Raw genomic sequence first — 57671 nt, forward strand, 5'->3', positions numbered from 1 at the left:
TCCAGAAATAAAAGGATGGCACAATCGATTTCTAAAAAAATTGTACAATAATGATGATAATTTATGTTAGCTTGTTTTTGGATGATTAAGTTAATATTTTGTCAAAATCACTAAATAATAAGTTAAAATTCATAAAATATTTAAAAGAACTTACGGTATTATTCTAAGAATTGTTGAACAATACAACCCAGTACTTGTACTATTCTAAGAACACATTTTGAAGTATTAGGAAAATACCGAACTTTGCAGTATATTCTTCAAGTAAGAAAGCAAACATAAGTGTCTGTAAATTAAACAGTTACGATTATGAATTTATACTTAAAGTTCGACAAAAACAATTGGTACGATTTTGGTGCCGACGATTTAAGTAGTGTTTTTCCAATAACGAAAAAAAAGGAGGAAATTATGAAACAATGGATAAATGAGGCTTTGACAACAATAGCTCGCTTCTCTGAACCTTTCGGTTCATTTTAAAATTTTAGTTTAGGATTTAGGTGTTAAATTTTATTGAAAATTACTAAGGATGACATAATTAACAATAAAAGCACCTAAATCCTAAAATTCCCACCAAACTTTATCAGGATATAAGCTATCAATCACAACTGGCTCACCTATCATCGGCGTTGTTAATATTATTTCAGCATTTGCTGCCGCTTTTAATCGCTTAATTGGTTCATTCCATTCATGGTTTGCTAAAGGAAATTTAGCCCAATGAACTGGCATCAAAACCTTTGTTTTTAAATATTTTGCCGCCATAAATGTCTCTTCTGGCAAAGTATGAATTTCATGCCATAATAAATTATATTGACCGTTTTCAAGCATTGCTATGTCAAAAGGGCCATATTTATTGCCAATTTCCTCGAAATGTGAATCGTAACCTGAATCTCCACCCAAGAATAATTTGTAGCCATGAATACTTAAAACAAATGATGACCACAACGATTTTGCTCTTACAAAACCACGACCTGAAAAATGCCTCGCTGGCGTTGCAGTAATCAGTATATCGTCTGAAATTTTTGTAGTTTCCCACCAATCAAATTCAACAATTTTGTATGGACTAACTCCCCAATGTTCCAAATGAGCTCCAACTCCCAAGGAAGTATAAAACTTCTTAACTTTCGGAATCAATTTTAAAATAGTTTCATAGTCAAGATGGTCATAATGGTCATGTGAAAGGAACAAGATATCAATTTCAGGAAAATCTTCTACTTCATAAACATCAGCTCCTTTAAATGCTTGTACAAATACACTTATTGGAGACGCAGAACCACTAAAAACAGGGTCAATCAGAATATTAATATCTTTCGATTTGATGAAATACGACGAATGCCCAAACCAAACAATGGTTGGTTTTTCAGCATTCAATGCCTTCAAATCTGTTTTAATAGATGGCAATTCTTTCGGTGGAATGACAAATTCAGGTTTATTGAAATAATCTTTCAGCATTTTCCAATAACTTCCATCTTCTGCCATTACCGAAGTATGCGACAAGTTTTGAAATGCTCCATCTCTATAATTGGGCGACTTCATAATCCGCTCTAATCGAGTTCCTGATGGATTTTTGCCAAAAACTGCCTTTTGCATGAACAAAAAACTTACTACTAACAAAACCAATAATATACCAAGAACCCCAATCATCATTTTCTTTAAAATTTTCATAATTAATGTTTCACAAAGCATTAACTACGCTTTCAGATAATTTAGTTCCGATTTCAGATTAAAACCACTTAATAACTATATCAAGCATTTTCATAACTCGGTTGGTATATGGCGGATGAAATAAACTAAATTGAGCAAATTTGTTCTCAACGATTGCCCTTTTGTTTGAAAACTCCTCAAAACCATATTTCCCAAAAGATTTGCCAATACCCGAATTATTAACACCACCAAAAGGTAAATTATCTTGTAAATAATGTATCGTGGTTTCGTTGATGACAGACGCTCCTGCCGAAGTGTTTTGCAATAAATAATTGATGTTACTTCGTTTTTTACTAAAAATATACAACGCTAATGGTTTTTCGCCTTTATTTACATAATCAATTACTTCTTCAGTATCAGAAAATTCTAAGATTGGTAAAATTGGGCCAAAAATTTCTTCTTGCATAACTTTCATTTCATCATTAACATCTTTCAGAATCGTTGGCTCAATATAGTTTTCTTCGTCATTTGTGTGACCTCCACCAACTACTTTTGCTCCTTTTGAAACTGCATCGTCCAAATAACTTTTCACCCTTCCATAATGACGATTATTTACGACTCGACAATAATCAGGGTTTTGGAGCACATCATTTCCATACATTTTTGACAAATACTGATTGGCTTCATTAATAAAATCTGCTGTTTTGGATTCATGAATATAAATATAATCTGGAGCGATACAAGTTTGACCATTATTCAAAAATTTCATGGCTGTAATTGCTTGAGCAGCAGCTTTGATATTGGCAGTTTCATCAATAATGGTAGGTGATTTTCCGCCTAATTCTAGGGTAATTGAAGTTAAGTTTTTGGCTGCTGCTGCCATCACAACTTTACCAATTGCTGGGCTTCCTGTAAAGAAAATATGACTAAACTTTAATTTTAATAATTCAGTCGAAACATCAGCATCGCCTTCAACCACCGCAATTTCATTTTCTTCAAATAATTCAGCAATCATTTCAGAGATTAACTTGGATGCGTGCGGAACAACTTCTGAAGGCTTTAAAATAACTACATTTCCTGCCGAAATTGCTTGCAAAAGTGGTTTAATTGCCAAATTGAAAGGATAATTCCATGGACTAATAATTAAACAATTTCCTTTGGCTTCATGAATAACTTTACTAATTGTACCAATCATTTTGAGCGGCGTTTCAATATCTTCAGGACGCATCCACTGGGCCAAATGTTTGATAATATATTTTGCTTCACCTACAATCGGCATAATTTCACTAATTTTTACTTCTGCAGGATGTTTTTTATGGTCAGCAAAAAGTGCATCTGCAATTCTTTTTTCATTCTCCAACACCCAATTCATTACTTTTTTGATTTTTGTAATGCGTTCTTTGGCATTGGTTTTAGCGATATTAAAAGCATTTTGTTTTTGCAAATCAAAGAGCTTTTTAACCTGCAACTCAACATCATTTGTTATTTCGGAAGTCATCATTTATTTGGTTATAGTTTAATAAACAAAAATCAATAAATAATTGTATAATTCAATGAATTATTTTTAATAAAACGATAGATTTTGCAAATTGCTAAAAATTTTAGATATTCGGGAATAACTTCGGCAACTGAATAGTCGAACGACTGATTTCACCAAGTATCAATACAGCAATTATAATTGCTTTCCATATTTATAAAAGATTAAAAAATGTCACTCATCAGTAATAACCTTAAATATTTGCGTCGAATTAATGGTTTGACTCAAGAACAATTTGCTCGCCGAATTGGCACAAAAAGAGCCAATGTAGGTGCTTACGAAGAATCAAGAGCGATTCCACCAGTAGATACACTCAAAATTATTGCCAATACTTTTGGCATTACGGTAGATGATTTTGTAAAAAAAGACATTCGCAAATTAAGAGAAACGCCAGATTTGACTTTTGGTTTTGAACCCAAACCCATTTACGAACAAGACCAAGTTGAAGAAACCTTTACTTCAAAAGAGATTGACCCGTTTGATACGCCAATCAATAATTTAAAAAACCTGAATGATTTTAATGAACCTCCATTCGGACAAACAAAATATCAAAATGAACCGATTGATTCCGCTCCATCAATTGGAGATTTGATGAAAAAGTTTCTTGGCGATAATCCAAACAATAACGACCGAAATTTTGACCCTCGTCAGGCCGAAAGGGTATCACAAAGTGTTACTTTAAAACCAAGTTTTGAACGAGAACGATATATACCACAAAATCAAAATCCAACATATCCACCAGCACAAAGCACTAATAATCAAGACATTAGTCAAAACATTCAACTTGTCAGAAGACATCAATTTAATGATTATTTGGTTAGAAGTAATGACTTTCATTTTTTAAAAACACTTTCATTATTCAATCTTCCTACGCTTCCAGCAGGCGAATACAGAGCTTTTGAAGCGGGCGAAGATTTTACCTTTGAAGGTGCATTACTAATTGGTTCACTCGTTCGTCAATGGCACGATATTATAGATAGCAAAAATTATGTTTTGGTTACTAAATCTCATGGAATCATTTACCGAAGAGTTTATAATCAAATAAAAATAAAAGGTACTCTCCTACTAAGCACTGACAATAATCGGTTTCCAAGTTTAGAAATTTCGTTCACAGATGTTATTGAAACTTGGGAAATAAAAGCATTTGTAAGCCACACTTTACCAGAACCAAATACTCCTTATAACAAACTTGGAAATTTGGTAGATGAAATGAAATTTGAATTAGAACGAATAAAAAAATAAATGCAAATCAGTTCCAAACAACCCAACATCGGTACAACAATTTTTACTGTGATGTCGCAATTAGCGGCCGAAACTGGTGCTTTAAACCTTTCTCAAGGCTTTCCAAATTATAATTGTTCGCCAAAACTCATTGAATTGGTTAATCATTATATGAAAATGGGCATGAATCAGTATGCACCAATGGCTGGAATAATGCCTATTCGTGAGATTTTAGCTCAAAAAACATTTGATTTATACGGAATGACCTACAATCCAAACGATGAAATAACAATCGTTTCGGGTTGTACAGAAGCTCTTTACGTCACAATGACGGCCATTTTACATAAGGATGATGAAGTTATTGTGTTTGAACCTGCTTACGATTCGTATGTACCAGCAATCGAATTGAATGGTGGAAAAGCCGTTTATGTAACTCTTTCATCGGAAAATGATTTTGCGATTAACTGGCAGGAGGTTCAATCGAAAATTACTAACAAAACGAAAGCTATTTTGCTTACTACGCCACATAATCCGACTGGAAAATGCTTGACACAAAGTGATGTGGATTCATTGGCAGCATTGGTAAAAAACACCAATATTTTTGTTATTTCTGACGAAGTTTATGAACATATTATTTTTGATGGACGCAAACATATTTCTCCAGCTATGCACGCAGACTTGAAAGAAAGAACATTTGTTTGTGGCTCATTCGGTAAAACTTTTCATACAACTGGCTGGAAATTAGGTTATTGCCTTGCACCCAAAGAACTTTCAGCAGAATTTAGGAAAGCTCACCAATGGATTACATTTTCTTGTCCAACACCATTTCAATATGCTTTTGCAGATTTTTTGAAGGAGCCTGATAATTATTTATCAGTAACGCAATTTTACCAAGAAAAACGAGATAAATTTATTCATTGGTTAAGGGGTTCGAGGTTTACATTAACACCTGCGGAAGGAAGTTTCTTCCAAATGGTTTCCTATAAAAATATCACTGATGAACCTGATTATGACTTGGCGGTTAGATGGACAAAAGAAATTGGTGTTGCGTCTATTCCAATTTCAGTTTTTTATGCTGATAAAATTGACAACAAAATTCTACGTTTTTGCTTTGCAAAAGATGATGAAATGCTCGAAAAAGCAGCAGAAAGGCTATGCAAATTATAAAATATAACCTGTAAGGCTCTCGTTACCTTACAGGTTGATTTATCATAATTTAACAATTTTCAATATTTTATTTGGTTGAATCAACAAAGATTTGCCAACTTCATACCAGAGTTCATCTCCTGCATTTAGGAACAATCCTTTGTGAGAAGGTTTTTTGCTAAGAGCAAAATCTGCTTCAAATTCACCAGAAAATGTGTTTTTAAGAATAAAATTTAATTCATCCCAAGGTAAAATTTTTGTTTCAGAAGCAGAATCGCTGAGATTGATTCGAGTAAATTTTAGTTTTCGTTCAACAAACGAAGCCATTATTTCTACTTCAACATTTTCGCCAGATTGATTCTTCAAATAAGTCAATTTTAAAATAGCTTCCTTTCCAGCAATTTCGTAGACTGCTTGCTGCAATTCTTCAATCAAATATTTAAACCCATCAGTATTTTTTGGATAAAATGTTTTTCCTTCAAAGTCAACTTGCCAAAAATCTAGATGTGGCTCTAAAGTTTTGATAAATAACTCATTAGCAGATTTTAAATTCCCAAAAACTACATCTGACCAAATTTTAGGAAGTGTTCCTTTCCAAGAAAAATTGTCATTTAAAGAAAACCCTTCTTCTAAAAGTTCTTCTTCAGTAAATTCCTCACGGTCGAGATAAGTCAGTTCAAAATTTAATTCTAAATCTTTGTTTTGTTCAATTACACCATTAATTTCGATTGCATGAGCATAAGGTGCTGGCATATTTTCAGCCGTTTGATATTTGAGGGAGAACGTAGGCATTTATCGTTTTTATTTTATCTATTTTTCCTGTTGGAGTTTCCAATAGTTTTTCAACAAAAAAAACTTCTTTCGGGACTTCAAATTTAGGTAAAATTTCTTTGAAAGCGAGTAGAATATCAATCTTAATCGCTTCTTCATTACTAGGAAGCTCTGTAGAAATACTTTTTTCAAGCACAAAAATTAATCTTTCGCCCAATTTTTCATCGGGCAAACTAAACACAAAAAATCGACCATTTAGGCGTTTTTTTTCAGAATCTAGCTTTCTAAGAATTGTTTCCGCAGTTTTTTCTATCTTTTCAAGTTGAATTTTTACACCACCACTATTGATTACATTATCGATTCGTCCGTGTAATACAAAACTACTTCCATTCACAATTTCGGCAACGTCGTTCGTCTCAATCCATTGGTTATCAGTGGTTTTTGATTTAATCATCAAACAATTACTATCATTCAATTTTATATCAACGCCTTCGAGTGTGTTAAAAAAATCATCTTTTGCTGCTCCATTGATCCTTTTAATAGCAATATGAGTAATGGTTTCTGTCATACCGTAAGTCACATAAACAGGGCGGTATATTTTTTGAATTTTCTCAATAATTGTTTCATTAACAGAAGCTCCGCCAATAATAATTGCTTTTGCAGAATTTAGGATTTCGGCAAAAATTGGTTCAGATTCCAAAATAGTTTGAATTTGCAGCGGTACAAATGCAAAAAAATTACGTCCTCGATTGGCATTGAGCAAATAAAGGTGCTTTTCAATTCCTAAAAAAGGATTTGAGGCTGGTTCTACTACAACCAAATCCATTCCAATTTCAAAAGCTCTGACAAGCATCATCATCCCTGCAATATAATCAATATTTAAGCAGCAAAATGCGGTATCGCCTTCTTGTAAATCAAAAGCTTTGGCAGTCATTTTGACAGATGCCAACATTTGTTTTCGGTGAAGAATTATTTTTTTTGGCATTCCAGTAGAGCCAGATGTTTGAATTTCAAACGTTTCTTGTCCAGAATCCCATACTTTTTTAAACATCAATACTTTTTTGTAATAGTCGTTTTCAGGCGAAGTATTGATATAAGTGCCGTCTCTTTCTAAAAAAACCATGTTATAAAATAAAAAACCCTTCCTAACGATGAGAAGGGCTTGATTGATGTAATTGCCTACAAATTTAAGCAAAAACTCTTAAAGTATTATTAGTTGCATCATAAGATGTGTTGTATCTAGACAATGGCGAGGTTGCAGGACCTTTTTGTACATTTCCTATGAATGTAAATTCAGAACCGTGATTTGGGCAAAGAAAATCATTGCTACTTGCACGATAATTGATGGTGGTTTGCTCATGTGTACATTTCGACGAAACTGCAATCCAAGTATCATTATTTGTGTGAGCCACAATTACATTTTGGCCTTTTACAACTGCAAAAGCACCTTTGGTTTTTAAGCCACTGTAATCGTTGGTTTTTAGGTCGATTGTAAAATCTAATTTTGTATTGGTAGTTGGATTAGGGTCTGGAATTTCGCCACCAACGCCGCATGATTGAAGACAATTCATCAACATAATCGCACCAAAACCAATACCTACTTGACGCATAAATTCTTTACGGTCAATCGTGTTTACGTCTTGATTATTCAATTTTACTTCATTGGTCAAAATTTCTTTCATGGAAAATAGTTTTATTTTAAAACGTTATGTCTAAATTTTAGTTTTCAAAAATATCAAAATAAATAAACAAAAACAAGGCAAAAATGGTTGATAATAAAAATCAAAATATCTATTATTGTGCAATAATTTAGAGTTTATTTACAAAAAACAAAAAAGTATTAGTTTATTTATCTATCATATAAAACAAAAATAGATTTTTTATCTTAAAACAAATACATTAAATAACATTAATTTATATTTTAATTGGGCAATAATAGTCTTTATTAAAGAATTTCAAAATAAATTTGTATATGGAAAAGAATCCTATTGATAAAATAAAAGTTGCTGAAAACCCAGGATTATTGGAATACGCTCACACTTCGGGCGGTGCAATAATTCGGCCAGAAGATATGGGTAAAGTGAAAGGCAAAGCACAATTAGCGATGCGTCAACAAACTCATGAACAAATTAGCAAAATTTACCGTCAAATGGAGTTGTTGGCTCAACAAGCCAAAGAAGTAAAAAATCGGGTCGAAATTTCAGAAAGAATATATGATGCTGTGATGGGTTTTGAACCAATTATCGGTCATATTTATTATTTGTATGAGAAAAAAGATGGTTCGGATATTTTATCAATGGTTGCTCCAACTGAATGGGGACGCAAATTTCCATTTAATCAGTTTCTTGCAAAAGTATTTTTACTTGCAGACCATACTTGGAAAGTTGAATTTTTTCAAGAAGATGACCGAACCGATACAATAGATTTGGATTAAAATAATTGATAAATAATAATTGATAAACAATGTATAATTGGACTACAATTAAGGAATACGAAGACATAAAATTTAGTTTTTATGAAGGTATTGCAAAAATAAGCATCAATCGACCAGAAAAACACAACGCTTTTCGCCCACAAACGGTAAAAGAATTGATTGATGCAATGCACTATTGCAGAGAAGAATCTGCAATTGAAGTCATTATTTTAACTGGAGAAGGCGGAAAAGCTTTTTGTAGTGGTGGCGACCAATCGGTTCGTGGACATGGCGGCTACATTGGAGAAGACCACGTTCCAAGATTAAATGTATTGGATTTACAAAAAATGATTCGGTCGATTCCGAAAGTTGTCATCGCTGCTGTTGCAGGATATGCCATTGGTGGAGGGCATGTTTTGCATGTTGTTTGTGACATGACAATTGCCGCTGAAAATGCAAAATTTGGTCAAACAGGCCCAAAAGTTGGAAGTTTTGATGGTGGTTTTGGAGCAAGTTATTTAGCTAGAATTGTTGGACAGAAAAAAGCCCGTGAAATTTGGTTTTTGTGCGAGCAATACGATGCTCAAGAAGCTCTTCAAATGGGACTTGTCAACAAAGTTGTTCCTTTAGAAAAGTTGGAAGAAGCAACCGTTGCTTGGTGTCAAAAAGTGCAGCAAATGTCACCTTTATCAATAAGAATGTTGAAATCTTCATTCAATGCAGAACTTGACGGACAAGCTGGAATTCAAGAATTGGCAGGAAACGCAACTTTGCTTTATTATTTAACAGACGAAGCAAAAGAAGGTTTCAACTCATTTTTAGAAAAACGTAAGCCCGATTTTAGTAAGTTTCCAAAATTTCCTTGATAAATATTTAGTTAAAAAAAAAGTTTGAAGTTTAAGTACTTCAAACTTTTTTTTTAACTTGAAAATAAAATTAAACTCCCTCAGCTTTAGTCGCTGGTTTTGTATTATCTTCCGAATGACGGTCGATTAGCTTATTTATTGGGTCGATTCCTGCTTTTTTAGGCTCTTCTTTTACAATAATCTTAAAAGTATTATCTTTTTTAGTAATATTCTTTTTTTGTAAATAGAGCAATTTGTCTTCTCCTTTTGCATTTTTCCCATAAATTCCTACATCAATCCAATCATTAATGGCAATCGATTTTTCGTTGCCCGAACTATCAGCTCTAAACTTCTCACTTTTAGTGCTTATGGTGACTTCATAAGTTTTGTCTTTTAGCTGTTTGTAAAAAACATTTTCAGTTTTATTTTCAAATAATGTAATTGTTTCAAACATATCTGTAATGATGTGTTTCAATGAATCTGGTGTTTGAGCTTTGAAATATTTGAGTAAATCATTACTTGTTGGGTAACGCTTATTTTTTGAATCTGGCCCTGGATATTGCCAGTCTGCCAAGAAATTACGAAGTGCTAAATTTACTTTTTCTTCACCAATATAATCTTGCAAAGCATACATTACAACCGAGCCTTTACGGTAATGAATATACCCTTGGCTTTCAACAGCATTGAGAGGTTGTTCTTTTTTACGCTCACTTGAACGCCCATGTAAATAAGAATTTAATTCATATTTCAGGAATTTTTGCATCAATTCAGGTGTAACAGCATGTTTCATTACCATCAGTGCCGAATATTGAGCTTGCGTTTCCGAAAGCATTGCATTTCCTTTTACATTTGCTTCTGCAACTTGATGCCCCCACCATTGATGTCCAAGTTCGTGAGCAGTCACATAAAATGGCATATCCAAATCTTCTTCTGGGTCAGCAATTTTTTGAATAAAACCAATTCCTTCAGAAAATGGAACAGTATTAGCAAATGACTGGGCAAACTCCGAATATTTTGGAAACTCCATAATTCTCATCTGTCGATATTGATACGGTGTAAAATTTTTGGAGAAATAATCAAATGATGACTTCATTGATGACATCATTTTATCCAAATTATATTCGTGACCTTTATTATAATAAATTTCTAAATTTATTGGGCCACCAACTACACCAATCCATTTGTCTTTTTTAACTTCATATTTTGCCGAAACAATCGAGTAAAAATTACACATAGGTACATCCATTTTGTAATGAAAATACTTGCGATTACCTGCTTCCCAAGTTTTTTGCAAATAACCTGGAGCAATAGCGGTTTGGTCTTTTTCAGTACCAATTTTCATTTCAAAACGAATGTAATCAGCATCATCTCCAAACAGGCTTTGCGACAAGCCAATTGGGTCATTTTGCTCCATCATTCGTTCTTTTTCTTTCAATTTATGTTTTCGACGTGTATCATCATCGCCAATTTCGTAGCCGCTATTATATCCAATTGTTGGAAAATAAAGATTGTTGAAGAATGTTCCATTATAAACAACGTCAGTATTTGATTGTCCTGCAACAAAACCTTTGGTCTCAAATTTAGTTTTGAAAGACATTTTTACTGAATCATTTGGAGCTAGCGGTTTCGATAATGTATAAATTGTATAACCATATTTTTTATACGCATTGTTGGCTGTTGCTCCTCCGTCAAATTTAAGATAATCCAACTTCATATTGTGCTGAACATCATTTTGAATATGAATATTGGCAATTGGTTGGGTTGTTTTATTTTTTAACCAAAAATACCCTTCAGCAGTAAAATCTCTGTCAGTTGGATAAATTTCAACGTTTAGATTTACATCAATAATTTTTGGTTGAGGAATATTTTCAAACTTTTTAAGCGTCTTTTCGTAATCAACTTGTTTTTCTTCACGTAGTTCACGAGACTCATATTTATTTACTTTATTGGTATTATAAAAAACATAACTTCCTGCACCAACAAAAGCCAAAAATGAAAAAATACCGAAACTCAAAATTGGACGAGTTAAACGAAGTTTTCCAACTTTCAAACGAGTTTTTAGTAATGCATCTGAACCTCTTACAGATAAAATTACTGAAACTACAAATAAGAAAACGACGAACATTAACCAATAAATTTTTAACCACGAAAATGATGTTATAAAATGTCCATATTTATTCATGTCCGAATAATCTCTTAAACTTCCACTTCCAAACATCATTAAAGGATGCTGAATTCCTGCTGCACCAAGAAAAAAAGTAGTCAAAAAGAAGACAAACATCATCGCAAAACCAATAAATTTATTATTTGCCATCACTTGAACAAAAAATGAAAGCAACGTATAAAGCACCAAAAATGCTAATGTGCTTGTAAAAAGTGTCTTGAAATAAAGCGATAATTCAAAGTTGAAATAGCCATGTGCTGCTTGTACCAAAACACCAGAAAAAATCAGAATCAGCAATAAACCGATATAAACTAACAACATTCCGATAAACTTTGCCAACAAGTTTACCCAATCAGGCACAGGAGTTGCATCAACAATTAAGTGCATATTTGTAACGCGTTCTTTCCAAATTAATTCGCCAGAATAAAAAACAGCAATTATCAGAAAGTACATATCAAATCCATTGAGTAACCCTAATACATTAGCAGTAATTGGATAAGAACTTGTGCCATACATTTTTTGGAAATAAAATGAACTGACAATTAAATCAATTAAGCCAACGAAAATAATAGCGATAAATGGCACTTCTCGAATAACCATTTTGAAGTAAAAAATGGCTTGTTTCCAAAGTTGCGATAAATTAGTGGCAAATCCGTCGAATTGATGAACAACAGGAATTTTTACTAATTCAGGGTTAATTTTGTCTTTTTCATCTTTAATAGCTTTCTTTTTGAATAAACTACTGCGAACAACATTAAAGCTAAATGCAAAATATGTTCCTGCTAAAATCAAAAATCCAAAACCACACCAAGCTAAACGATTCCAAACTAAAATTCCTTCTAACGGTACAATTTGGCTGTTTTTTTGAGCTGGGGTCCAATATTCAGTAAAAATACTAAAAGCTCTAATTCCAAACGGGTCGAGCATTGCAGAAAGTGTTTTATTGTCAATATCCTGCAGCAGCGTATCCGAAACTTGGTAAAGTACAAATAAAATAATCCCTTGTGTGTAAATTACAATCGTTGAACGGCTCAATGCTCCTGCTGCAAAAAATATGGCCCCTTGAATAAATAAATTGGTCATTCCCCAAACAAAGAACGGTTGAAAATATGCCCAAGCATCGAAAGGCAACATTGTTTTTTCAATCCAAGATGGGTCCCAAGGCAAATATTTCCCAATTGAAAAACCTGTCATAAATGCCATCCAAATTGAACAATAAATTAGTACCATTACAATATATGAACCGAAAAATCGACCAAATAAATAATCGAATTTCGACATTGTCGTACTAAACATCAATGATTCTGTTTTATGTTCAAAATCACGCAAAACAGCTACTCCCATGATTGCCGAACAAATAAACGTAAAAAAGAAGGTCATTATGATGGTCATAAAAGCCAAATTAAATGGCGAATTTTCTTTGATTTGCCCACCAGCAACGCCCCCAATAACAATATATTTTGAAGTAACGGCTGCAAAACATAGCAAAAATAAAATTCCAAAATAGATATAAGTCGCAGGTCGATTTTTTCGGTATGAAAACTCAAAACCTAATATTTCTTTTAACATAGTTTCTTAGGTTTTAAGCGTTGGCAAATATTTTTGAGAAATAAACATCTTCTAAATCACCAGTTACAGCTTCAAAAGTTCCGTCTGGATTGGTATCTGATAAAACATGAATAATTGGATTTCCGCCAATAAGTTTTTCAGAAATAACTTTGAAATTTTGTTTAAAATCACTCAACTCAGCTTTATTGATGCGTTTTTGCCAAATTTTGCCTACAATTTCATTTAAAGCTTCATCAGGGCTGCCTTTAAATAAAACCTCTCCTTTATTAAAAATGGCCATGTCCGAACATAATTCTTTCACATCCTCTACAATATGCGTCGATAAAATAACAACTGTATTTTCTCCTAATTCAGACAAAAGATTCAAAAAACGGTTACGCTCTGCAGGGTCAAGTCCTGCCGTTGGTTCGTCCACAATAATTAATTTGGGATTAGCTAAAAGTGCTTGTGCAATGCCAAAGCGTTGCTTCATTCCACCCGAATAACCACCCAAATTTTTCTTACGAGCATCCCAAAGATTCGTTTTTTGTAATAAGGCTTCAACTACAGATTTACGCTCGCTTGCATTTGTAATTCCCTTTAAAACAGCTAAATGATTCAACAAAGTGGTTGCATCAACCTTTGGATAAACACCAAATTCTTGGGGCAAATAACCCAAAGTTTTCCGAACCTCATCCTTTTGAGTTAAAACATTGATTTCTCCCAACAAAATCGAGCCACTATCTGGTTCTTGCAATGTTGCAATTGTTCTCATCAATGATGATTTTCCAGCACCATTTGGTCCCAAAAGACCAAACATTCCTTGATTTATTGTGAGATTTACGTCCTTTAAAGCCTGAACGCCGTTACTATACGTTTTGTTAAGATTGGAAATAATTAGCTGCATAAGGGTTTAAGTTTGATGGTTTTATAAGCAATTGAGAAAAAAATCAAGTTTTAAGAAGTAAATAAATCTAAATAAGTTTGGGCAAAGTGAAGTATTGCCAAATTTTACATAATTCAAAGTTAAATTTATACAAATTTTATAACAATAAAATGTTATGAAAGGAATATAAGAAGGGATAAACTGCAATAAATATGTGATGAAGATATAATATTTAAAAAGCCGAGTAAACTCGGCTTTTTAAATATTTAGTATGGTATTTTATAGTTTTGACTTGTTACAGAAATAAAAATTATTTTTTACCTACAGAAATCATATTGGCAAATAATCGGTAAGCACCAGGAACGCCCGCTGGCAATTGTCTGAAAAATGCTAAACCTGTAAATATAAAATTGCCTTTTCCATATTTTGTGTAAAGCACACTTCCTTCTTGTTCGGTTTCATTTGCATCATTTATTGCAAAAATAGTTTCGTATTTATCACTCCATTTATCGGCAAAATATAAACCTCGCTCTTGTACCCATCCTTCAAAATCTTTAGACGTAATTTTATTTGGAAAATTTAACAGTGGATGTTCTGGTTTCACTATTTTCATTGTTGCCGTTTCATCAGTAACCCTCCCACGACCAATTCCCAAAGGAAACGGTCCAATTTCTTTCACTTTTGAAACGCCGTAAAAAGCGTTAGTTTGATATTGTGTTACTACATTTCCACCATTATTTACGTATTCCATTAGTTTTTCTTGAAAATACTTTAAATGTTCTTCTGTATTATATGCACGAACACCAATAATAATTGCATCAAATTGATTCAAATCTTTTGCTAGTTCAACTGGTGTAAGCATCGTTACTTGGTAACCAATTTGTTGCAAAGCGGCAGGAACTTCATCTCCCGCTCCAGCAATATATCCAATTTTGGTACCCTTCTTTTTTAAATCTATGCGTAAAGCTTTGGCTTCAGCAAATGGAAAAAGTGTTAAAGTTGGTATATGTTTGTATTCTATCGAGGCAATACCTCTTTCATAAGAACCACTTGTTGTTTGGGCAACTGCCTTTAAAGTAATTTCAGAAGCCGAAGCTGACGGAAATACTTTAAATGTCACTTTCTTTTCTTCGTATTTATCCTTTAATTCAAAGCCAATTGTAGCAGGTTCTACCTTCCAAGTAGTTGGTACTTCTAAAGAAACTGAGCCATTTATGCTTTTTTTTCCTGCTTTCAAAGTTACGACTACATCTTTGGGTGAATTATCAGCAAATGAATAAACTTTCTCGCCAATAGTTGCTGTAACTTCTGGACGTACTTCAAAATAACGATAAATTTCTCCATCAGAAGGTTCAACAAATTTGTAAGTCAAAGGAGTTTGAAATGTAAAAGATTTTCCTTCAATATTAATGGTAAACTCACAAACTAAATCTGCTGGTTTCATTGGCAAACCACGTAAAAGTTGGTCATTTACTTTATAAAAACCCTTTTCTTTCTTTTCTACTAACCAATATGGTTGAGTAATCGGCTGATTAGCTGGAATTTGTAAATCAACGTTAATATTCAGTCCATCATTATAAACCAATTTTTTATTAATAATTGTATCTTGTTTTGTACCTTTAAAGGTCAGTTTTTCAAGTGTAATATTCGCATTACTTCTGCTTACAACATTGACATTTACTTTGATTTTATCGTTAGGAGAAACTGAATAATCACTAGGATTTGCTTCAAACCAAAGGCCTGCACAAGCTAGAATCAATTCTTTTACTTCGTTTTTCTTATAACTTGTCCAAACATTTTCCTCTAAAGTTGCAATCGAATTATAAATTTCAATTAATGCAGGAACTGAGGCTGAAGGATTTTGTGCTTTAAAATTTGAAAGAGCGTCATTAATCATTTTCTCAATTTTTTCGCCACCACTAATTCTTTTCCACGAAACATCAATCCCATCAAACAAATCATTTTTTGCTTCCTCACCTGCTTTATGCAAAGCATAATCTGAGCGTTGATTTTTAGTTTTTGCTGAGCCAAATCCTTGACTTTTGTGCATACTTCTAGCTTCTGCAGCAATTTCTGTATAAGATTTGCCTAATAAAGGATTATAATCTCCTAGTGGAATTTTTACGTAACTTCCTTCTGGCTGATTATTTTGAAAATTTGGTGAAAAAGAATTCCAAACCAAACGTTTGGCTTGCCAAGTTTTAACAAAAGCTAATTGTTCAGGAAAACGATTTGGGTCTGCAGCAGCCTTAAAAGCTTCTTCAGCCAAAACCGCAGAAGCTGAATGATGCCCGTGTCCTGCACGAGCGTCTGGTGGAAAACGTGTTACCATTACATCTGGCTGAAAATTACGAATTCGCCAAACTAAATCCGCCAAAATTTGTTCTTTCCCCCAAAAAGCTAACGCTTCATCGGTAGTTTTTGAAAAACCAAAATCGTTTGCACGTGTAAAATATTGTTCGCCTCCATCTATACTTCTTGCACCTAAAAGTTCGTGTGTACGTAAAAGCCCAACATATTCTCCTTGTTCGGGCCCAACTAAATTTTGTCCGCCATCACCACGTGTCATGGCAATATATCCTGCACGAACCATTTTTTCTTTAGAAAGCCAAGTAATAAATAGCGTATTTTCATCATCAGGATGAGCAGCAATGTATAATACATTGCCAACAACATTGAGTCGTTTCATGGCTTGCAGGATTTCTCCCGTACTCATCTGCTTAGTTTGGGCAAAATTTGAAAACGATAAAATTGTTAGAAAAAGCGTTATTGTTTTTTTCATTGGTAGTTTTTTAATACTTAAATATAAAATTTAGGGTTGAAATGAATCATAAACCGAAAATACTGTAAAACCATCAAACCTACAAAGTATAAGTAAATTAAAAGATTGAAAGACCGTTTCTCTGCCTTTTTGTTAATTTAAAATTACAGTCTTAATTATTATGAGAAAAAATATACTATTCTATTATAATAAATGAGTTTTAGTCAATTTTTAAAAGATAAATTAATGTTTTATATCAAAAAAGTACTAAAATTCTATTAAGGCTTTTTTAAACAAATCAATTATCGTAAATTTGCAAACTTTTCAAAAACAGTAATAACTAAACTCAAATAGACGACTTATGGATTCTATGATTATTTACCTTGTTCCGCTTTGTGGACTTATTGGCTTACTTTACACTGCTTGGCGATTCAATTGGGTATCAAAACAACCTGCTGGAGATGCTAACATGCAAAAACTTTCAGGCTATATTGCCGATGGAGCGATTGCATTCTTAAAAGCAGAATGGAAAATTCTTGCTTATTTTGCCATACCAACGGCTATTTTATTAGCTTGGTTAGGCTCTTCAACTGACAAATCTTCATGGATTATCTCAATTGCATTTTTAATCGGTGCATTGTTTTCTGCTTTTGCTGGTTATGTTGGAATGAAAATCGCAACAAAAGCTAACGTTCGGACGGCTCAAGCAGCTCGTACTTCATTGGCACAAGCCCTTAAAGTTTCATTTACTGGTGGTTCAGTTATGGGAATGGGTGTTGCTGGTTTAGCAGTTTTAGGATTGAGTTTATTATTTATTATTTTCTATAATTATTTTGCTAAAGGTGAAGCTTTAACTTCAGAAAATATGAGAATTGCCATCGAAGTTTTGGCTGGTTTCTCATTAGGAGCTGAATCAATTGCTCTTTTTGCTCGTGTTGGTGGTGGTATTTATACGAAAGCTGCTGATGTTGGTGCTGACTTAGTTGGTAAAGTTGAGGCTGGAATTCCAGAAGATGATGTTCGTAATCCAGCTACAATCGCTGATAATGTTGGAGATAACGTTGGTGACGTAGCGGGTATGGGTGCCGATTTATTTGGTTCTTACGTGGCTACAATTTTGGCAACGATGGTTTTGGGTCAAGAAATAAATGTTACAGATAATTTTGGTGGATTTTCTCCAGTTTTATTACCAATGGTTATTGCTGGTGTTGGTCTTTTGGCATCTTTGGTTTCTACATTTTTTGTTAGAATTAAATCTGAAACATCATCTGTTCAAGCTGCGTTGAATATTGGTAACTGGGCTTCAATTATCATTACTTTTATTGCTTCGTATTTCTTAGTAAAACATATTTTACCAGAAACACTTTCACTTCGTGGACATGAATTTACATCAAATGGTGTATTTATGGCAATCGTTGTTGGTTTGATTGTTGGTGCGTTGATGTCAATCATCACAGAATATTATACTGCAATGGGAAAACGTCCAGTTTTGTCAATTATTGAAAAATCTGGTACTGGACACGCTACCAATATCATTGGTGGATTAGCCGTTGGTATGGAATCAACAGTATTACCTATTTTGACTTTAGCTGCTGGTATCATTATGTCATACTATTTTGCTGGTCTTTATGGAGTTTCAATCGCTGCTGCAGGTATGATGGCAACAACGGCTATGCAATTAGCTATTGATGCTTTCGGACCAATTGCTGATAATGCTGGTGGTATTGCTGAAATGTCACAATTACCTCCTGAAGTTCGTGAGCGTACAGATAATTTGGATGCTGTTGGAAACACAACTGCTGCAACTGGTAAAGGTTTTGCAATTGCCTCAGCTGCTTTAACTTCATTGGCATTATTCGCTGCATTTGTTGGTATTGCTGGAATTAGTGCAATTGATATTTATAAAGCCCCAGTTTTGGCTGGTTTATTTGTAGGTGGAATGATTCCATTTATTTTCAGTGCCTTGTGTATTTCGGCAGTAGGTAAAGCTGCAATGGAAATGGTAAATGAAGTTCGTCGTCAATTCCGTGAAATTCCTGGAATCATGGAATACAAAACTGAGCCAGAATATGAAAAATGTGTGGCAATTTCAACAGAGGCTTCAATTAAACAAATGATTTTACCAGGAGCGATTGCTTTAGTAACGCCTGTTTTGGTTGGATTTGGCTTTAAAGGTGTTTTTGCTGATACATCTTCACCTGAAATTTTAGGTGGTTTACTTGCAGGTGTAACTGTTTCAGGTGTATTGATGGGAATTTTCCAATCAAATGCTGGTGGTGCATGGGATAATGCTAAAAAATCTTTTGAAAAAGGCGTGGTAATTGATGGTCAAACTTATTACAAAAAATCTGAGCCACATAAAGCATCCGTAACTGGTGATACTGTTGGTGACCCATTTAAAGATACTTCTGGCCCATCAATGAACATTTTGATTAAATTGATGTCAATTGTTTCTCTTGTTATTGCTCCTTATATTGCTGTTACTTCAAATACGGAAGTGGCTGAAAAAACAGAAATCGTTGAAGCTGCAATGCCAGTTAGTATTAATAAATCATTGTCATCAGGCGTTACATTAAACTTCTTGGAAGGTGGAATTGAAGACCAAGTTATCAAATTTATCGAATCAGATGTTGAAGCTGGAAAAGATAATTGGTTCAACTTCAAAGCCTTGAATTTCAATTCTGGAAGTAATGCAATTGATTCAACTTCGATGAACGAAGTAAAAAATATCGCTGAAATCTTGAAAGCGTTTCCAACAGTTAACATCAAAGTTGGTGGTTATACAGATAATGAAGGAAATGACGCTGCAAATTTGAAACTTTCTAGCGAACGTGCTGCTGCTGTAAAAGCTGCTTTAGTGGCTATTGGAATCGATGCATCTCGTTTAGAATCTGAAGGTTATGGAGAGCAACATGCAGTTGCTTCTAATGATACAGAAGAAGGTCGCTCGCAAAACCGCAGAATTGCTGTGAGTGTTAGAAAGAAATAATTTTGTTAGAAATTTTTCTTTTAAATTCATAAAAACAAAGCTCTTTTCAGATTTGAAAAGAGCTTTGTTTTTTTATACTATTCTTGAAAATATCTAATTTATTGTCTTTTTAATTGCAAATTTCTGTTTTAAAAAAGTTTATCGACAACCAATAATTTGTGCGGTAAATGTAACTCCGCTATCAGTTTTAAAACCTGCATTCAGCTCAATTTTATTAGTTGCACTAAAAATCACTCTCGCTGCATTAGAAATTTGAGCCGCACTCTCAATAGCATTTAAAGCCGAAAAATAACTTGTTGAAGTGATTGAAGAATTTAACGTAAGATTTTGTTCAATTCCACAAGCTGAAATTTGATATATTTTATCGAAAGTTGCTACAAATAATTCACCATTTCTATCTTCTCCAAAAGTAATAGGATTTGTCATCAAAACTCCCTTTAAATCGTTAGTAATTTGACCATTAGGCAACCTTTTCAAAAGCCAAAACTTTCCTGAATTATAATCAGCATAACAGTAATATCCATTCAATTCGGGATATTTACTACCACGATAAACAAAGCCTCCTATAACCGAAGCAGGTTGATTGCCATTAAAATTATACCCCTCAAAAGTAATAATTGGAAACACAAAATTATTTGTATTAATGGAACAATTTTGAGTCAGATGTAGCATATTTCCTTCATAACAACTCCAACCATAGTTTTTATTTTCAAAAGTGCCAGCAGCCACAAAATCAACCTCTTCAAAACTATCCTGTCCCACATCACCAATCCAAATATCGCCCGTCAATCTATCGAATGAAAATTTCCATGGATTTCTTAATCCAAAACCAATAATTTCATCTGGAATTCCATCTCCAAGTGTTTGAAATGGATTTGTAGCTGGTATATAACTTGGCGAATCGACATCAAATCTCAACATTTTACCTTTAACTGTTGTTAAGTTTTGTGCATTTCCAAACTCATCACCAAGCGTGCCTCTTACTCCAGATGCACCATCTCCTGTTGTTGTGTACAAATAACCATCTTTAGCAAATTCTAAATCGCCCCCTTCATGTCCATCATTATTAAGGTAACTAAACAAAATTAGTTCTGAATTTATCTCTGCTAAATTTTCATCAAACAAAGATTTTGAAAACCTCGAAATAACACAACTTGCATCATTTGCTTTATATTTTACATAGAAGTAGCCATTTTCAAGGTAATTTGGATGAAATGCAACCGCCATTATCCATGTCACTTGATTTGTCAAATCTAAAAATGGAGTCATTAATACCTGACCATTTGAAAGAATTTTAATCTGATTTCCATCAACAATAAACAATCTATCATCGCCAGCAGTCGTAATATCTACAACGGAAGAAAAGCCTTCGGCTACTAAATTTAATTTTATTTCTGGAGATTGAGCAAAAGATAAAACAGGAATGACTAGTAGGATTAGAAAAAATTTCATTGTAAAATATAATGTATATTTTGGGTCTTTAAACGTAAAGTTACAAAAACAATTTCCGAAATAAAATTAGGTAAGATTTAATGGTCACGATTAGTTTTAAAAGTAAGTAATAAAAAAAAGGCCTCGAAAGAAAAATCTTTCGAGGCTTTTATGAATCTATAATTCAAAACTATGCAACCACATTAACAATTCGCTTTGGAACTACAATAATCTTCTTCGGCGTTGCTCCTTCTAACCATTTCAGAACCAATTCATTTTCTAAAACTAGCTTCTCAATTTCTTCTTTACTCATATCGGCAGGAAAATTGAGTGTTGCCCGCACTTTACCGTTTATCTGAATCGGATATTCAAATGAATCTTCAATCAGATGTTTGGCATCAAATATTGGAAATTCTTGAATCGTAATACTTTCAGAATTCCCTAAAATTTGCCATAATTCCTCAGTTACGTGTGGTGCATAAGGAGATAAAATCACAACTAATTTCTCAAGAATTGATTTTTTATGACATTTCAAGTCTGATAATTCATTCACACAAATCATAAATGAACTTACGGAAGTATTGAATGAAAATGCTTCAATATCTTCCGAAACTTTCTTGATGGTTTTGTGTAAAGCCTTCAATTCATCTTTTGTAGGTTCAGCATCTATAACCAAATATTTACCATTTTGGTCAAAAAACAAACGCCAAAGTTTACGAACAAAACGATAAGTTCCTTCAATTCCACGCGTATCCCAAGGCTTACTTTCAGTCAATGGCCCCAAAAACATTTCATAAAGACGAAATGTATCTGCTCCATATTTCTCAACAATTGTATCAGGATTTACTACATTATACTTAGATTTTGACATTTTCTCAACTTCAGAGCCACAAACATATTTGCCATCTTCTAAGATAAATTGTGGGTCATCACCAATATCATTTCTTGTTGATTTGAATTTTTCTACATCTAAAATATCATTTTCAACAATGTTTACATCAACATGAAGTTTAGTTGTCTCATAATTATCTTTCAAATTATATGACACAAAAGTAACTTTCTCTGCATCTTTAACTCTATAAACAAAACTCGAACGCCCCATAATCATCCCTTGATTGATGAGTTTCATAGCATATTCCTCTTGTGGAACATACCCTCGGTCTTTCAAGAATTTATTCCAAAAACGACTGTACAACAAATGTCCAGTTGCATGTTCGGTTCCTCCTAAATATAAGTCAACATTTTGCCAATAATCAATCGCTTCTTTTGAGGCAAATTCTTCATCATTATGAGCATCCATGTATCTAAACCAATACCAGCTACTTCCCGCCCAACCAGGCATTGTTGAAAGTTCGTATTCATTCCCTTTATAATTCCAACCTTCTGCTCTACCTAAAGGTGGTTCTCCATCTTCAGTAGGCAAATACTTGTCAATTTCAGGTAAAACTAAAGGTAAATCTTGGCTATCAATCAAATACGGTAAACCATCTTTAAAATAAACAGGAACAGGCTCTCCCCAATATCTTTGACGAGCAAAAACCGCATCACGCAAACGATAATTCACTTTTCCCTTTCCAATGCTTCTTTCTTCCAGCCAAGCAATCAATTTTGCCGTTGCTTCCTTATAACCCAACCCATTAATCATACCTGAATTAATGTATTTCCCTTCTTTTGTAGCATCAGCTTGTGTTTCTATTCCAACTTGACCATCAAGTATTTGCACGATTGGTAACCCAAAATGCGTTGCAAAATTCCAGTCACGTTGGTCACCAGAAGGTACGCCCATTACCGCACCAGTTCCATAACCAGCCAAAACGTAATCTGCAATCCAAATTGGCACTTTTTCACCACTAAATGGATTGATACAATAGCTTCCAGTAAATGCACCCGAAACCGTTCTTACATCAGACATTCGATCTAACTCTGAGCGTTTTTGTGTTTCTGAAATATAATTTTCAATATTTTCCTTTTGTTCTAGTGTGGTTAATGAAGCAACTAATTCGTGTTCTGGAGCTAAAACCATGAATGACACTCCATAAATTGTATCTACACGAGTGGTGAAAACTTCAATAATTGTTGTTGGTTTGTCTTCAACTGCAAATTTAACCATTGCTCCGACTGAGCGGCCAATCCAATTTTTTTGTTGTTCTTTCAAAGAATCAGACCAATCAACCAAATCCAAACCATTAATTAAACGATCAGCATAAGCCGTGATTCTCATCATCCATTGTTGCATTTTTTTCTGAATCACAGGATAACCACCACGTTCAGAAACACTGTCTTTCACTTCATCATTCGACAACACCATCCCCAACGCTGGACAAAAATTTACAACCGCATCAGATAAATAAGTCAACCGATAATCTAATGAAATTTTATATTTTTCAGATTCTGAAAAACTATTCCATTCATCCGCAGAAAAACTCAATACATCATCACCACAAACCGCTTTCACTCCAGTAGTTCCATTTACTGCAAATTTAGCATACAATGTTTCGATGGCTTCCGCTTGATTTGACTCATTATTGTACCAAGAATTAAACAATTCCATGAAAATCCATTGCGTCCATTTATAATATTTTGCATCAGATGTACGCACCTCTCTACTCCAATCGTAACAAAAACCAATTTTTTTCAATTGGCTAATATATGTTGTAATGTTATTTTCAGTAGTTATGGCTGGATGTTGCCCAGTTTGTATAGCATATTGTTCAGCAGGAAGTCCAAATGAATCAAAGCCCATTGGATGAAGCACATTGAAACCTTTCAGACGTTTGTATCTTGAATAAATATCAGTTGCAATATAGCCCAGTGGATGACCTACGTGTAAACCTGCACCAGACGGGTAAGGAAACATATCAAGCACGTAAAATTTGGGCTTTGAATGGTCTATTTCTACTTTGTATGTTTGGTTTTCTTCCCAAACTTGCTGCCATTTTTTTTCAATCTCTCGATGGTTGAACTCCGACATTTGCGATTTGTTGTAATGAATGAAATATTTTGAAGTCAATAATTTTAGCACAAAAATACAATTTTAAGTGCGTAACGTTATTATTTTTATTGAATTTATATCAATAACTTTCACTTTACCATGAAAACAATTAATTTAAATATACACGAAAAAACAAAAAAGCTGACTCAACGAATTGAATCAGCTTTAAATATTTTAAAGGAAATTGTTTATTTTTTGGGTTTTGGAGCAAGAAAAACAATCATTCTCTTACCTTCTAACTTCAACTCTCCTTCTGGCTTGCCGTATTCTTCTAATCCTGCAATAAATCTTTTTAATAATGCAACACCCTGGTCTTTGAATACAATTTGTCTTCCAACAAAATGTACGTAGGCTTTAACTTTTGCATTTTCTTTTAAGAAACCAATTGCGTGTTTTAATTTGAAATCAAAATCATGGTCATCTGTTTGAGGGCCGAATCTGATTTCTTTGATAACAGTTTTTGCAGCTTTGGCTTTTATTTCCTTTTGCTTCTTCTTTTGGTCGTACTTAAACTTAGAATAATCTACAACTCGACAAACAGGCGGTGTAGCAGTCGGAACAATCTCAACTAAATCAAGACTTTGTGCTTGTGCCATCGCAAGAGCTTGTGCAGTATCAAAAATACCTTGCTCTACATTATCCCCTACTAAACGAACCTGAGCGGCACGAATCCTTTGATTGATTCGGTGTTCGTCTTCCTTTTGTACTGGTCTTCTGAAATTACGATTGAATGGTTGTTGTGCCATTTAACGATTTTAAGGTTTCTAAAAAATTGAATTTTACGAAAGTACTAATTATTTTATTAAAAACAAATAATAAATCGCTTATAAATACTAATTATTTTGTAAAGTAAATCAAATTATTGACGAAACTGAGGAATATTTTTATTTATTTCAGTTTTTGCATAAATTATAAATTCTTCGATTGTCATTGAGCCTAAATCACCCTCACCTTTTCTACGAACAGAAACCCTCCCTTCTTCAGCTTCTTTTTCTCCAACAATTAACATTAACGGCAATTTGTTCACTTCAGCATCACGAATTTTTCTACCAATTTTTTCGTCACGATGGTCAACAAAACCTCTAATATCTTGCTCTTGAAGTGTTAAGAATAGCTCATTTGCATAGTCTTCATATTTCTCTGAAATAGGCAAAATTGCAATTTGGTCTGGTGAAAGCCACAATGGAAAATTACCTGCTGTATTTTCAATTAAAATGGCAATAAATCTTTCCATTGAGCCAAATGGAGCTCTATGAATCATTACAGGACGGTGTTTTTGATTATCCGAACCAATATACTCAAGTTCAAAACGGTCTGGTAATTGATAATCGACTTGAATTGTTCCAAGCTGCCACTTACGTCCAAGAGCATCTTTCACCATAAAGTCTAATTTTGGTCCGTAAAAAGCTGCTTCACCCAATTCTTCAACAGTTTTCAATCCTTTTTCAGCAGCTGCACGACGAATGGCATTTTCGGCCTTATCCCAAGCTTCATCTGAGCCAAAATACTTAGTTTTATTTTCTGGGTCACGAAGCGAAACTTGAGCAGAGAAATCTTCAAAGCCAAGCGATTTGAAAACATACAAAACTAAATCAATTACTTTTTTGAATTCTTCCTCAACTTGGTCGCCAGTGCAAAAAATATGGGCATCATCTTGCGTGAATCCTCTTACACGAGTCAATCCATGCAATTCACCACTTTGTTCGTAACGATAAACTGTTCCAAATTCTGCCAATCTCAAAGGTAATTCACGATAACTTCTAGGTCTAGCACGAAATATTTCGCAATGATGTGGGCAATTCATCGGTTTCAACAAAAACTCTTCGCCTTCTTCGGGAGTTGTTATTGGCTGAAACGAATCTTTACCATATTTTTCCCAGTGACCAGAAGTCAAATACAATTGTTTACTACCAATATGTGGTGTCACAACTTGCTGATAACCAGCTTTTACTTGTGCCTTACGCAAAAAATTCTCCAACCTTTCACGAAGCATTGCACCTTTTGGCAACCACAATGGCAGACCTTTTCCTACTTTTTCTGAAAAAGTAAATAAATCTAGTTCTTGTCCTAATTTTCGGTGGTCACGACGTTTTGCTTCTTCTAAAAGTTGCAAATAATCATCTAATTCTTTTTGTTTAGGGAAAGTTACACCATAAATACGGGTTAACATTTTATTATTTTGGTCACCTTTAAAATACGCCCCAGCTACATTCATTATTTTTGCAGCTTTAATAAAACCCGTATTTGGAATATGTGGCCCACGACATAAATCCGTAAAGTTTCCTTGGCGATAAAATGTTATCGAACCATCCTCTAGTCCTGAAAGCAAGTCTAATTTATATTCGTCACCCTTTTCTTCAAAGTATTTAATGGCATCAGCCTTGGCCATTGGAATTCGGACATATTCGTTTTTCTGACGTGCTAGTTCCAGCATTTTGTTTTCAATTTTCTTGAAATCATCATGTGAAATCGCTTCTCCATTTGTATCAACGTCATAATAAAAACCATTTTCGAGTGGTGGGCCGACCCAAAACTTAACATTAGGATACAATGATTCCAATGCTTCTGCCATTAAATGGGCTGATGAATGCCAAAATGTAGATTTTCCGTCCGTATCATTCCAAGTCAAAAGTTGAACAGTTGAGTTTTCTTCAATTGGCAGATTAGCATCTTGAACTTTTCCATTCACTTTTGCTGCCAGTACATTCCTTGCCAATCCTTCACTAATGGAAAGAGCAATATCATAACTCGAACTCCCTTTTGGATATTCTCTTTCGCTTCCGTCCGGTAAAGTAATTTTAATCATAAAAATATCAGTCAACAATTACTTATTATATAATATACTTTTTAAAAAATTTAGAACCTCAATCGTCTTGAAGAGTCTGTTTTAATATTTACTTTTTTCTTTGGTGCAATAATATTCACTTTTATCCTTGCTGTATCTAATAATTTTCTTGGTTCTTCAACAACTGGCTTCACAGCAGGCTCAACTTTTTTCTTAGTTGGCACAGGAATTGGGGCAGTATAAACGCCCAAAGCTGAATTAATTTGCCCCGAAACTCTATTCAATGCGATAATTGCTTGGGTATTATTTGGGTCTCTTTCAACTTCAGCTTTCAAAAACTCTTCAGCTTTTGTTAATAAACCCAATTGTTCGAGTGTCAATGCAATTGAATAATTAATATTTGGAATTTCAGGATTTGCTTCCAACACTTTTTCGTAATATTCCAAAGCTTTGTTATAATTTTTCCAACGGAAATAAATCGTTGCCGAATAAAGCATAGCATCTGTTCTTCCAGGCTCAATAGATGTGGCTTTATCATAGTAAACCAACGCACTATCTAACCTACCAAACTTACTAAATACTAATCCTCTATCAATATAAAACTCAGGATTTCTTGGAAATTGCAAAATTGCACTTTTATTAACAGCTAAAGCTGAATCGTATAGTCTTTTATTTTTTAAAATTTCCGTTAGCTTTGAATAGCCAAGTTTGAAAGAAGGTTTCATTTCAATTGCTTTATTCATTTTCAAAATAGCAGTTGAAGTATCTCCTTTTCGAGCAGCCAATGTGCCTTGATAGAAATAAGTTTCGCCATCAAAAGGTGCAATTTGCAAGGATTTTGCTAGATATTGTTCTGCAATTGCTAAGTCGTTTCGTTGCTGGGACAAATCTCCAAGTAGTGTATAAAGTTCTGGAGTTTCTACATTTAAAATTTCTGCACTTTGGGCAAATGCAAATGCTTCTCTGAATTGTTTCAAGTCTCGTAATATTAGAGCTTTCACAAAAAGATATTTCCCTGTATTTTGTTTCAAACGGTCAGCTCGGTTTATATCTTCCAAAGCCTTTTTTGAATCACCCATTTTATGCAAGATAATTGCACGTTTGAAATAATTTTCGGCTACACTCGGATTACTTCTAATAGCATCTGTTAATGCTTCTAAGGAAGCAATATTCTGAATATTTTCAGCCTGAAATGGTGTTGGCGGAATTTTAGAACGTTCTCGATTTCCTTGTCCGCACGCATACAAGAGAATCGAAACTAGCAACAAAAAGAAAATGTTATTTTTATTCGACATCAGATTTAATTCACAAATTTGAAAGCAAATTCGTTTTTATCAAAAACAAAAAATGACCAATTGTGAGATATTTTTCACAAAAATCCGAATTTTTTCTTATAATAAAAACGATTAATAGAATTATGAGTAGTGATATAATTACTTTAGTACATTTTATTCAAATTTAATGCGGCTAAATCACTAAAAATTAAGGTTTTACAAATTTACAAATTCTGATTATCACACCGTACTAAATCGATAGAAGACGCCTAAAGGCAACTTTTTTTGAAAAGAATCTTCTAAAACCAGTTCTCCCATTTCTGGGTTTTGAATATCTGTCTTATTTTGTCTAATAATCGTTTCGGCAATCACTGCCGAAAAGCCCATTGAATATAAATTCAGTATAAAAAAATGGTGATTTTCATCCAATAATTCTAAGCAGTTTTTTAATAATTCGTTTAATCCTTCTTCCAAAACCCACTTTTCACCATCAGGGCCTCGACCGTATGCAGGTGGGTCAAGAATGATTCCGTTATATTTTTTTCCACGTTTAACTTCTCTTTTCACAAACTTTAAAGCATCTTCAATTACCCAGCGAATATCGGTCAAATTACTTGCCTCCATATTTTCTCTAGACCAAGAAATTACTTGTTTCACAGAGTCAACATGTGTAATATCTGCCCCATTCGCCTTTGCAACCAATGATGCTCCACCTGTGTAAGCAAACAAATTTAATACTTTTGGTGCTTGTTGAAGAGCGTTTTTCCCGTCTTTCATCAAACTAATTTTTTCCTCAATATAACGCCAATTGGCTGCTTGTTCAGGAAAAATCCCGACGTGTTTGAATGAAGAAAGTGAAAGTTTGAATTTCAACTTTGTTTTACCTTGTTCATAATTCATCAACCACTTTTCGGGCATTTTCTTAATATTATGCCATTCACCTCGCTCTTCGGGACTTAATTGGTCACGTCCTTTGGTTTTTTTAAAAATAGCCGAAGCTTTTTTTTGCCAAATTTCATCAGAAAGTGATTTATCCCAAACTGCTTGTGGTTCGGGGCGGGCTAGAATATATTCGCCAAAGCGTTCTAGTTTTTCATAATTGCCCGAATCGAGCAATTCATAAGAAGCAATATTCGGAGTAAGTAAATTATACAAGTTAACAGTTTTTTTGGCGAAGATAATAGGTTTAAAGATAAAAAGCTTAATAAAACTCTGAACTCCTCACTTTGCTTAGATAAATAATTTTTTTAATATTAGTTTCTGGAAGCTGTTGTTGACCTTTTTTGCGTTTGGATGGCTTTTCTTTTGGGGCGTTTTTATCTTTCAAAACTTCAAATTTTATACGGCTGCCATTTGCAATAAAATAGTTTTCATACCAATTTCGTACACCTTGATAAGTTGGTATGTATTGTGCATTTTTCACATCTCCTTCTTCGTCTGAAAGCTTAAATGTTTTTGCATTTGTAAATCCTAAATTATTTCCAATCAATAAATTGCCTTTGACACACGTTACAACCGATTTATTGCTAGAAATTGCCAATGCAACATCTAATTGAGGAGAAAGTTGACTCAAATCAACTCTTGATTGAGACATCAAATTTCCTTCTAAATCAAAATTTGCTACCAGTCCATTCAAATAACTATATCCTTTAAAAACTTGCTTAGACTGTGAATGTGGATTATTAAAGTTAGCATTCAAAAACAAGGGATTATTGGCAGTATATGGGTTAGAATTGTTATAAAAAGGCGAGCTACTTGAAACAACTTGATAAATTGACTTATAAAATGTTCCTCCCAAAGAAATTACATTGTTATCAATTGAAACTTCTGACGGTGAAAAAATGTGGCTATTAGCAATTTTTTTTACTATTTCGTCATCAATATTTGGCGTTCCTTTGAGTAAGATTCTATAATCATAAAATTTTGTTAAAGTTGTTTTATCGGCATCAATTTTAGAAAAAAACAGACCTTTATTTCCTGTATTTGATTGATACGTACCTGTAATTATTTTCGTTACGGAATCAATTTTGGTTAAAGAAGCAGTTAATGGAAAATTTCCAGCACTCGAATGAATAATATTTTTTTGTATCAATTTACCAGTTGTGTCATACTTAGCAAAAACGACGAAAGCATCTTTAATAAACTCTCCCTTTTTTTTCTTTTCATTAGTGTACCCTAACACTTTAACTGACCATAAACTTTCTATGATATTTTTTTCAGGCAAATATTTAAAATATTGAACCTTAGTTTTGCCTCTCAATCCTGCTGAAATCAGTTCTCCTACATCTGCTTTAAAATTATACTTATAAAAACTAGCTCCATTTTCATTTAATCCAGCCATTAAGATTTGATTATCAAAATAAATATAATTTTGATCTTGAAAATACTCTCTTAGTTCAAAACCCATATTTTCAAATTTCCCGTCGTCCAAATCAATTCTAAAAAGTTGATAATACATTCCTTGATTCTCGCTAAACATAAATGTAACAAACTTATTATCAAGCGAATAGAAAGAAGGTTCTCCTTCTACATCAAGGAAAACTTCTGTTTCCCAGACTTTTTTTAAATTTGTATCAAAACGTATAGCTAAGGCCTTCGTAATATCCTTTTTGGCGAAAAGTAAAACGCCGTTTTTACCTAATGGGATAATTTTTTGCCAAGTTGGTCGTCCACTTATTTCAATTTCTATCGTCTGCAAAATGCCGCTAATCTGAGCTTGGGCAAAAAAACAAACATTTATTAAAAATATTGTTACTATTATTTTTCTCATCCAAAATTTAATTCGTGAAATAAGCTTGTTAAAAAGCAATTTTATTTAAATAAAACACTCTTCTTCCTCCTTCATTTTTATTCATAATTCTTTGATAACCCCAAGCCAAATAGTAGTTTTCGTGCCAATATTCGATGTCATCTGTGGCAGTGTCACGAACTTTATCACCTTCTTTTTGTGTATCAATATCAATCGTTTTGACTCCTTCGACAACTTCTCTTCCTTTAACAATTTTACTTGATAATTTACCTTTATTGCTATAAACTAAGGCAATATCATTGTTCTCAAGACGAATTTTGACTTTTTCTTTTAAATCCATGCTTTTTACATTGTCAAAGCTAAAACTATTATCCCAGAGCAAATTTCCGTTCAAATCAAAACCTGCAACGACCGCATGTGTATATTTGAAGCCATCAAACATTTGATTATTATTTCCATAATTTGAATACATCCAAGGATTCCACGCCCATGAATTTAAACCATAATATCGTGAAAATCTCAATGCGTTTATCGAGCTATATCCGTACCCAAATGGTGAGCCAAAAGTGCTTCCATAAAAGGGAGAACCATAATTATTATATGTTTTGAACTCTGGATAAAACACTTCTGCCACCAAAATATATTGATTGTCCTTTTTAATAATATCATGTACCAAAACTCTATAATTGAGCTTTAAGTCATCGCCTCTTCCCTTTTTCTTTTTAATCTTTTTCTCAATTTTTTCTTGTTGTTTTAGGCTTAAAAACTTGAAAAAATTACTAAAATCAGTAAAACTGTGCATTTTCAAATATTCTGGATTTTCACCATCAACTTTACTAATGTACAAACCTTGTGACATCGGCACTCCATTTGATTGATAGCCATTATAGCCATAATTTCCAATCATCAGTTGAGTTCCATCATTCAACGAAAATAATTTTCCAGTCAGTAAGCCAAAATCGTCCTCAGGCTCAACCGTTAATTGCTCAACAATTTTACCATTAGGATTAATTCTTTTTACAGCCATGTAACTAGAACGACCCTTTTTTACTGAATAAGAAACAACTAATAAATCATTGGCATCATCAAAATCGATTGATGAAATACTTGCAGTTCCTTTTATTCCGCCAGCCAAAATACGAGGTTGCATTTTGTTCAAATTTACGCTCATTAAAACGGGTTCATCTTTAACCATTCCCGCCAAATAAGCATTTTCGTTGTGTACTTTAAACTCAGAAATCTCAAATCGTTTGATATTTTCAAAGAAAAACTTTTGCATAATTCCAATTCCAGTAGATACTTTGATGATCTGGTACAAATCAGAATTGTATTTACTAAACAAAAAATATACATCACGACCATCATGGTAATAATCTACGAAAGATTGATTTTCGTCTAATTCACCGTTGACAGCCCAAGTTTGCTGTAATTGCGAATCAAATTTGATAATCGAGAATGACGTTTTACCAGTTTTCGATAATAACAATACGCCTTCCTCGCCTAAAGTAATTACTTGATAAGCTTGGTCGTCGCTTCGAGTTGGGATTTCAATTCTTCTTACACTTTGAGCGTAAGAAATATTATTTTTAAACCCAAAAAAAATCACTAATAACAAACTTAATAAAACCTTTTTTTGATGATTAATTTTCATACGCTTTTGAAACAATTATGTCAAATTCTTCTTTTTTGAGCTGCTGAACCGAAAGCCTTGATTGACGAATCAAAGAAACATCCTGCAAACGTACATCAGCCTTAATTGATTGTAAAGTAACCGTTTTGGGTAGTTTTTCAACAGGTGTTAAGTCAACAACAACCCAGCGTGTGTCGTCTGTTGTTGGGTCTTGATAAGCTTCTTTAACAATTTTAGCAATTCCAACCACTTCGACTCCTTCATTGGAATGATAGAATAAAACCAAATCATCAATTTTCATCGCTGCCAAATTGTTACGGGCTTGATAATTTCTGACGCCATCCCAAGTTCCTACGCCTTGTTTAACGAAATCGTCCCAAGAATATTTGAATGGTTCTGATTTAACGAGCCAATAATTCATCGTTTTCTGATTAAAATTTAATTAAAGTCTAAACAAAGATTTCTTATGAACAAAAATACGCTAATTTTAATAATTAGTCACGTTTTCATCTAGTTAACTTAATGATTTAAAATCTCATGCAATATAAAAACATACATATTATATTAACCCATTTTCTATTCTTTCTTGCATACACAGATGTTAACGCTCAAACTCCATCCATTTTATGGCAAAAAAATTATGGTGGTAGTTTATATGACAAAGCTGAGTCAATCATTGAAACAAAAGATGGCAATTATGTCATTGCTGGTCATTCACAATCTAATGATTTTGACCTTACTTTTAATCATGGGAATTACGATTGCTGGGTCGTTAAAATCAATAATATTGGAAATATTGTTTGGAAAAAGTCTTTTGGTGGCTCAAATAACGATTTTTTTAGAACAATCATTCAGACTCCTGATGATGGTTTTTTGTGTATCGGTGAAACCAATTCTAGTGATGGTGACATCAATCATCCAATCGGTCAAATTGACTTGTGGGTCGTAAAACTCAATAACTTAGGCAATATTATTTGGCAAAAAAATTATGGTGGCAATTCAAATGATATAGGTTTCTCAGCGTGTTTATCAACTGATGGAAACTATATTGTTGCAGGAAATGAAGAATCAAATAATCCATACATTCCTGATAATAAAGGTCTTATGGATTTTTGGGTATTAAAAATTGATACGCTAGGAAATATCATTTGGCAAAAAAATTTCGGCGGTAGTGAGAATGAATACCTAAGATCCATCAAAAATACCACTGATGGAGGATTCATTTTATCTGGCAATTCTAAATCCACTGATGGCAACATTAGTAATAATTTTGGGGGACTTGATATTTGGGTTTTGAAAGTTGATAATAGCGGAAATTTACTTTGGCAAAATAATTTTGGGGGAACTAAAGATGACTATTCAAAGAATATTATTGAAGATAAAGATGGCAATTTTGTTGTTGTTGGTGAAACCTTTTCATTCGATAATGACTCAGAAGAAAATCATAGTGCTGCTCAAGAAAGAGACTTTTTAGTAGTAAAAATCAATAATTTAGGTCAAAAAATTTGGAGTAGATGCTTTGGTGGTAGCGGAAATGAATACGCTCGTTCAGTGCTTCAATCCAATGATGGACAATTCATCGTTGTTGGCGAGTCTTACTCTAACGACGGGCAAGCACCCAATAATCATGGAGATGCCGATTTTTGGCTAATTAAAATCAATCAATTAGATGGAAATTTAGTTTGGCAAAAAACTTTTGGAGGCAAAGGACATGATGAACCAAATTCAATAGTTGAGACTTTTGATAACAGCCTTATTATTGTGGGAAACTCAGCTCAACCAATCGGTAACGGAGATGTAACTCAAAACTATGGTGATGATGATTTTTGGGTGATTAAATTAAAAAATAATGAGTGTTCAAATAATCTAAGTTTCGAGAAAAACATTCCGTTTGGAGAATATAATTTCAAATCGCAAGAAAACATCAATTCTAAAGTCAAAATACTAAGTAATTCTTCAAAAGTAATTTATTCATCTGGTAAAAGTATTCAATTGAACAACGGCTTTTCAACAACAAATGGTTCAGTATTTGAAGCTAAAATTGAAGGTTGTTTCAACGAATAATAAAAAAAATAACGGACTGATTATCAGTCCGTTAAATCTATTAGCAACAAGTAAAATCAAATTATTATTGACCACGCAATGCACGAGGAATTGCAATTACAGCTACTGGATTGCTCGCAGAATCTAAAATTTTAACACCTTCGATTTGAGCAATAGCCGAAACCTTAACTGATTTACCTAAATCTAAATCTTTGATATCAATATTGATATAATCAGGGATATTTTTTGCTGGTCCTTGGATATGCAATTTTTGCATTTTTTGAACCAATTTACCCCCTTTCTTTTGACCTTCTGATGGGCCATGTAATTTGATTGGCACTTTCACTTTGATAACTTTATCAGGCGTAATTTCCAAGAAATCAGCGTGGATAATTTCATCATTTGTTGGATGGAATTGAGAATCCTGTAAAATTCCAGTATATTCTTTTCCTTCAATGTTGATATTTACTTCATAAACATCAGGCGTAAAAAGCAACGCACGGAATAAATAAGTTGGTACGTAGAATGATACTTGTTCAGCACCTCCATACAACACACATGGAACCATTCCTTGACCACGTAATTCCTGCGAAGCAGTGCGGCCGAGATTCGCTCTGTTATACCCTACAATCTCAGTTTTTTTCATATTTTTTTTCTCCACAACTCTCAAACAGGAGTATTTTAAGTGTAAATTATACCTAGAGAGTTTATTATAAGTATAATTATTAGGCTTAAAGGCCTAAAATTTGTTGGTTATTTATAAATAAAGTGCTAATAGACCCATTGTCACGAATTCTGCCAATAGCTTTTCCGAATAATTCGGCAACTGACAGAACTTTGATTTTTTCATTGATTTGACGCAAAGGAATTGAATCGGTAACGACTAATTCGGTCAAAACTGAATTTGAAATATTTTCGTTGGCTTTACCTGACAAAACTGGATGTGTACAAAACGCTCTTACTGATTTTGCTCCTTTAGCTAAAATCAATTCAGCCGCTTTACAAATCGTCCCACCTGTATCAATTAAATCATCAACTAAAATAACGTCTGCTCCTTCAACATCACCAATCAACTGCATTGATGCAATTTCATTAGCTTTCTTACGATGTTTGTCACAAATAACAATATCAGCATCAAAATACGAGGCAAATTTTCGACAACGTGAAACACCTCCAACATCGGGAGATGCAAATTTGATATTTTGTAGATTTTGAGCTTTTAAATAAGGAACAAAAACCGAAATACCTTCTAGATGGTCAACTGGAATATCGAAAAATCCTTGAATTTGCCCTGCATGTAAATCCATTGTCATGACTCTGTCCGCTCCTGCGGCTGTGAGCATATTGGCAATTAATTTAGCTGCAATCCCAACTCTTGGCTTGTCTTTTCTGTCTTGGCGAGCATATCCGAAATATGGAATTACTGCACAAACATAATGGGCCGAAGCACGACGAGCAGCATCAATGAGCATCAAAAGCTCCATGATATTATCGCTCGGTGGGAAAGTTGATTGAACGATGAAAACATCGCAGCCACGTACGGACTCATCAAAACTGACTGAAATTTCACTGTCGGCAAAACGGTTGATGCTCACACCTCCCAAATCCTTACCGTAATAATCTGCAACTCGGCTTGCCAAATAATTTGATGACGTGCCTGAAAATATCTTAACTTCTGCCATGTTATTGGTTATGTCTCGAAAAGAAAGTGCAAAGGTACTCTTTTTGCTTAAAAAAACATACTTAACCTTGAATATTTTCTGATTTTTTACATAGATTTGCAATATTCATGGATTTATAATCTCTTTCACCATGATCAATAAAAGATTAAAGCTGATGCAATTGTCGTTAGTGGACGAAGTTCCAGAGTTAAATAAAATATTCTTTTTAGATGTTTTTGCCGAATCATATTTTGATTCGAGTAAAAAAAGAATGCGTCTTAATACCATAAATGGACAAAATATTCCGTGTAATTTGAAAGTTAGTTGTCCAACAAAATTAGTTTCCAATTACCCTGAAGGAACAATTTTCAAATTAGACGCAAGGCTGGTTCGTAGAGGAGAAGGGCATCATCCCTACTTTATTGCGGTCAATCGCAACAATATGCAAAGAGCTTTGGAGTTTTTTGATTATAATTTAAAAGTGCAAAATGGGTTTGATTATATCATGACTAAAAAGAAAAAAAAGGCTTCCAAATAATTGTAAAAAAGGATTATCGATTAAATATTTTAGCCTTACTTTTACCAATACACGCTTCATGAAAAAACTTTTCTCTTTGATTTTTCTTTCAATAACTTTACTTAAAATTGGTGGCTTTATTGCCATTTTAAGCATTGAAAGAGAAATTATCAGAGAAAAAGCCTTATCAAAAATTGCAAACGAAATACCTTCTAAAGATTTAACTTGCATTGTTGCCAATGCTCAAAATCAACATAAGTTTGAATGGGAAGAGGATGAAAAAGAATTTTGGTTTGAAGGACAATTATTTGATATTGTTGAAATCAAAGTAAAGAATGGTATAAAATCTTACTACTGTATTGCTGACAAAAATGAGCAATTAATCATTGCTAAAATCGAGAAACTAAGTGCAGGATTTGGGTCAAATTCACCAATAAACAACTCTACAAAAGATTTTTTATTGGTTCTTTTTCAACCTACAATTGTTAACAGTCCATATTCTCCTAATTTTAATATTTTTTTTTATTCTTCATTGATTAAATTCGATAAAAAGAACAGTTTTTATTCTTCTTCCCATATTTTCAAATTGCTTGAGCCGCCTCAAAGTTTTATGATTTAATGAACTAAAATATTTCTCATTCAATATTTTGAATTGAGTGTATTTTTATTCCGTATTGGCTACGGAGATGTTTCTTTATTGTAAAAATCAAACAATATTTTCATGAAAAAAATAATTATTTTAATATATCTATGTTCAATTGCCGCATTTTCTTTCGCTCAAGAAAACACTAAAAATCTTGATGAAGTAATTGTAAAAGAAAAAAGAAAAACGGCAAAAGAAAGAAGTGAGTTTAAAAGACACGCTCAAACGGTGGAAGCACTAACTGAAGAAGAATTAAACAGGAATAATCCAGCTTTTATCGAACAAAGTTTAGGAACAATGGCTGGTGTTCAGGTTGATAAAAGAACGCAGTTAGGTGGACAACGTATTGTCATTCGTGGTTATGGTAACGACCAAAAATTTAATAACTGGGGCATAAAAGCCTATTATAATGGCATTCCGATTTCGACAGCCGATGGTGTTACAATTTTAGATGATATTGATTTTTCTTCGGTTAATAACATCGAAGTTATTAAAGGACCTGCTGCAACGATGTACGGCGGCGGCGTTGGCGGAGTTGCTCGTTTTTATCTTAAACCATCCGATGAAAAAGGAGTTTCGTTGACCGAAAAAGCTGTGGTTGGTTCTTTTGGTCTTTTACAATCAAATACTCGAATTGACATTGTCAATGATAGTTCAGCTATGTTTCTTAGTTATGGACATTTACAATCAAATGGATATAGACCTCGTGGGAATAGTTTGAAAAATAATTTGACATACATGGGCGAATTTAAACTCACAAAGAAACAAACCATAATTGCATATTTGAGTCATAATTACTCACACGAAGGAGTGACTGGTCAAATATCTTATGCGGATTATTACGCAGGAATTGACAATGGAAATCCAGCCTATGCTAAAAAGAATGCAAGAAATGATATTTTAGCAACTCGATTTGCGTTAACGCATCAATACGCTTTTTCAAATAAATTTAGTAATAATACTTCAATTTTTTACTCAAATCAAGATTTTAAAAGAGTTGCGGCGGGTGCAGATGAATCTAGTTTAAATCCAAATTTTGGTTTAAGGTCAGTTTTCAATATTAAATCAAAAGTTAACGAAAATTCTAACAACGAACTGAATATTGGAACTGAAATTCAGCAATCTAGGTCACTAATCTCAAATTATCGTTTTTTAGGAACTGATGATGCCAATCCTTTAAAAGTACAGGATATTTCAAAAGGCTCATATTTCAAATATATTACTAATCAGAATTCATTTTTTGTACATAATCGAACAAATTTCAATAAATACGATTTAGCTTTAATTTTGGGCGTAAGTGCCAATCACCTAGATTATAATCGTACTGATTTATTAGCTCCACTTGGTTTAGTAACGGGTTATAATAAAGATTTATCGTTTACAAAATCTTTTACAACCTCAATAAACCCTCATATTGCATTGCAAAAAACAATAAAAAAACAAATTATTAATTTAAGCTACAGCGAAGGTTACAACGCCCCAACCGCTAGTACAGCATTTATTGGAACAATCAATAAAGCTAATGATGATTTGTTACCAGAAAAAGCTCGTATGTGGGATTTAGGAATGCAAGGTCTTTTGTTAAACAACAAATTAGATTATCAAGTATCGTTGTTTAATATTGACATTACCAATAAACTTACGCAACTTTCTGGTGTTATTCCTACTGGTGGTACCTACACGTATTTTGCGAATACAGGAAATCAACGTAATAGGGGATTAGAATTAAGTTTAGGTTATTTAATTATTCCAGGAAATGGTGAAGGAGTAATTAAAAAAATTGAACCTTTCTTAAATCTTTCAAGCTATAACTTTAGATACACCGATTTCAAAACAAAATTTGGTAGTAATATTGTAGATTATTCTGATAAAAATGTCGTGGGAGTGCCAAAAACCAAATACACCGCTGGTCTAGATATTGTGTTAAAATCTGGATTGTATCTCAATAATACTTTCAATTTCATGGGTGATGTTTATACTGATTTTGCAAACGCCAATAAAGTAAAAAGTTATTCGCTTCTAAATAGTAAACTCGGATATAGACATGTTACTCCAAAAGTAGATTTTGATATTTATTTTGCAGGAAATAACCTGACTAATCAAGTGAATTATACTTTCTTGTTTTTAGGAAATAATATCAGTGACGTTGACCCAGGTAATGGCTATCCAGCAAACGTAACAACAGATGTTAATCCTGGACCAAGTAAAGCTTATTATTTTGGAGGAATAACTGTGAAATACAAGTTTTAAGATTAACACCAAGTTTAGTCAAAGTGTTTTGTACTTTTGGCTTTGCTAGAAATTATATAATTTTAACAGCGTTTTAACGGAAAATTTACGTCATGGTGATAAAGTTCATCAAACGTAAATTTTCCGTGATTACAGCAACTACCGAAATTTACTTCAAAACCTTAACTAGAAAGCAGCTATTGACCGCAAATAGTTTGATGGAAGTTATCGCCGATTGCCTAAAAGGCAAAGAAAGTGCCATGAAAAAATTCTATGAGCATTTTCACGGATATGCTTTGTCGGTATGTTTGAGTTATTGCGAAAATAGAGATGATGCTTTAGAAATAATGAACGATGGCTTTCTGAAAATTTTCAAAAACTTAGATAAAATTGAAAATATTGACAGAATAAAACCTTGGCTAAGGCGAATAATGGTTAATGTAGCAATCGACCATTTTCGTAAGAATGTTAAAAATCAAACTAGCCAACTCCCAGAAAATATTATTGAATCAAATTTTGGTGATGTATCTGTTTATGCAAAACTTTCTTCGGAAGATATTATGCAGGCAGTACAAAGTTTACCAACAAATTACCGATTAGTTTTTAATCTCTATGCTATTGAAGGTTATTCGCACAAAGAAATTGGAGAAATGCTCAAAATTGCTGAAAGTACTTCTCGTGCAAACTTATCTTTAGCTAATGGAATGCTTCGTGAGAAGCTAAAAAAAATGTTGTAATGAAGCAAGAAGAAGAAAATTTCCATCGATTAATTAGGGAAAAACTTGAGGGTTTTAGTCCTAAAAAATCTCCTGATGATTGGAAGAGTATGAGGCGTAAAATGTTAATTAACAAAACTTTACGCTACCTCTACCCTACTTTAGGCTTGCTTGCATTAAGTTTAGTATTCGTTATCTTGAATGATTCTCCAGTTGTAGAATATTATATGAGTGGAAGGCCTATTTCCCTGAATAAAAAAGATAACATAACTGAAACGAAAGTTACAAATACAGATAAATCAAAAGAAAAAAAATCTATCTCTTTGAAAGAAGAATTAATAGAACCTAATAAGATTAAAAATGAGAATCCTGTTTTTCCCGAACTATTTAATGAAGCACAAGATTACAATCAAAATGACATAACTGAGGTAAAACTCGCAAAAATCACTAATAAAAGACTCATATTTAAGGAAACACACAGCCAAGATTTAGCTGAAAAAGAAATCAGGTTTATGTCTTCTAGTGCGGTTTCAATGAGTGATAAAATTTCGAGAGTGCGAGAATTGGGCAAAACTTACGAATTAACATCATACGATGCTCTTGATAGAAATATTGATAAATGGAAAAATATCGTCATTGTGTGTGATATTACATCAAGCATGTTTCCATACACAACGCAGGTATTCGATTGGATGAATGAAAATACAGAAAACACATCCATTAAAGGCATTGTGTTTTTTACTGATTGTGATAGTCTAGGCCGTCAAACAAGAGGAAAAATTCCAGGAAAAATGTTTTCTGTAAGAAAAAGAGATGAACTTCTGCTTTGGGATACCATGTTTGCTGCTATTAATAATACTGAAAACAACAAAGACAAGCCAGAAAATAATATTGAAGCGTTACTTTACGCACAAAAGCATTTTCCTGATGCTGATGAATTTGTTTTAATTGCGGACAATAGCAGTCAAGTAAAAGATATGCGTTTGTTATCAAAAGTTAAGAAGAAGGTACACGTAATTCTTTGTGGAGAAACCTATGAAAAAAACTTAGCTTTTCAGTCTGATTATGTTCAAATTGTTAAGAAAACGAATGGTTCAATTCATACTTTAGAAGATGACATCGAAAATATTTCAAAAGTTAAAGAAATGAGCCTCGTACGTGTTGGAAATATATATTTCCGTTTTCATAAGGGTAAATTTTATACAACCAAGTTTTTAACCCGACCTTAATTTGACGTTTTCCAAATAACTTCGACGACCTCATCATGCGTTATAACGGTCGTTTGTTTCACTTGAGCATTACGTTTTAAGACAATAAAGTTATATTTTGCTTTCATAGACTCCTGAGAAACGACAATCGAGGGAGTTTTTTTATTAAAAACAACGGCAATTTCTCCAATAGTCATTGGTATTTCAATTTGTTTTTCACTTTCAGAAACTTCGATTGTTCTTGTTTGACTTTCACTTTCTTTCTTGCTAATTAAATTCAATGCTTTTCTTGCACTAGGCACACCAAAACCAATAAAATTATTGCCAAAAGGATATAAATTTCCTGATTTTTCAAGAATATTTCTAATATCTTTATTTGATATATTTGGATTAGATTGCATCAAACAAGCTACAAAACCTGTAATTACTGGTGCTGCAAGCGATGTCCCGAATAATGAAAAACAAGAAATATTAGGTTTTAAATAAGTCAAAAATTCAGGACCTATGCTGCTATATCCCATCTTCATTCCTAACTCGTTGGTTGCTCCAATCGCAATTACGCCATCAACATCTGCTGGAGTTGAAACTATTTTCCAACTGTTATCATCCCCCTCATTTCCTGCCGAAACAACCAAAACAATACCTTTTTCATCAACCGCCATTTTGGCAGCTCTGGCAATAACACTTGTTTTTCCATCCATTTGCTCAGGAGTATAACTTTCTTTAGGATTGGAGAATCCTTTTGCATACCCCAAAGAAGTATTAATCAGACGTACGCCGAGGCTGTCCATCCACTCCATTGCAGCCATCCAATTATCTTCTTCACCTCTAAATTCACGATTTCCACTATCGGTTCGAGCCAAATAAAAATTTGCATGAGTGGCCAATCCTAATTGATAATTTTCTTTGTAATGACGTCCCGTTATCGCATTCATAACTTCCGTTCCATGAAAATCGGAAGAAGTTTCTCTTTCTCCAAAAAAATCCATTTTCTTTGGGTTTACATAGTCTTTTGTTCCTAAAACAAGATTTTTCTCAAATAAATGACTCAATGTTTGTGTTTCTTTTGCACCATAAAAGCCTGCATCAATAACACCAATTGTAACTCCTTTCCCATTCAATCCCGCTTCCAAAAAATATTCGATTCCTATTTGTTTCATCACAAAATCAACCTTTAAATCATCAAAATTTGAATGCTTCAAATTTGTTTTTGATAAAACTAATTTGCTCTCAATTGGAATAACCTCTTTCACAAAACTAAGATTTTGCAATTGCTTTATTTGTTCAATATTCAGATTTGCAGAAATTGCATTCAACCATTTAGATTTTATAATCGGCTGAATATCAATATTCTGCAAAAAAACAATGTAGTTTTTATTTAAAGGCAAATCTGAAATTTGATGCTCGGATAAACCTAAGTTTCTACGATTTTGCTTGCATTTTTCGGAGATTTCTGCCTTTTCAGATAAGTTTTTATCCGTAAATATTATCCAGTATTTGCTTTTTTGAGCGTACGAATTCAATGAAAAAAAAGTAATAATAATTAAATTCGTTAAAATTAGTCTGATTCGTATCATTCGAGTGCTATAATTTATAATTTCGCAAATATTCCAAAAAACTATTAAAAAAACGACGATGCGTTACGAAAAAATTGATTCGCATTTATTTATTTCTAATCGTGAAAGATTGTGTACATTGTTGAAACCCAATTCAATGGTGATTGTACATTCAAATGATGTTTTGCCTTCAAATGCTGATGGGACTTTGGGTTTCCGTCAAAATAACGATATTTTTTATTTAACAGGTATTGACCAAGAGGAAAGTATGTTAGTACTTTTCCCAGATTTTCCAGATGAAAAATTCAGAGAAATTCTATTTATTCGTGAAACAAGTGAACACATTAAAATTTGGGAAGGTGAAAAACTTTCAAAACGAGAAGCGAGTGCAACTTCGGGTATCGAAAAAATAGTTTGGATAAGCAATTTTGAAGCAATTTTACGAAAATTGATTTTTTTAGCCGAACAAGTTTACTTAAACCTCAATGAGCACGATGGAGGTGATTGGAGTTTTCAAAGTCGAGAACGTAGATTTATAAATGAGTTTAAACACAAATTTCCACTTCACAAAATTGAAAGATTAGCCCCTTTAATGCATCAACTCAGGGTGATAAAACAGCCAATAGAAATCGAATTGATTAAAAAAGCAATTGAGATTACAGGCAAAGGTTTTGTCAGAATGGCAAAATATTTAAAGCCAAACATTGCAGAATTTGAGTTAGAAGCTGAACTAACACACGAATTTTTAATGAATCGTTCGAGAGGGCATGCTTTTGCACCTATTTTAGCTTCGGGCGAAAGTGCCTGCGTTTTACATTATGTAACAAATAATAATCAATGTCAAAATGGTGATGTAATTTTGATGGATTTTGGTGCAGAATATGCCAATTACAATGCTGACATTACTCGATGTTTGCCTGTTAATGGTCACTTTTCTGTTCGACAAAAACAAGTTTATCAGGCGGTTTTGAATGTAATGAAAGCTGCAAAAACAATGCTTGTTGTAGGAAATACGATGGAAAATCTAAGAAAATCGACTGGAAAGGTGATGGAAATAGAACTGATAAAACTCGGTTTATTGACACAAAATGAAGTTGATAATCAACTCGAAGATGCTCCTCATTATAAAAAATATTTTCCTCATGGAATTTCACATCATTTAGGACTTGATGTGCATGATGTTGGCAATCGTTATGAAGTTTTCAAGGCTGGAATGGTTTTTACTTGCGAACCTGGCATTTATATCGAAGAAGAAAAGCTTGGAATTAGACTTGAAAATGACATTTTAATTACTGAAAATGGTAATATTGATTTAATGTCAAATATTCCGATTGAAGTGAATGAAATTGAGCTTTTAATGCATTGAAAAATAATAGGAAAGGTTATCATTAATCTATATAAATTTCGTTTACTTTGCAAAATTGGTTGAACAATGAGCAAATTTCAATCAGATTATACAATAATATTTTATCTAATTTTATTGTATAATCTCTTTTGGATAATAAATAAAGCCTTTTCTAATGAATAAATCAGTTAAAAGTATCATTTTCTTTTTTATAATTATTACCAATTCGTTTGCACAAAATGCCGATGAATTAGTTTTTGCACAAAAAATAAAACTGTCTAAAAGAGATTCAAAAGCACAAACAGCAATGATTATTGCTAAAAGTTTTATCGGTCAACCATATAAAGCTGGGACATTAGATGCCAATTCAAAAGAGCAATTAGTTTGTAATTTAAGAGATTTTGATTGTTGGACTTTTGTTGAAAATGTTACCGCAATGACATTAGTTCGACATGGAGAAAAACCAACTTACGAAAAATTTAATGAGCAATTAAAAAATTTGAGATACCGAAAAGGGGAAATAAATGGTTATGCATCTAGATTACATTATTTCAAAGAATGGATGATTCAAACTGAAGATAACAATATTGCTCAGGAAATGACCCAATTGCTTGGTGGTATTGAGTCGAATGGTGGCATTAATTTTATGACTATTCATCGAGAACTTTATTCAAAACTTAAAGATAACGAAACCTTCTCTGCCATTGAAAAAGCCCAAAAGAAGTTAAATGAATATGATTTTTTCTATATTCCGAAAAATAAAGTAGCCAAAATTGAGTCTGAAATACAAGATGGTGATATCATCGGAATAACTTCGGCTGTTGATGGTTTAGACTTTAATCATGAAGGTTTTGCAATCAAACAAAATGGAAGAATTCATCTTCTTCATGCTTCATATGAACAAAAAAAAGTAATAATTTCTCCAGAACCACTAACTGATTATCTAAATCGAATTAAAAAACATGCTGGAATAACTGTTTTGAGATTACTTTAATTCAACTAAAATCCCATTTTTATAAACTTTTTTAACATTCCGAATATCAGAAATTGTTTGTGCTGGATTTCCTTCTACAATTAATAAATCTGCTAATAATCCTTTTTTTAGTCTTCCAACTTCATTATTGATATGAAAAGCATCCGCGTTGATACTTGTTGCAGTTTTCAAGGCGTCAATTGGCTGCATTCCATAATCAACTAACATTTCTAGTTCACGGGCATTATCGCCGTGAGCAAAAACGCCAACATCTCCACCAAAACAAATCTTAACTCCAGCTTCAGTAGCTTGTTTAAAAGACAATCTCTTTTTGGTTATACGCTCTGGCTCTTGTTCAAATCCTTTTTTCCAACCTCGATACTGACTAATTGCATCACCAGCCGCCAATGTTGGACAAAGACAAACATTATTTTCTACCATTAATTTCCATATTTCTGGCGTCCCGTTATCGCCATGTTCAATCGTTTCAACACCTCCTAAAATTGCCCTTCTCATTCCTTCCGCAGTTGAAGCATGAGCAACAGTTGGGCGGCCAGCACTTTTGGCAGTTTCAACAATCAATTTTATCTCTTCAATCGAAAAAGTTGGAGCTGCTTCACCTCTTAATCCCCAACGATAATCGGCATAAATTTTAATTACATCTGCCCCTCTTCCAATCTGATTTCTAACCTTTTTAATCAAATCATCGTGTCCATCAGCCTCCTCCGCTCCTTGCGGGACTTTTATATCTGGCGAAAAGTTTTTAGGTGCGTAGCTTCCCGTTGCAATCAAAGCTTTGGTAGCAATTAATAATTTAGGACCTAAAATAAGGCCATCATCTATTGCTTTTTTCAAGCCAACATCATCAAATTCGGCACCTTCTGTACCCAAATCACGGGCAGTTGTAAAACCAGCTTTTAGTGTTTTTTCAGCATGGACAACCGCTCTAGCGGTTCGATAAGAACGGGCTTCTTTCAGCACTTGGTCGTCCCAAGGGGTTTCGTTATAAGGATGCAAAAAAAGATGGGTATGACCTTCTATCAAACCTGGTAAAAGAGTACAGTTTTTTAGCTCAACAATTTTCGCATCTTTAGTGATATTTTTATCGATAATCGACTGACTATCAATCAATTCTATTTTATTTTCTTTTATTAAAACACCATATTTTTCTAAAATTTTTTCTCCATCAAAAACCCTTTCTGGACGTAAATAAGTAATATTTTGAGCTATCAAAACATTGGATATTAAAACAAAAAAAACAATCAAAAAACGCATATTTTATCAATTAACTATTCTTAAATCTTTTTAAGCCCACAATTCCAATAACAATAAATAATAAACCCATTACAGTATTTACTGTTGAAACTCCTTGTGAAAACAATTTCATCACCAATAGCAAAATTCCACATGCAATTGCTACATAACTAGAATAAAATGAAAGTTTATTTTTATCCATTTTTTAAGGTTTTTTATATTTTGACATAAATATAATCAAATTTATTTTTCTTTGTAACAGAATTACCCATTTGCAAAAGGCATAATTTATTTAAAAAACAGCATGATTATTGGAATAGGTGGCGTTAGTCGTTCAGGAAAAAGTACATTGGCCAATTTATTGGTAACACATTTTCGTAAAAATGGAAAAAAGGCAATTATTTTCCATCAGGATGATTTTGTTTTTCCTGAAACTCAAATTCCAAAAATAAAAAATAAAACCGACTGGGAATCGCCACAATCAATTGATTTTGAGCTTTATAAAGAAGTGGTAGAATTGTTCAAAACTCGATTTGACGTAGTGATTGCAGAAGGATTATTTGCTTTTTATGACGATAATATGAATGAATTATATGATAAAAAATTTCATGTAAAAATTTCAAAACGTACTTTTTTAATTCGTCGAGCAATGGATATTCGTTGGGGCTACGAACCTACTTGGTTTATCGACCATGTGTGGCAATCATTTTTAAAATATGGCAAACCCAAAAAAGAACTAAAAAAAGTTGTTTCAGTAAGTGGTGAAGATGAATTTGATATGGAAAAAGTAATCAAAACTCTTAACCATTAAGCAAAAACATTGAGATTAATAATGAATATTTCATTTCTTATTTGACTTTTGTCAAAATTAGCAGACCTTTGTGTTTTCATCAAAATATTTCTCCATGACAATCATAGATGGCAAATTAATTTCGGCTCAAGTAAAACAAGAATTAAAGCTAGAAGTTGAAAAACAAAAAGCAAATGGCGGAAAAATACCACATTTAGCTGCAATTTTGGTCGGTGACAATGGTGCAAGCGAAACTTATGTGGCTAGCAAAATTAAGTCTTGCGAAGAAATTGGTTTTAAATCAACGCTCATTCGTCGAGATTCAAGTACAACTGAAGAAGAAATATTAGAAATAATCGAACAACTCAATCATGACGATGATATTGATGGATTTATTGTTCAACTACCGTTACCGCAACAAATCAATGTTGATAAAGTAATTGAAGCCATTGACCCAAGAAAAGACGTTGATGGTTTTCATCCAATCAATATTGGTCGAATGGCAAAAGGACTTCCTGCTTATATTTCAGCAACCCCTTTTGGCGTTTTAGAACTTATCAAACGATACAATATCGAAACTGCAGGAAAACACTGTGTGGTAGTTGGAAGAAGTCAAATAGTAGGTTTACCAATGAGTATTTTGATGCAAAGAAATACTTATCCAGGAAACTGTACAGTTTCATTGGTGCATAGCAAAACCAAGAATTTAGCCGAAATAACGCGTCAAGCAGATATTTTGATTGCTGCCTTAGGAAAACCAGAATTTATTACAGCAGAAATGGTCAAAGATGGAGCAGTTGTAATTGATGTGGGTTTGACAAGAGTAGTTGATTCAAGCAAAAAAAGTGGGTTTGCTCTAAAAGGAGATGTAAAATTTGATGAAGTTGCACCAAAATGCAGTTTCATTACGCCAGTTCCTGGTGGAGTTGGTTTAATGACTGTTGCTGCTTTAATGTATAATACCTTGCTTTCTGCAAGAAGAGAAATTTATTAATTATATGATTGGTGGTATGAAATTCATACCACCAATCATATTAATTATTTATACAAAATTGATGCGTAATTGCTTTTCCTTGAGGTAATTCTAACTCAACGTAATAAATCCCGCCTTTAAGTTTTTCTACATCAAAACCATGCTGTGAACTTGCTTCTAAGTTTAGCATTTGAAGCACTTGCCCTTGTGCATCTTTCAAATATATTTTAGTTTTTATTTCAGGTATCATAATTAGGAATTTCAAATGTGTTTTAAACAAAAGACGAAACTTAGACCCAAAGATGTTGCATAAGTTTAGTTAAAATAAAAAATATTTGGGTATTTCTTTACCATTTTTTGATGATAGAAACATAACTACCATAATTATCTTTTATCAAATCGCCGTGATCTACAGAAACATTTACGTTTAAATCTGCTTTCAAACGTTTTAATGGAATAATTGTATTAACTGAATAGGAAACTTGGTCAACAGGAATAATCACTTTTCCTAATAGACTTGTATTTCCAAAATTTCTACTATACGATAATCTATTTGAAAAAGTAATTATACCAATTTGGTTTAAAGTGGCTGCATAAAATGCCCAAATTCTATTATTATTAATAAAAACATTATCGTTTCCAAGTTTATTTTCACTCCGAATGTTTTGTTCAGGAGTTAAAAATGGTGTTCCAATTGTACGTCTATTATAAGACCAACCATCAAAATATTGTTGGTGATTAAACAAAAAACTTTCTTCGTTCGGGTGTCTATCAGGCAAACCAAGCAATCGTCCCGCAGCAGCAACATAACGCCCTTGATTCTTTGTAAATAGATATTCAAACACAATTTTTTTAAATGACGATTCTGGTTTTGGCGTGAAACTCATTCCATACAGGCCATCATCCGTGTTGGTTAAGCCAAATAATTGCCCGTCGTCAAATAAAAATTGCCTATATAGTAACAATTTGCTTTTGGCAAATTTAAACTCTGCGGCTGCATCAACCGAACCAAGTTGATTGCCAAAATGATTGGTTGTCTCAAAAGAATTGTACTTTGCATAGTTAGAAGAATTTTTCCATAAACCTTTGAATGGAAAAACAACATTTCCATAGACAAACCAATCGGCAGGAAATTTTCCATTTAATAGTCTGTTATCGTCTGGTAATAAGTTGTTTTTGGGTTCTCCACCCCACGTTACATGATGAATTATTCCTCCATAAAGATTAACTTTAGAAGTTGGTTTTCCGAGTCTTAGAAACAAAGATTTTTGATGAAGATAATAATCTTTAGCATATTTTTGATTGCCAAACCAACCATGAGAAAAAGTTGCCTTATAACTCAACCATTTAAAAAAAAGCTTTGAATAATTTGGCATTCCAATTTGAACTTTTGGAATTGGCATAGAGTTTCCAGACCAAGAAACTGACCCCGAAGAAAGCATTGTGTCAATCAAACCAAAAATTTCTTTTCTTCTACCCATATAAACTTCAAATTTCCCCAATTTTGTACATAAAAAAGCTTCTGGCAATAGAAATAGCGGTTGTTTACCAAGAATAGTTACTACCTCAAAACCATAATCAAACTTGAAAAATCTGTTGAGGGTATCTTTTTGTGTTTTAATACTTTGGCGGCACAAGAAAGCAGGAAGGTCAGTTGGTATGCTTCCATATTGATTGGCACTTTGCCAAAACGGCAATTTGTTATTGATTGAAAAATAGCTTCCTACTTCAAAACGGTAATCAAATTTTTTAGGTGGATTTTGTTGAGCATTGACTTTTATTGTCAAACAAATCAACAGCATATATACGATTTTCATAATTGCTCAATTTTGAATGTAAAACAAGCAAAAACAATGCCTAAGTAGAAAGCCACTGCATCATTAGCCCCGTTAAATAACCACAATATGTGCCTATTGCGTTTCCGAGAATCGCTAATAACACACCAATTGGAGCCAAGGAAGGGTTAAAAGCAGCCGCCACAACTGAGGCTGAAGCAACACCTCCAACATTGGCTTGTGAACCAACCGCTGTAAAGAAAAATGGTGCTTTTACGAGATAGGAAGCAATTATTGTAAAAATTGCATGAGTAAGAATCCAAATCAAACCAACTAAAAACAACATCGGATTTTTAAACGCTTCGAAAATATGTAGCTGCATACCAATCGTTGCAATTAGAAAATATAAAAATAACGTTCCGATTTTTGAGCCACCAAATTTTTCAAGACTACGCACTTTCGTATTTGAAAGTATAAAACCCGATAACGAAGCAACTGTTACAATCCAAAAAGATTTTGATGCCAAACTATAAGCTTTCAAATTTGGATAATTGCTTTCAATATATGGAGCTACATTATCTGCCACCAAATGTGATAAACCAGTAATACCAAAACCGACTGCTAATAATAAAAACAACTCTTGAAAAGAAGGATTTTTTTGTTTTCCAGTTTCAAATTCGACTCTATCTTGAATTGCTTTAATAACGCTTGCATCAGCTTTCATTTTTTTATCAATAATGGCGGCCTTTCCAACAAAATAAAGTAATAAACCTAGCCAAAGTTCAGCAAAAAGTACATCTATAACACTTGTTTGAGCAAAAACTGCTGGTGAAGGTTGAAATATTTCTTTTAAAGCTAATTGGTTGGCATTTCCTCCAGTCCAACTTCCTGCAATTGTTGCCAATCCACGCCATATTTCTTCTCCATTTTGTCCTAAAAAACTAGGGTCAATCAATTTACCAATCCAAATCCCTAGCGGGCCACCAACCATCACACCTAATGCTCCAGCAAAAAAAACAAAAAGTGCTTTTCCACCCAATTGCTTAATTGATTGAATATCAATGCTTAATGTAAAAAAAACGAGACAGGTTGGTAGAAAATATCGAGAAGCTGTTTCATCCAATTGAGAATCTGCCGCAGAAATAATATTAAAAGAGCTTAATAATCCAGGAATAAAAAAACAGAGTAGAATGGAAGGAACTATTTTATAAAATTTTTCAAATGATTTGAGTGATGTAGAATAAAAAATCAGAGCTAATGTAGCCATCAAAATACCTAAAACTACGGCATCATTTGTAAAAAAAGCGGTTTCGGGAGTCATTATTTGCAATTAGAATTTGTATAGATTACAAAGTAAAGAATTCTGAAGAGCAAACAAAATTTAACGTAAATATTAGACAAAAAAAACACGCAAACCTCAATTTGGGATTGCGTGTCGCAATTACACTTCATCAACAAACTAAAAACCAAATAATATTTTTACTAAGCAAAAATACTCAAAAAAAAAGTATGAAAGAAATTTATTAAGTAAAATATTCTTTCACACTTTTAAATTGTATGCTGTAAGAGGGGGAGTCGAACCGCCCACGGTGTAGTTAGCCACAGTACAAATTTGGTGGTCAATCCCAGTCGACTAGAAAAGTCCGGCATTATGCTGCGTTTATCCTATATTCACCACCCCCGAGACAGGAGGGCATGGCTGCCAATTTCATCACCTTACAATGAGAATCAAAACAAAAAATTAAATTGTTGAACTGTCCTTCTCTTATTTTGATGCTACAAAGTTAATACAAAAAACATATACATTGCAAATATTTCATAAAAAATTAATAATATTTACATATTTCATAATTTATGTGTATATTTATTATTATTTTCATAATATTACACATTTAAAATGGAGAAAAATTTAGAAATTGATAAAACCGATTTGAAAATTTTATCATTGCTCATGCAAGATGCGAAAATGCCATATACAGCAATTGGCGAAAAAATCTTTGTTTCGGGAGGAACGGTTCACGTCAGAATGAATAAAATGGAAGAAATGGGCGTTGTTAAAGGTTCACAACTTATTATTGACCCCATAAAACTTGGCTGGGATATTAGTGCTTTTTTAGGGATTTACCTTGATAAAAGTGAATTGTATGATACAGTTGCAGACCAATTGGAAGGAATTCCAGAAGTTGTAAGTATAAACTATACAACGGGACAATATAGTATTTTTGTCAAAATCGTTTGCCGAGATACGCAACACCTACGAGAAGTACTTCATGATAAAATTCAAAAAGTTGGTGGTATTCAAAGGACAGAAACATTCATTTCGCTCGAAGAAAGATTTAATAGACCAATACCACTGATTTAGTTTTTTTGTAATTTCTGATTAGACCTATTGCTATTTTTCCAAAATTGTTTTAATATCTACCACCTCAAAATATGGATGAGTTTTAATCATATCTTTCAAGATTTGTACATGGCCTCCACCAATGATAACTAATAATTTTCGGTCATAAGGACTTACACTTGTAAGAATATTCTGCAATATTTTGGTATTTCTGAAATACTCTTTGGAAGTAAATTCAGCACCAAAACCGTTGGTGTTAGTATCCATCCAGCCAGTAATATTGAAATAATGCAAAGTGGAAATACTTTGCTCAGAATTTAAGTTTATTAAATGTTCTTTAAAAGGTAGTTTTTTCCAGTTTTCATAATTTGCTAAATATGTTTTGAAAGCTCTATTTACACTTGGATTTTTTGCAAAATAATCATCATAAGATGGTCGTTTTCGTTCTAATTCATGTGAAAAGAATGTCAAAAGCGTATCTATTTTATTTCGTGCAATACGCATTCCTATATTCAAATCTGGTTGAACATAGTTTACGCAAGTTACACCATTAGGATTATTTATTTTCTTGGCTAACTTTATTCCAATCTGAAAAATTTCATTGAATTCACTACTTTTTTCTTTTGGTTTAAAGCCATTCAAATAATTTTTATAAACATTGTTCCAATATGGTTGAGTATCAGGTGTATTTTCTACAAAAATTTTATCAGGCTTAAATTTTGCTAAGGCATCAACTACTTCTTGAACTTGATTTTGACGTTCAGCAGAAAGTAAATCATCAAAACCCCCTTTAACATAATCTGGCGTTTCACCCATGTGAAACACGCCCAAAAATGCTATTTGTACCCTCCCACTCTGTCCGAATGAAAGGAAAACATAAAAGAAGAAAATAACTGTAAGAGAAACTTTTTTCATTGGTTAGGAATTTAATCAAATATAAACAAAAAAGCTGCCAATAAAGCAGCTTTTTCAATCAATCGTACAAATATTTTTAGTTAACCTACACTACCTTCTAACGAAATTTCGAGTAGTTTTTGAGCTTCAACGGCAAACTCCATAGGTAATTGGTTTAACACCTCTTTTACATATCCATTAACAATTAAAGCAACGGCTTGCTCAGTTGGAATTCCCCTCTGATTACAGTAAAACAATTGGTCTTCGCCAATTTTAGAAGTTGTTGCCTCATGTTCAACTGAAGCTGAAGAGTTTTTTACCTCAATGTAAGGAAACGTATGAGCTCCACATCTATCTCCTAAAAGTAGAGAATCGCATTGCGAGAAATTACGGGCATTTTCAGCACGTTTTGAAATATCAACTAATCCACGGTAAGAGTTTTGACTTCTTCCAGCCGAAATACCTTTTGAAACGATTCTACTTTTGGTATTTTTCCCGATGTGAACCATTTTAGTACCAGTATCTGCTTGCTGCATATTATTAGTAACGGCAACAGAATAAAATTCACCAATCGAATTATCTCCACGTAGAATAACTGAAGGATATTTCCAAGTAATTGCTGAACCAGTTTCTACTTGAGTCCAAGATATTTTTGAATTATCTCCAAAACACAAACCACGTTTTGTAACAAAGTTATAAATTCCTCCTTTGCCATCTTTATCGCCTGGATACCAGTTCTGAACAGTTGAATATTTAACTTCGGCTCTTTCGTGAGCAAAAATTTCTACAACTGCTGCATGTAATTGGTTTTCATCTCGCATCGGAGCAGTACAACCTTCCAGATAACTTACATAAGAACCTTCATCTGCAACAATTAATGTACGCTCAAATTGACCAGTTCCCGCAGCATTTATTCTAAAATAAGTTGATAATTCCATTGGACAACGAACGCCTTTTGGAATATAACAAAATGAACCATCAGAAAAAACTGCTGCATTTAATGCGGCATAGTAATTATCTTTTACAGGAACAACTGAGCCCAAATATTTTTTTATTAATTCAGGATGTTCGTGAATCGCTTCAGAAATCGAACTAAAAATGATTCCTAACTCACCTAGTTTGACCTTAAAAGTGGTTGCAACTGAAACTGAGTCGATTACGGCATCAACAGCTACGCCTGAAAGGCGTTCTTGCTCTTTTAATGAAATCCCCAAACGTTCAAAAGTTCGACGTAGTTCGGGGTCAATTTCATCCAAGCTATTGATCACTTTTTGCTGTTTCGGTGCAGAATAATATTTAATACTCTGCAAATCTACTGGCTTATAGGAAACATTAGGCCAAGTTGGTTCGGTCATTGTTTGCCAAACTCTGAATGCACTCAAACGATATTCGAGCATCCATTCTGGCTCATTTTTTTTTGCAGAAAGCAATCGTATTACATCTTCATTCAAGCCCGCAGGAATTTCGTCTGCTTCAATATCAGTGTAAAATCCGTATTTGTATTCGGACGTTGTTAATTCTTCTAATAATTCTAAATCTTTGCTCATGCTATTGTTTTGCTTGATTTACTCTCTTATTTCTAACAAAGGAATATCAGTAAATGTTCGCAAATTTAGACTTAATATAAATAAGTTTTAAACAATTTTTAATTTTTGCTTATTTTGAAGCATAAATATTTACTTAACTGGTTCAAATGTAGCTGCAAATTGATACGTAACTCCGTTAACCGCAAGCGTTGTTTTTCCTACAAAAATATTTTCTGTAAGCTCAACAATATCAAATGTTGTATTGTTATATTCTTTACCAAGAAACGAAATTTTATCAATTGTAAATTGTGTTTCAGTGGCATTGAAACTCCAATTTGCTTTCAAAAGTAAATCTGGGTCTGCAGGATTACATTTTGTAGCACCTTCACGGAATTCGTATATTTTATTTGGAAAGAAAATAATTAAATTATCTACAATACATATTGGCTGGCTAATCACTAAGTCAATTGATAGACCTTGTGCGTTGGTCGCTTGTGCTTTGGTGTTTTTCCAAGTTTTTGAAACTGTACCTGCTAAAAGTTCAGTTTTAGTTTTCGGTGTCACTACTGTTTCACTTTTTTTGCATGAAAAAACGAAAGTGAGTGTTAATATTAAAGCAATTGATAAATTTTGAATTTTCATTTTTGTACAATTTTTATTTATAATTTTGAAGTATCTCCACAATACGTTTTCCTGTTTTTTCGGATGCACCAACAGTTCCTAAACTTTTCCTAACTTGGCTATAATCTTGCAAAACTTTGGTTCTTTTTTCAGAATCATCAATAATTAACGTTAATTCTTTGATTAAATTTTCTTTATTTAATTCATCTTGAATCAATTCTTTGACCACCTCTTTCTGAGCAACTAAATTGACTAATGAAATATACGGCACTTTGATTAATCTTTTGGCAATTTGAAAAGACAAATTGCTCGTTTTATAACAAACCACTTGCGGAACATCAAAAAGTGCGGTTTCTAAAGTTGCCGTTCCAGAAGTAACAAATGCAGCTTTACTAATTGATAGTAAATCATACGTTTGGTCAATTACTAAACGGATGTCATTCGCTAAAAATTGGCTATAAAAATCTATTGGCAAATTACTCACACCAGCAATAACATATTGATAATCAGGAAATTGCTTTTTAGTTGAAACCATTAAATTAAGCATTTTCTCTACTTCTTGCTTTCTACTTCCAGGTAAAAGGGCTATTATCTTTTTTCCTACTAACAGATTATTTTTCAAAAAATCGGCATTGGGTTGGAAAGAAGCAATAGCATCAAAAAGTGGATTTCCTACAAATTCAACCTCAAAATCAAATTTTTTAAAGAAGTCGACTTCAAATGGAAATATGACAAAAAGACGTTCGAGGTTTTTCTTCAAACTCCAAGCACGATTCTGATTCCACGCCCAAACTTTTGGTGAAATATAGTAAAAAACCTTATAGTTTTTCTTTTTGGCCCACTTCGCAATTCGCATATTAAAACCAGCATAATCAATCAAAACAATTGCATCTGGCTTGAGTAATTCAATTTCTCTCTGGCATTCTGAAATAAACCCTAAAATTTTTGTTAGATTTTTTATGACTTCCCAAAACCCCATAAAAGCAAGTTCACGGTAATGTTTGGTTATTTCAGCACCAGATTCTTGCATATAATCTCCACCCCAAGCTTTTATAACTGCCTGTGAATCAGCTTTTTTAATCGCTTTAATTAAATTCGATCCATGCAAATCACCAGAACGTTCACCCGCAATTATGAAGTATTTCATCTTGTAATATTTGAATAATTACGATGCTAAAAATTAAAAAATATTCTATCATCTAAAATTCATTGATTAATTTTCACCAAAATACTCAACGAAATGATTGGCCGTTTCAACCAATTTTATTTTGTGCAATGTTCCATTACAATAATTTGGTACTATTGGATGTAAAATTTTCCAAATTTCGATGGCAAAATTCTCAGTACTAGGCAATTTATCTTTCAAAAAAGGAACATCAGTATTCAAAAAAGTATGGTCAACTTTATCAACAATTTCATTTTTCATGATTTTGCTAAGGTCTTTCAAATCCATCACAAAGCCAGTTTCTTCATTAATTTTGCCTTTTACAGTCACATAAAGTTCCCAATTGTGACCATGAATATTTGAGCAAAGACCAAATACTTCTCTATTTTTTTCCTTTGTCCATTTTGGATTATATAGTTGATGAGCTGCGTTAAAAGTCTCTCTTCTGGTAATGTAAATCATCCTTTTATTTATATTTTTCACAAATTTACCAACAAAATACTTCAAGTTGTTCAAATATGGGCTTTTTCTTAAAAAAGTACAATTTAATCAAAGTTTAGTGTATGGATTTGTATTGAGCAATGTTCTAATTTTGCAGACTATTTTTTCAATAGCATATATCTATGATAATTGTAACAGGTGCAGCAGGTTTTATTGGAAG

General features: G+C 33.1%; 48 protein-coding genes (1 of these 48 cut by a window edge). 18 read left to right on the forward strand and 30 right to left on the reverse strand.

Annotated features, from left to right (window positions below; all coding sequences use genetic code 11):
* Positions 1-306: 306 nt before the first annotated feature.
* Positions 307-474 (forward strand): hypothetical protein, encoded by a 168-nt coding sequence (locus MJQ71_RS05980; RefSeq protein WP_238805427.1) that lies wholly within the window; start codon positions 307-309, stop codon positions 472-474.
* 81 nt (positions 475-555) lie between these two features.
* Here the strand turns inward: MJQ71_RS05980 and MJQ71_RS05985 are convergent, their stop codons facing one another.
* On the reverse strand, positions 556-1659 hold the full coding sequence (locus MJQ71_RS05985) for an MBL fold metallo-hydrolase (RefSeq protein ID WP_238805433.1): 1104 nt from the start codon (positions 1657-1659) through the stop codon (positions 556-558).
* A 58-nt stretch (positions 1660-1717) separates the two neighbouring features.
* On the reverse strand, positions 1718-3139 hold the full coding sequence (locus tag MJQ71_RS05990) for an aldehyde dehydrogenase family protein (RefSeq protein WP_238805435.1): 1422 nt from the start codon (positions 3137-3139) through the stop codon (positions 1718-1720).
* 207 nt (positions 3140-3346) lie between these two features.
* Here MJQ71_RS05990 and MJQ71_RS05995 point away from each other — a divergent pair, with 207 nt between their 5' ends.
* A complete protein-coding gene (locus tag MJQ71_RS05995) occupies positions 3347-4417 on the forward strand; it encodes a helix-turn-helix transcriptional regulator (RefSeq protein ID WP_238805438.1) in 1071 nt (356 codons plus the stop codon).
* A complete protein-coding gene (locus tag MJQ71_RS06000) occupies positions 4418-5563 on the forward strand; it encodes a methionine aminotransferase (RefSeq protein ID WP_238805441.1) in 1146 nt (381 codons plus the stop codon). It begins immediately after the preceding gene.
* Between the two features lie 42 nt (positions 5564-5605).
* Here MJQ71_RS06000 and MJQ71_RS06005 read toward each other — a convergent pair whose 3' ends face one another.
* From MJQ71_RS06005 to MJQ71_RS06015, 3 genes are all read right to left on the reverse strand, one after another.
* Positions 5606-6334, reverse strand: a complete 729-nt coding sequence (locus tag MJQ71_RS06005; protein ID WP_238805443.1) for a hypothetical protein — start codon at positions 6332-6334, stop codon at positions 5606-5608.
* Complete coding sequence (locus MJQ71_RS06010; protein ID WP_238805445.1) at positions 6300-7436, reverse strand: AMP-binding protein; 1137 nt, start codon at positions 7434-7436, stop codon at positions 6300-6302. Before MJQ71_RS06010 ends, MJQ71_RS06005 begins: the two co-directional genes overlap by 35 nt.
* Positions 7437-7500: 64 nt before the next feature.
* A complete protein-coding gene (locus MJQ71_RS06015; RefSeq protein ID WP_238805447.1) occupies positions 7501-7995 on the reverse strand; it encodes a QcrA and Rieske domain-containing protein in 495 nt (164 codons plus the stop codon).
* 290 nt (positions 7996-8285) lie between these two features.
* Between MJQ71_RS06015 and MJQ71_RS06020 the strand changes: the two genes are divergently transcribed.
* Both MJQ71_RS06020 and menB read left to right on the forward strand, forming a co-directional pair.
* Positions 8286-8747 carry a DUF2452 domain-containing protein gene (locus tag MJQ71_RS06020; protein WP_238805449.1) on the forward strand — a complete coding sequence of 154 codons (462 nt, stop codon included), beginning with the start codon at positions 8286-8288 and terminating at the stop codon, positions 8745-8747.
* A 29-nt stretch (positions 8748-8776) separates the two neighbouring features.
* Complete coding sequence (gene menB / locus MJQ71_RS06025) at positions 8777-9592, forward strand: 1,4-dihydroxy-2-naphthoyl-CoA synthase (protein WP_238805451.1); 816 nt, start codon at positions 8777-8779, stop codon at positions 9590-9592.
* A gap of 70 nt (positions 9593-9662) precedes the next feature.
* Here menB and MJQ71_RS06030 read toward each other — a convergent pair whose 3' ends face one another.
* The 3 genes from MJQ71_RS06030 to MJQ71_RS06040 all read right to left on the reverse strand — a co-directional run bounded on the left by MJQ71_RS06030 (position 9663) and on the right by MJQ71_RS06040 (position 16951).
* On the reverse strand, positions 9663-13304 hold the full coding sequence (locus MJQ71_RS06030; RefSeq protein WP_238805453.1) for an ABC transporter permease/M1 family aminopeptidase: 3642 nt from the start codon (positions 13302-13304) through the stop codon (positions 9663-9665).
* A 13-nt stretch (positions 13305-13317) separates the two neighbouring features.
* Positions 13318-14190 carry an ABC transporter ATP-binding protein gene (locus tag MJQ71_RS06035; protein ID WP_238805455.1) on the reverse strand — a complete coding sequence of 291 codons (873 nt, stop codon included), beginning with the start codon at positions 14188-14190 and terminating at the stop codon, positions 13318-13320.
* Between the two features lie 289 nt (positions 14191-14479).
* On the reverse strand, positions 14480-16951 hold the full coding sequence (locus MJQ71_RS06040) for a PIG-L family deacetylase (RefSeq protein WP_238805456.1): 2472 nt from the start codon (positions 16949-16951) through the stop codon (positions 14480-14482).
* A gap of 340 nt (positions 16952-17291) precedes the next feature.
* Between MJQ71_RS06040 and MJQ71_RS06045 the strand changes: the two genes are divergently transcribed.
* Complete coding sequence (locus MJQ71_RS06045; protein ID WP_238805460.1) at positions 17292-19919, forward strand: sodium-translocating pyrophosphatase; 2628 nt, start codon at positions 17292-17294, stop codon at positions 19917-19919.
* Positions 19920-20057: 138 nt separating this feature from the next.
* Here MJQ71_RS06045 and MJQ71_RS06050 read toward each other — a convergent pair whose 3' ends face one another.
* The 9 genes from MJQ71_RS06050 to MJQ71_RS06090 form a co-directional block, all read right to left on the reverse strand.
* Positions 20058-21371, reverse strand: a complete 1314-nt coding sequence (locus MJQ71_RS06050) for a PQQ-dependent sugar dehydrogenase (RefSeq protein WP_238805462.1) — start codon at positions 21369-21371, stop codon at positions 20058-20060.
* A 169-nt stretch (positions 21372-21540) separates the two neighbouring features.
* Entirely contained in the window at positions 21541-24321 is a 2781-nt protein-coding gene (leuS, locus tag MJQ71_RS06055; RefSeq protein ID WP_238805464.1) for a leucine--tRNA ligase, read from the reverse strand.
* A gap of 209 nt (positions 24322-24530) precedes the next feature.
* Positions 24531-25088 (reverse strand): translation initiation factor IF-3, encoded by a 558-nt coding sequence (gene infC / locus MJQ71_RS06060; protein WP_238805467.1) that lies wholly within the window; start codon positions 25086-25088, stop codon positions 24531-24533.
* A 113-nt stretch (positions 25089-25201) separates the two neighbouring features.
* Positions 25202-27148, reverse strand: a complete 1947-nt coding sequence (gene thrS, locus MJQ71_RS06065; protein ID WP_238805472.1) for a threonine--tRNA ligase — start codon at positions 27146-27148, stop codon at positions 25202-25204.
* 50 nt (positions 27149-27198) lie between these two features.
* Positions 27199-28422, reverse strand: a complete 1224-nt coding sequence (locus tag MJQ71_RS06070) for a tetratricopeptide repeat protein (protein ID WP_238805474.1) — start codon at positions 28420-28422, stop codon at positions 27199-27201.
* 219 nt (positions 28423-28641) lie between these two features.
* Positions 28642-29556, reverse strand: a complete 915-nt coding sequence (locus MJQ71_RS06075) for a class I SAM-dependent methyltransferase (protein WP_238805476.1) — start codon at positions 29554-29556, stop codon at positions 28642-28644.
* A gap of 46 nt (positions 29557-29602) precedes the next feature.
* Entirely contained in the window at positions 29603-31171 is a 1569-nt protein-coding gene (locus MJQ71_RS06080; RefSeq protein ID WP_238805478.1) for a hypothetical protein, read from the reverse strand.
* Between the two features lie 28 nt (positions 31172-31199).
* Positions 31200-32801: a hypothetical protein gene (locus tag MJQ71_RS06085; RefSeq protein WP_238805480.1), complete on the reverse strand. Its 1602-nt coding sequence runs from the start codon at positions 32799-32801 to the stop codon at positions 31200-31202.
* A complete protein-coding gene (locus MJQ71_RS06090) occupies positions 32791-33201 on the reverse strand; it encodes an EVE domain-containing protein (protein ID WP_238805481.1) in 411 nt (136 codons plus the stop codon). Before MJQ71_RS06090 ends, MJQ71_RS06085 begins: the two co-directional genes overlap by 11 nt.
* 116 nt (positions 33202-33317) lie before the next feature.
* On the opposite strand from MJQ71_RS06090, the gene MJQ71_RS06095 reads away from it, so the two are divergent.
* Entirely contained in the window at positions 33318-34844 is a 1527-nt protein-coding gene (locus tag MJQ71_RS06095) for a 3-coathanger stack domain-containing protein (RefSeq protein ID WP_238805482.1), read from the forward strand.
* 64 nt (positions 34845-34908) lie between these two features.
* Here the strand turns inward: MJQ71_RS06095 and MJQ71_RS06100 are convergent, their stop codons facing one another.
* Together MJQ71_RS06100 and MJQ71_RS06105 are read right to left on the reverse strand one after the other, a co-directional pair.
* Entirely contained in the window at positions 34909-35469 is a 561-nt protein-coding gene (locus MJQ71_RS06100; RefSeq protein WP_238805483.1) for a 50S ribosomal protein L25/general stress protein Ctc, read from the reverse strand.
* Positions 35470-35554: 85 nt separating this feature from the next.
* On the reverse strand, positions 35555-36505 hold the full coding sequence (locus tag MJQ71_RS06105; protein WP_238805484.1) for a ribose-phosphate pyrophosphokinase: 951 nt from the start codon (positions 36503-36505) through the stop codon (positions 35555-35557).
* Positions 36506-36659: 154 nt separating this feature from the next.
* On the opposite strand from MJQ71_RS06105, the gene MJQ71_RS06110 reads away from it, so the two are divergent.
* From MJQ71_RS06110 to MJQ71_RS06130, 5 genes are all read left to right on the forward strand, one after another.
* Positions 36660-37022: a hypothetical protein gene (locus MJQ71_RS06110; RefSeq protein WP_238805486.1), complete on the forward strand. Its 363-nt coding sequence runs from the start codon at positions 36660-36662 to the stop codon at positions 37020-37022.
* A gap of 58 nt (positions 37023-37080) precedes the next feature.
* Entirely contained in the window at positions 37081-37620 is a 540-nt protein-coding gene (locus MJQ71_RS06115) for a hypothetical protein (RefSeq protein WP_238805487.1), read from the forward strand.
* Positions 37621-37722: 102 nt separating this feature from the next.
* Entirely contained in the window at positions 37723-39894 is a 2172-nt protein-coding gene (locus MJQ71_RS06120) for a TonB-dependent receptor (RefSeq protein ID WP_238805488.1), read from the forward strand.
* Between the two features lie 125 nt (positions 39895-40019).
* Entirely contained in the window at positions 40020-40610 is a 591-nt protein-coding gene (locus MJQ71_RS06125) for an RNA polymerase sigma factor (RefSeq protein ID WP_238805489.1), read from the forward strand.
* On the forward strand, positions 40610-41818 hold the full coding sequence (locus MJQ71_RS06130; protein ID WP_238805490.1) for a hypothetical protein: 1209 nt from the start codon (positions 40610-40612) through the stop codon (positions 41816-41818). The genes MJQ71_RS06125 and MJQ71_RS06130 overlap by 1 nt, the downstream gene beginning before the upstream one ends.
* Here the strand turns inward: MJQ71_RS06130 and MJQ71_RS06135 are convergent.
* Positions 41815-43374, reverse strand: a complete 1560-nt coding sequence (locus MJQ71_RS06135) for a S8 family serine peptidase (protein WP_238805491.1) — start codon at positions 43372-43374, stop codon at positions 41815-41817. The genes MJQ71_RS06130 and MJQ71_RS06135 overlap by 4 nt on opposite strands.
* Positions 43375-43432: 58 nt before the next feature.
* Here MJQ71_RS06135 and MJQ71_RS06140 point away from each other — a divergent pair, with 58 nt between their 5' ends.
* Together MJQ71_RS06140 and MJQ71_RS06145 are read left to right on the forward strand one after the other, a co-directional pair.
* A complete protein-coding gene (locus MJQ71_RS06140) occupies positions 43433-44719 on the forward strand; it encodes an aminopeptidase P N-terminal domain-containing protein (protein ID WP_238805492.1) in 1287 nt (428 codons plus the stop codon).
* A 154-nt stretch (positions 44720-44873) separates the two neighbouring features.
* The gene (locus MJQ71_RS06145; RefSeq protein ID WP_238805494.1) at positions 44874-45692 is read left to right on the forward strand and encodes an N-acetylmuramoyl-L-alanine amidase-like domain-containing protein; all 819 of its coding nucleotides are present in this window, start codon (positions 44874-44876) and stop codon (positions 45690-45692) included.
* Here MJQ71_RS06145 and MJQ71_RS06150 read toward each other — a convergent pair.
* Positions 45684-46946 (reverse strand): metal-dependent hydrolase family protein, encoded by a 1263-nt coding sequence (locus tag MJQ71_RS06150; protein WP_238805496.1) that lies wholly within the window; start codon positions 46944-46946, stop codon positions 45684-45686. The two genes, MJQ71_RS06145 and MJQ71_RS06150, sit on opposite strands and share 9 nt — an antisense overlap.
* A gap of 10 nt (positions 46947-46956) precedes the next feature.
* Positions 46957-47127 carry a hypothetical protein gene (locus tag MJQ71_RS06155; protein ID WP_238805498.1) on the reverse strand — a complete coding sequence of 57 codons (171 nt, stop codon included), beginning with the start codon at positions 47125-47127 and terminating at the stop codon, positions 46957-46959.
* A 102-nt stretch (positions 47128-47229) separates the two neighbouring features.
* Here MJQ71_RS06155 and MJQ71_RS06160 point away from each other — a divergent pair, with 102 nt between their 5' ends.
* The gene (locus MJQ71_RS06160) at positions 47230-47736 is read left to right on the forward strand and encodes a uridine kinase family protein (protein ID WP_238805500.1); all 507 of its coding nucleotides are present in this window, start codon (positions 47230-47232) and stop codon (positions 47734-47736) included.
* A gap of 94 nt (positions 47737-47830) precedes the next feature.
* Positions 47831-48709, forward strand: a complete 879-nt coding sequence (locus tag MJQ71_RS06165; protein WP_238805501.1) for a bifunctional 5,10-methylenetetrahydrofolate dehydrogenase/5,10-methenyltetrahydrofolate cyclohydrolase — start codon at positions 47831-47833, stop codon at positions 48707-48709.
* A 40-nt stretch (positions 48710-48749) separates the two neighbouring features.
* Here MJQ71_RS06165 and MJQ71_RS06170 read toward each other — a convergent pair whose 3' ends face one another.
* From MJQ71_RS06170 to MJQ71_RS06180, 3 genes are all read right to left on the reverse strand, one after another.
* Positions 48750-48938, reverse strand: coding sequence for a T9SS type A sorting domain-containing protein (locus MJQ71_RS06170; RefSeq protein WP_238805503.1), 189 nt, complete (start codon positions 48936-48938; stop codon positions 48750-48752).
* 97 nt (positions 48939-49035) lie between these two features.
* Positions 49036-50505: a capsule assembly Wzi family protein gene (locus MJQ71_RS06175; RefSeq protein WP_238805505.1), complete on the reverse strand. Its 1470-nt coding sequence runs from the start codon at positions 50503-50505 to the stop codon at positions 49036-49038.
* Between the two features lie 40 nt (positions 50506-50545).
* Positions 50546-51784: a DUF819 family protein gene (locus MJQ71_RS06180; RefSeq protein WP_238805507.1), complete on the reverse strand. Its 1239-nt coding sequence runs from the start codon at positions 51782-51784 to the stop codon at positions 50546-50548.
* 576 nt (positions 51785-52360) lie between these two features.
* On the opposite strand from MJQ71_RS06180, the gene MJQ71_RS06185 reads away from it, so the two are divergent.
* The gene (locus MJQ71_RS06185) at positions 52361-52825 is read left to right on the forward strand and encodes an Lrp/AsnC ligand binding domain-containing protein (protein WP_238805509.1); all 465 of its coding nucleotides are present in this window, start codon (positions 52361-52363) and stop codon (positions 52823-52825) included.
* A 30-nt stretch (positions 52826-52855) separates the two neighbouring features.
* On the opposite strand, the gene MJQ71_RS06190 is transcribed toward MJQ71_RS06185, so the two are convergent.
* The 5 genes from MJQ71_RS06190 to MJQ71_RS06210 all read right to left on the reverse strand — a co-directional run bounded on the left by MJQ71_RS06190 (position 52856) and on the right by MJQ71_RS06210 (position 57472).
* Complete coding sequence (locus MJQ71_RS06190) at positions 52856-53719, reverse strand: DUF5694 domain-containing protein (protein WP_238805511.1); 864 nt, start codon at positions 53717-53719, stop codon at positions 52856-52858.
* 80 nt (positions 53720-53799) lie between these two features.
* The gene (gene sufB, locus MJQ71_RS06195; RefSeq protein WP_238805521.1) at positions 53800-55245 is read right to left on the reverse strand and encodes a Fe-S cluster assembly protein SufB; all 1446 of its coding nucleotides are present in this window, start codon (positions 55243-55245) and stop codon (positions 53800-53802) included.
* Positions 55246-55374: 129 nt separating this feature from the next.
* On the reverse strand, positions 55375-55866 hold the full coding sequence (locus MJQ71_RS06200; protein ID WP_238805522.1) for a hypothetical protein: 492 nt from the start codon (positions 55864-55866) through the stop codon (positions 55375-55377).
* Positions 55867-55879: 13 nt separating this feature from the next.
* Positions 55880-56992, reverse strand: a complete 1113-nt coding sequence (gene lpxB / locus MJQ71_RS06205) for a lipid-A-disaccharide synthase (RefSeq protein WP_238805523.1) — start codon at positions 56990-56992, stop codon at positions 55880-55882.
* A gap of 66 nt (positions 56993-57058) precedes the next feature.
* Entirely contained in the window at positions 57059-57472 is a 414-nt protein-coding gene (locus MJQ71_RS06210) for a 6-pyruvoyl trahydropterin synthase family protein (protein WP_238805528.1), read from the reverse strand.
* Between the two features lie 161 nt (positions 57473-57633).
* Here MJQ71_RS06210 and rfaD point away from each other — a divergent pair, with 161 nt between their 5' ends.
* Positions 57634-57671: the 5' end (the start) of an ADP-glyceromanno-heptose 6-epimerase gene (rfaD, locus tag MJQ71_RS06215; RefSeq protein ID WP_238805529.1), read on the forward strand. The gene runs 928 nt beyond the window's last position; the window shows 38 of its 966 coding nt (coding positions 1-38); its start codon is at positions 57634-57636; its stop codon lies beyond the right edge, outside the window.

Source organism: Emticicia aquatica (assembly GCF_923079645.1).
GTDB classification, from domain to species: domain Bacteria; phylum Bacteroidota; class Bacteroidia; order Cytophagales; family Spirosomataceae; genus Emticicia; species Emticicia aquatica.

Excerpts from the sequence above, each read along its gene's own strand:
- MJQ71_RS05980 (WP_238805427.1), top strand. The coding sequence starts at position 307 with ATGAATTTATACTTAAAGTTCGACAAAAACAATTGGTACGATTTTGGT.
- MJQ71_RS05985 (WP_238805433.1), bottom strand. The coding sequence starts at position 1,659 with ATGAAAATTTTAAAGAAAATGATGATTGGGGTTCTTGGTATATTATTG.
- MJQ71_RS05990 (WP_238805435.1), bottom strand. The coding sequence starts at position 3,139 with ATGATGACTTCCGAAATAACAAATGATGTTGAGTTGCAGGTTAAAAAG.
- MJQ71_RS05995 (WP_238805438.1), top strand. The coding sequence starts at position 3,347 with ATGTCACTCATCAGTAATAACCTTAAATATTTGCGTCGAATTAATGGT.
- MJQ71_RS06000 (WP_238805441.1), top strand. The coding sequence starts at position 4,418 with ATGCAAATCAGTTCCAAACAACCCAACATCGGTACAACAATTTTTACT.
- MJQ71_RS06005 (WP_238805443.1), bottom strand. The coding sequence starts at position 6,334 with ATGCCTACGTTCTCCCTCAAATATCAAACGGCTGAAAATATGCCAGCA.
- MJQ71_RS06010 (WP_238805445.1), bottom strand. The coding sequence starts at position 7,436 with ATGGTTTTTTTAGAAAGAGACGGCACTTATATCAATACTTCGCCTGAA.
- MJQ71_RS06015 (WP_238805447.1), bottom strand. The coding sequence starts at position 7,995 with ATGAAAGAAATTTTGACCAATGAAGTAAAATTGAATAATCAAGACGTA.
- MJQ71_RS06020 (WP_238805449.1), top strand. The coding sequence starts at position 8,286 with ATGGAAAAGAATCCTATTGATAAAATAAAAGTTGCTGAAAACCCAGGA.
- menB (WP_238805451.1), top strand. The coding sequence starts at position 8,777 with ATGTATAATTGGACTACAATTAAGGAATACGAAGACATAAAATTTAGT.
- MJQ71_RS06030 (WP_238805453.1), bottom strand. The coding sequence starts at position 13,304 with ATGTTAAAAGAAATATTAGGTTTTGAGTTTTCATACCGAAAAAATCGA.
- MJQ71_RS06035 (WP_238805455.1), bottom strand. The coding sequence starts at position 14,190 with ATGCAGCTAATTATTTCCAATCTTAACAAAACGTATAGTAACGGCGTT.
- MJQ71_RS06040 (WP_238805456.1), bottom strand. The coding sequence starts at position 16,951 with ATGAAAAAAACAATAACGCTTTTTCTAACAATTTTATCGTTTTCAAAT.
- MJQ71_RS06045 (WP_238805460.1), top strand. The coding sequence starts at position 17,292 with ATGGATTCTATGATTATTTACCTTGTTCCGCTTTGTGGACTTATTGGC.
- MJQ71_RS06050 (WP_238805462.1), bottom strand. The coding sequence starts at position 21,371 with ATGAAATTTTTTCTAATCCTACTAGTCATTCCTGTTTTATCTTTTGCT.
- leuS (WP_238805464.1), bottom strand. The coding sequence starts at position 24,321 with ATGTCGGAGTTCAACCATCGAGAGATTGAAAAAAAATGGCAGCAAGTT.
- infC (WP_238805467.1), bottom strand. The coding sequence starts at position 25,088 with ATGGCACAACAACCATTCAATCGTAATTTCAGAAGACCAGTACAAAAG.
- thrS (WP_238805472.1), bottom strand. The coding sequence starts at position 27,148 with ATGATTAAAATTACTTTACCGGACGGAAGCGAAAGAGAATATCCAAAA.
- MJQ71_RS06070 (WP_238805474.1), bottom strand. The coding sequence starts at position 28,422 with ATGTCGAATAAAAATAACATTTTCTTTTTGTTGCTAGTTTCGATTCTC.
- MJQ71_RS06080 (WP_238805478.1), bottom strand. The coding sequence starts at position 31,171 with ATGAGAAAAATAATAGTAACAATATTTTTAATAAATGTTTGTTTTTTT.
- MJQ71_RS06085 (WP_238805480.1), bottom strand. The coding sequence starts at position 32,801 with ATGAAAATTAATCATCAAAAAAAGGTTTTATTAAGTTTGTTATTAGTG.
- MJQ71_RS06090 (WP_238805481.1), bottom strand. The coding sequence starts at position 33,201 with ATGAATTATTGGCTCGTTAAATCAGAACCATTCAAATATTCTTGGGAC.
- MJQ71_RS06095 (WP_238805482.1), top strand. The coding sequence starts at position 33,318 with ATGCAATATAAAAACATACATATTATATTAACCCATTTTCTATTCTTT.
- MJQ71_RS06100 (WP_238805483.1), bottom strand. The coding sequence starts at position 35,469 with ATGAAAAAAACTGAGATTGTAGGGTATAACAGAGCGAATCTCGGCCGC.
- MJQ71_RS06105 (WP_238805484.1), bottom strand. The coding sequence starts at position 36,505 with ATGGCAGAAGTTAAGATATTTTCAGGCACGTCATCAAATTATTTGGCA.
- MJQ71_RS06110 (WP_238805486.1), top strand. The coding sequence starts at position 36,660 with ATGCAATTGTCGTTAGTGGACGAAGTTCCAGAGTTAAATAAAATATTC.
- MJQ71_RS06115 (WP_238805487.1), top strand. The coding sequence starts at position 37,081 with ATGAAAAAACTTTTCTCTTTGATTTTTCTTTCAATAACTTTACTTAAA.
- MJQ71_RS06120 (WP_238805488.1), top strand. The coding sequence starts at position 37,723 with ATGAAAAAAATAATTATTTTAATATATCTATGTTCAATTGCCGCATTT.
- MJQ71_RS06130 (WP_238805490.1), top strand. The coding sequence starts at position 40,610 with ATGAAGCAAGAAGAAGAAAATTTCCATCGATTAATTAGGGAAAAACTT.
- MJQ71_RS06135 (WP_238805491.1), bottom strand. The coding sequence starts at position 43,374 with ATGATACGAATCAGACTAATTTTAACGAATTTAATTATTATTACTTTT.
- MJQ71_RS06140 (WP_238805492.1), top strand. The coding sequence starts at position 43,433 with ATGCGTTACGAAAAAATTGATTCGCATTTATTTATTTCTAATCGTGAA.
- MJQ71_RS06145 (WP_238805494.1), top strand. The coding sequence starts at position 44,874 with ATGAATAAATCAGTTAAAAGTATCATTTTCTTTTTTATAATTATTACC.
- MJQ71_RS06150 (WP_238805496.1), bottom strand. The coding sequence starts at position 46,946 with ATGCGTTTTTTGATTGTTTTTTTTGTTTTAATATCCAATGTTTTGATA.
- MJQ71_RS06155 (WP_238805498.1), bottom strand. The coding sequence starts at position 47,127 with ATGGATAAAAATAAACTTTCATTTTATTCTAGTTATGTAGCAATTGCA.
- MJQ71_RS06160 (WP_238805500.1), top strand. The coding sequence starts at position 47,230 with ATGATTATTGGAATAGGTGGCGTTAGTCGTTCAGGAAAAAGTACATTG.
- MJQ71_RS06165 (WP_238805501.1), top strand. The coding sequence starts at position 47,831 with ATGACAATCATAGATGGCAAATTAATTTCGGCTCAAGTAAAACAAGAA.
- MJQ71_RS06170 (WP_238805503.1), bottom strand. The coding sequence starts at position 48,938 with ATGATACCTGAAATAAAAACTAAAATATATTTGAAAGATGCACAAGGG.
- MJQ71_RS06175 (WP_238805505.1), bottom strand. The coding sequence starts at position 50,505 with ATGAAAATCGTATATATGCTGTTGATTTGTTTGACAATAAAAGTCAAT.
- MJQ71_RS06180 (WP_238805507.1), bottom strand. The coding sequence starts at position 51,784 with ATGACTCCCGAAACCGCTTTTTTTACAAATGATGCCGTAGTTTTAGGT.
- MJQ71_RS06185 (WP_238805509.1), top strand. The coding sequence starts at position 52,361 with ATGGAGAAAAATTTAGAAATTGATAAAACCGATTTGAAAATTTTATCA.
- MJQ71_RS06190 (WP_238805511.1), bottom strand. The coding sequence starts at position 53,719 with ATGAAAAAAGTTTCTCTTACAGTTATTTTCTTCTTTTATGTTTTCCTT.
- sufB (WP_238805521.1), bottom strand. The coding sequence starts at position 55,245 with ATGAGCAAAGATTTAGAATTATTAGAAGAATTAACAACGTCCGAATAC.
- MJQ71_RS06200 (WP_238805522.1), bottom strand. The coding sequence starts at position 55,866 with ATGAAAATTCAAAATTTATCAATTGCTTTAATATTAACACTCACTTTC.
- lpxB (WP_238805523.1), bottom strand. The coding sequence starts at position 56,992 with ATGAAATACTTCATAATTGCGGGTGAACGTTCTGGTGATTTGCATGGA.
- MJQ71_RS06210 (WP_238805528.1), bottom strand. The coding sequence starts at position 57,472 with ATGATTTACATTACCAGAAGAGAGACTTTTAACGCAGCTCATCAACTA.